General features: G+C 62.4%; 50 protein-coding genes (1 of these 50 cut by a window edge). 28 read left to right on the top strand and 22 right to left on the bottom strand.

Going from position 1 to position 56,636, the window contains the following annotated elements:
* The 5 genes from A3AC_RS0118855 to zwf form a co-directional block, all read left to right on the top strand.
* On the top strand, positions 1 to 1,244 hold the 3' portion of the coding sequence (locus tag A3AC_RS0118855; RefSeq protein ID WP_025600799.1) for an NAD(P)/FAD-dependent oxidoreductase. The gene continues 97 nt to the left of window position 1, outside the view; only the last 1,244 of its 1,341 coding nucleotides appear in the window; its start codon lies beyond the left edge, outside the window; the stop codon is at positions 1,242 to 1,244.
* 49 nt (positions 1,245 to 1,293) lie between these two features.
* Positions 1,294 to 1,926 (top strand): C39 family peptidase, encoded by a 633-nt coding sequence (locus A3AC_RS0118850; RefSeq protein ID WP_025600798.1) that lies wholly within the window; start codon positions 1,294 to 1,296, stop codon positions 1,924 to 1,926.
* A 102-nt stretch (positions 1,927 to 2,028) separates the two neighbouring features.
* The gene (locus A3AC_RS0118845) at positions 2,029 to 2,292 is read left to right on the top strand and encodes a hypothetical protein (RefSeq protein WP_025600796.1); all 264 of its coding nucleotides are present in this window, start codon (positions 2,029 to 2,031) and stop codon (positions 2,290 to 2,292) included.
* A 228-nt stretch (positions 2,293 to 2,520) separates the two neighbouring features.
* Positions 2,521 to 3,453 (top strand): bifunctional Delta(1)-pyrroline-2-carboxylate/Delta(1)-piperideine-2-carboxylate reductase, encoded by a 933-nt coding sequence (gene lhpI / locus A3AC_RS0118840; protein ID WP_025600794.1) that lies wholly within the window; start codon positions 2,521 to 2,523, stop codon positions 3,451 to 3,453.
* 297 nt (positions 3,454 to 3,750) lie between these two features.
* The gene (gene zwf, locus A3AC_RS0118835; RefSeq protein ID WP_025600793.1) at positions 3,751 to 5,232 is read left to right on the top strand and encodes a glucose-6-phosphate dehydrogenase; all 1,482 of its coding nucleotides are present in this window, start codon (positions 3,751 to 3,753) and stop codon (positions 5,230 to 5,232) included.
* Between the two features lie 105 nt (positions 5,233 to 5,337).
* Here the strand turns inward: zwf and A3AC_RS0118830 are convergent, their stop codons facing one another.
* The 3 genes from A3AC_RS0118830 to tssJ form a co-directional block, all read right to left on the bottom strand.
* Positions 5,338 to 6,117 carry a DotU family type IV/VI secretion system protein gene (locus A3AC_RS0118830; RefSeq protein WP_025600792.1) on the bottom strand — a complete coding sequence of 260 codons (780 nt, stop codon included), beginning with the start codon at positions 6,115 to 6,117 and terminating at the stop codon, positions 5,338 to 5,340.
* Positions 6,114 to 7,460, bottom strand: a complete 1,347-nt coding sequence (gene tssK / locus A3AC_RS0118825; protein ID WP_025600790.1) for a type VI secretion system baseplate subunit TssK — start codon at positions 7,458 to 7,460, stop codon at positions 6,114 to 6,116. Before tssK ends, A3AC_RS0118830 begins: the two co-directional genes overlap by 4 nt.
* Positions 7,461 to 7,569: 109 nt before the next feature.
* Positions 7,570 to 8,196, bottom strand: a complete 627-nt coding sequence (gene tssJ, locus A3AC_RS0118820) for a type VI secretion system lipoprotein TssJ (protein WP_025600789.1) — start codon at positions 8,194 to 8,196, stop codon at positions 7,570 to 7,572.
* Positions 8,197 to 8,350: 154 nt separating this feature from the next.
* Between tssJ and A3AC_RS30480 the strand changes: the two genes are divergently transcribed.
* The 10 genes from A3AC_RS30480 (at position 8,351) to tssA (ending at position 19,360) form a co-directional block, all read left to right on the top strand.
* On the top strand, positions 8,351 to 8,575 hold the full coding sequence (locus A3AC_RS30480) for a hypothetical protein (protein ID WP_156924641.1): 225 nt from the start codon (positions 8,351 to 8,353) through the stop codon (positions 8,573 to 8,575).
* Positions 8,568 to 9,254: a tetratricopeptide repeat protein gene (locus tag A3AC_RS0118815; protein ID WP_025600787.1), complete on the top strand. Its 687-nt coding sequence runs from the start codon at positions 8,568 to 8,570 to the stop codon at positions 9,252 to 9,254. Before A3AC_RS30480 ends, A3AC_RS0118815 begins: the two co-directional genes overlap by 8 nt.
* A 36-nt stretch (positions 9,255 to 9,290) precedes the next feature.
* Positions 9,291 to 9,839 (top strand): type VI secretion system contractile sheath small subunit, encoded by a 549-nt coding sequence (gene tssB, locus A3AC_RS0118810; RefSeq protein WP_025600786.1) that lies wholly within the window; start codon positions 9,291 to 9,293, stop codon positions 9,837 to 9,839.
* Positions 9,840 to 9,853: 14 nt separating this feature from the next.
* A complete protein-coding gene (tssC, locus tag A3AC_RS0118805; protein WP_025600785.1) occupies positions 9,854 to 11,344 on the top strand; it encodes a type VI secretion system contractile sheath large subunit in 1,491 nt (496 codons plus the stop codon).
* A gap of 73 nt (positions 11,345 to 11,417) precedes the next feature.
* A complete protein-coding gene (locus A3AC_RS0118800; protein ID WP_013343175.1) occupies positions 11,418 to 11,921 on the top strand; it encodes an Hcp family type VI secretion system effector in 504 nt (167 codons plus the stop codon).
* Between the two features lie 88 nt (positions 11,922 to 12,009).
* On the top strand, positions 12,010 to 12,489 hold the full coding sequence (gene tssE, locus A3AC_RS0118795; protein WP_025600783.1) for a type VI secretion system baseplate subunit TssE: 480 nt from the start codon (positions 12,010 to 12,012) through the stop codon (positions 12,487 to 12,489).
* 111 nt (positions 12,490 to 12,600) lie between these two features.
* Positions 12,601 to 14,439, top strand: coding sequence for a type VI secretion system baseplate subunit TssF (gene tssF, locus A3AC_RS0118790; RefSeq protein WP_025600781.1), 1,839 nt, complete (start codon positions 12,601 to 12,603; stop codon positions 14,437 to 14,439).
* Positions 14,403 to 15,497, top strand: a complete 1,095-nt coding sequence (tssG, locus tag A3AC_RS0118785; protein ID WP_025600780.1) for a type VI secretion system baseplate subunit TssG — start codon at positions 14,403 to 14,405, stop codon at positions 15,495 to 15,497. The genes tssF and tssG overlap by 37 nt, the downstream gene beginning before the upstream one ends.
* A 33-nt stretch (positions 15,498 to 15,530) precedes the next feature.
* Positions 15,531 to 18,206 carry a type VI secretion system ATPase TssH gene (tssH, locus tag A3AC_RS0118780; RefSeq protein WP_025600779.1) on the top strand — a complete coding sequence of 892 codons (2,676 nt, stop codon included), beginning with the start codon at positions 15,531 to 15,533 and terminating at the stop codon, positions 18,204 to 18,206.
* Between the two features lie 35 nt (positions 18,207 to 18,241).
* A complete protein-coding gene (gene tssA, locus A3AC_RS0118775; RefSeq protein ID WP_025600778.1) occupies positions 18,242 to 19,360 on the top strand; it encodes a type VI secretion system protein TssA in 1,119 nt (372 codons plus the stop codon).
* Positions 19,361 to 19,470: 110 nt separating this feature from the next.
* On the opposite strand, the gene A3AC_RS0118770 is transcribed toward tssA, so the two are convergent.
* The 4 genes from A3AC_RS0118770 to A3AC_RS0118755 form a co-directional block, all read right to left on the bottom strand.
* On the bottom strand, positions 19,471 to 20,448 hold the full coding sequence (locus A3AC_RS0118770) for an OmpA family protein (RefSeq protein ID WP_025600776.1): 978 nt from the start codon (positions 20,446 to 20,448) through the stop codon (positions 19,471 to 19,473).
* Positions 20,449 to 20,452: 4 nt separating this feature from the next.
* Positions 20,453 to 21,445 carry a type VI secretion system-associated protein TagF gene (gene tagF, locus A3AC_RS0118765; protein ID WP_025600775.1) on the bottom strand — a complete coding sequence of 331 codons (993 nt, stop codon included), beginning with the start codon at positions 21,443 to 21,445 and terminating at the stop codon, positions 20,453 to 20,455.
* The gene (gene tssM / locus A3AC_RS0118760) at positions 21,442 to 25,332 is read right to left on the bottom strand and encodes a type VI secretion system membrane subunit TssM (protein ID WP_025600773.1); all 3,891 of its coding nucleotides are present in this window, start codon (positions 25,330 to 25,332) and stop codon (positions 21,442 to 21,444) included. Before tssM ends, tagF begins: the two co-directional genes overlap by 4 nt.
* 273 nt (positions 25,333 to 25,605) lie before the next feature.
* Positions 25,606 to 26,451: a M15 family metallopeptidase gene (locus tag A3AC_RS0118755; protein ID WP_025600772.1), complete on the bottom strand. Its 846-nt coding sequence runs from the start codon at positions 26,449 to 26,451 to the stop codon at positions 25,606 to 25,608.
* Between the two features lie 125 nt (positions 26,452 to 26,576).
* Between A3AC_RS0118755 and A3AC_RS0118750 the strand changes: the two genes are divergently transcribed.
* Positions 26,577 to 27,563, top strand: coding sequence for a hypothetical protein (locus tag A3AC_RS0118750; RefSeq protein ID WP_025600771.1), 987 nt, complete (start codon positions 26,577 to 26,579; stop codon positions 27,561 to 27,563).
* 153 nt (positions 27,564 to 27,716) lie between these two features.
* Positions 27,717 to 28,853 (top strand): nucleoside hydrolase, encoded by a 1,137-nt coding sequence (locus tag A3AC_RS0118745; protein ID WP_025600769.1) that lies wholly within the window; start codon positions 27,717 to 27,719, stop codon positions 28,851 to 28,853.
* 37 nt (positions 28,854 to 28,890) lie between these two features.
* Here A3AC_RS0118745 and A3AC_RS0118740 read toward each other — a convergent pair whose 3' ends face one another.
* Complete coding sequence (locus A3AC_RS0118740; protein WP_025600767.1) at positions 28,891 to 29,847, bottom strand: LysR family transcriptional regulator; 957 nt, start codon at positions 29,845 to 29,847, stop codon at positions 28,891 to 28,893.
* Positions 29,848 to 29,935: 88 nt separating this feature from the next.
* Positions 29,936 to 30,988, bottom strand: a complete 1,053-nt coding sequence (locus tag A3AC_RS0118735; protein ID WP_025600766.1) for an NAD(P)-dependent alcohol dehydrogenase — start codon at positions 30,986 to 30,988, stop codon at positions 29,936 to 29,938.
* 355 nt (positions 30,989 to 31,343) lie between these two features.
* On the opposite strand from A3AC_RS0118735, the gene A3AC_RS0118725 reads away from it, so the two are divergent.
* Positions 31,344 to 32,333: an AraC family transcriptional regulator gene (locus A3AC_RS0118725; RefSeq protein ID WP_025600764.1), complete on the top strand. Its 990-nt coding sequence runs from the start codon at positions 31,344 to 31,346 to the stop codon at positions 32,331 to 32,333.
* A 101-nt stretch (positions 32,334 to 32,434) separates the two neighbouring features.
* Here A3AC_RS0118725 and A3AC_RS0118720 read toward each other — a convergent pair whose 3' ends face one another.
* On the bottom strand, positions 32,435 to 35,014 hold the full coding sequence (locus A3AC_RS0118720) for an adenosylcobalamin-dependent ribonucleoside-diphosphate reductase (protein ID WP_025600762.1): 2,580 nt from the start codon (positions 35,012 to 35,014) through the stop codon (positions 32,435 to 32,437).
* Between the two features lie 215 nt (positions 35,015 to 35,229).
* The gene (locus A3AC_RS0118715) at positions 35,230 to 35,517 is read right to left on the bottom strand and encodes a DUF3331 domain-containing protein (RefSeq protein WP_025600761.1); all 288 of its coding nucleotides are present in this window, start codon (positions 35,515 to 35,517) and stop codon (positions 35,230 to 35,232) included.
* A 348-nt stretch (positions 35,518 to 35,865) separates the two neighbouring features.
* Between A3AC_RS0118715 and A3AC_RS0118710 the strand changes: the two genes are divergently transcribed.
* A complete protein-coding gene (locus A3AC_RS0118710) occupies positions 35,866 to 36,966 on the top strand; it encodes an AI-2E family transporter (protein WP_025600760.1) in 1,101 nt (366 codons plus the stop codon).
* 34 nt (positions 36,967 to 37,000) lie between these two features.
* Here A3AC_RS0118710 and A3AC_RS0118705 read toward each other — a convergent pair whose 3' ends face one another.
* Complete coding sequence (locus tag A3AC_RS0118705) at positions 37,001 to 37,873, bottom strand: alpha/beta hydrolase (protein WP_025600759.1); 873 nt, start codon at positions 37,871 to 37,873, stop codon at positions 37,001 to 37,003.
* A 109-nt stretch (positions 37,874 to 37,982) separates the two neighbouring features.
* Complete coding sequence (locus tag A3AC_RS0118700; RefSeq protein WP_025600758.1) at positions 37,983 to 39,092, bottom strand: OpgC domain-containing protein; 1,110 nt, start codon at positions 39,090 to 39,092, stop codon at positions 37,983 to 37,985.
* 475 nt (positions 39,093 to 39,567) lie between these two features.
* Here A3AC_RS0118700 and A3AC_RS0118695 point away from each other — a divergent pair, with 475 nt between their 5' ends.
* Positions 39,568 to 40,728 (top strand): porin, encoded by a 1,161-nt coding sequence (locus tag A3AC_RS0118695; protein ID WP_025600756.1) that lies wholly within the window; start codon positions 39,568 to 39,570, stop codon positions 40,726 to 40,728.
* Positions 40,729 to 40,758: 30 nt separating this feature from the next.
* On the opposite strand, the gene A3AC_RS0118690 is transcribed toward A3AC_RS0118695, so the two are convergent.
* Complete coding sequence (locus A3AC_RS0118690; protein WP_232231964.1) at positions 40,759 to 41,016, bottom strand: hypothetical protein; 258 nt, start codon at positions 41,014 to 41,016, stop codon at positions 40,759 to 40,761.
* A 487-nt stretch (positions 41,017 to 41,503) separates the two neighbouring features.
* On the opposite strand from A3AC_RS0118690, the gene A3AC_RS0118685 reads away from it, so the two are divergent.
* Positions 41,504 to 41,920: a hypothetical protein gene (locus A3AC_RS0118685; RefSeq protein WP_025600754.1), complete on the top strand. Its 417-nt coding sequence runs from the start codon at positions 41,504 to 41,506 to the stop codon at positions 41,918 to 41,920.
* A gap of 464 nt (positions 41,921 to 42,384) precedes the next feature.
* Positions 42,385 to 43,332, top strand: a complete 948-nt coding sequence (locus A3AC_RS0118680; RefSeq protein WP_025600752.1) for a M23 family metallopeptidase — start codon at positions 42,385 to 42,387, stop codon at positions 43,330 to 43,332.
* 31 nt (positions 43,333 to 43,363) lie between these two features.
* On the opposite strand, the gene A3AC_RS0118675 is transcribed toward A3AC_RS0118680, so the two are convergent.
* Together A3AC_RS0118675 and A3AC_RS0118670 are read right to left on the bottom strand one after the other, a co-directional pair.
* The gene (locus tag A3AC_RS0118675) at positions 43,364 to 44,182 is read right to left on the bottom strand and encodes an alpha/beta fold hydrolase (protein ID WP_025600751.1); all 819 of its coding nucleotides are present in this window, start codon (positions 44,180 to 44,182) and stop codon (positions 43,364 to 43,366) included.
* 26 nt (positions 44,183 to 44,208) lie between these two features.
* Complete coding sequence (locus A3AC_RS0118670; protein WP_025600750.1) at positions 44,209 to 44,607, bottom strand: hypothetical protein; 399 nt, start codon at positions 44,605 to 44,607, stop codon at positions 44,209 to 44,211.
* A 294-nt stretch (positions 44,608 to 44,901) separates the two neighbouring features.
* Here A3AC_RS0118670 and A3AC_RS0118660 point away from each other — a divergent pair, with 294 nt between their 5' ends.
* From A3AC_RS0118660 to A3AC_RS0118650, 3 genes are read left to right on the top strand one after another with little or no spacing between them, the layout of a single operon-like run.
* Complete coding sequence (locus A3AC_RS0118660) at positions 44,902 to 45,357, top strand: (2Fe-2S)-binding protein (protein WP_025600748.1); 456 nt, start codon at positions 44,902 to 44,904, stop codon at positions 45,355 to 45,357.
* Between the two features lies 1 nt (position 45,358).
* Positions 45,359 to 47,611, top strand: a complete 2,253-nt coding sequence (locus A3AC_RS0118655) for a xanthine dehydrogenase family protein molybdopterin-binding subunit (protein WP_025600747.1) — start codon at positions 45,359 to 45,361, stop codon at positions 47,609 to 47,611.
* A gap of 13 nt (positions 47,612 to 47,624) precedes the next feature.
* On the top strand, positions 47,625 to 48,947 hold the full coding sequence (locus tag A3AC_RS0118650) for a c-type cytochrome (RefSeq protein WP_025600745.1): 1,323 nt from the start codon (positions 47,625 to 47,627) through the stop codon (positions 48,945 to 48,947).
* 111 nt (positions 48,948 to 49,058) lie between these two features.
* Here the strand turns inward: A3AC_RS0118650 and A3AC_RS0118645 are convergent, their stop codons facing one another.
* The 3 genes from A3AC_RS0118645 to A3AC_RS0118635 are packed head-to-tail and all read right to left on the bottom strand — an operon-like array spanning position 49,059 to position 51,348.
* A complete protein-coding gene (locus A3AC_RS0118645; RefSeq protein ID WP_025600743.1) occupies positions 49,059 to 49,715 on the bottom strand; it encodes an amino acid ABC transporter permease in 657 nt (218 codons plus the stop codon).
* Between the two features lie 2 nt (positions 49,716 to 49,717).
* Positions 49,718 to 50,464 (bottom strand): amino acid ABC transporter permease, encoded by a 747-nt coding sequence (locus A3AC_RS0118640; protein ID WP_025600742.1) that lies wholly within the window; start codon positions 50,462 to 50,464, stop codon positions 49,718 to 49,720.
* 41 nt (positions 50,465 to 50,505) lie between these two features.
* Positions 50,506 to 51,348: a transporter substrate-binding domain-containing protein gene (locus tag A3AC_RS0118635; protein WP_025600740.1), complete on the bottom strand. Its 843-nt coding sequence runs from the start codon at positions 51,346 to 51,348 to the stop codon at positions 50,506 to 50,508.
* A gap of 335 nt (positions 51,349 to 51,683) precedes the next feature.
* Between A3AC_RS0118635 and A3AC_RS0118630 the strand changes: the two genes are divergently transcribed.
* The gene (locus A3AC_RS0118630) at positions 51,684 to 52,577 is read left to right on the top strand and encodes a LysR substrate-binding domain-containing protein (RefSeq protein WP_025600738.1); all 894 of its coding nucleotides are present in this window, start codon (positions 51,684 to 51,686) and stop codon (positions 52,575 to 52,577) included.
* 31 nt (positions 52,578 to 52,608) lie between these two features.
* Here the strand turns inward: A3AC_RS0118630 and A3AC_RS0118625 are convergent, their stop codons facing one another.
* On the bottom strand, positions 52,609 to 53,691 hold the full coding sequence (locus A3AC_RS0118625) for a calcium:proton antiporter (protein ID WP_025600736.1): 1,083 nt from the start codon (positions 53,689 to 53,691) through the stop codon (positions 52,609 to 52,611).
* Between the two features lie 176 nt (positions 53,692 to 53,867).
* Positions 53,868 to 54,230, bottom strand: coding sequence for a BON domain-containing protein (locus A3AC_RS0118620; protein ID WP_025600735.1), 363 nt, complete (start codon positions 54,228 to 54,230; stop codon positions 53,868 to 53,870).
* A 408-nt stretch (positions 54,231 to 54,638) separates the two neighbouring features.
* Here A3AC_RS0118620 and A3AC_RS0118615 point away from each other — a divergent pair, with 408 nt between their 5' ends.
* Entirely contained in the window at positions 54,639 to 55,286 is a 648-nt protein-coding gene (locus tag A3AC_RS0118615) for a DNA-3-methyladenine glycosylase (protein WP_025600733.1), read from the top strand.
* Between the two features lie 277 nt (positions 55,287 to 55,563).
* Complete coding sequence (locus A3AC_RS0118610; protein ID WP_025600732.1) at positions 55,564 to 55,908, top strand: DUF4148 domain-containing protein; 345 nt, start codon at positions 55,564 to 55,566, stop codon at positions 55,906 to 55,908.
* Between the two features lie 154 nt (positions 55,909 to 56,062).
* Here A3AC_RS0118610 and A3AC_RS0118605 read toward each other — a convergent pair whose 3' ends face one another.
* Positions 56,063 to 56,506, bottom strand: a complete 444-nt coding sequence (locus tag A3AC_RS0118605) for a CBS domain-containing protein (RefSeq protein ID WP_025600730.1) — start codon at positions 56,504 to 56,506, stop codon at positions 56,063 to 56,065.
* Positions 56,507 to 56,636 lie beyond the last annotated feature (130 nt).

The following is a 56,636-nucleotide window of genomic DNA, read 5'->3' as shown; positions in this document are numbered from 1 at the left end:
GCTGCGCGGCCGCGTACTATCTCGCGCGGCGCGGGTTATCGGTGGTCGTGCTCGATAAATCCCGCATCGCCGGGCAGCAGTCGTCGCGAGCGTGGGGCTTCGTGCGCCAGCAGGGCCGCGAGTCGGCGGAAGTCCCGTTGATGATGGCAAGCATTCCGCTTTGGGCGAGCCTCGAGCGCGAACTGGATTTCGATCTGGAATGGCGTCAGGGCGGCTGCCTTTACGTCGCGACCGACGAGGAGGACTGGACCTCATTCCAGCAGTGGATGGACGTCGCGCGGCAGCACGGGCTCGATACCCGCACGCTCGGCCGCGGGGAGATCGACACGGTGGTGACCGGCATGCAAGGCTCGGCGCTCGGCGGACTCTACACGCCGAGCGACGGTCAGGCCGAGCCGCGCCGTGCGGCAGCCGCTTTCGCGGCGCGGGCCGCGCAAGCCGGCGCGCTTTTTTTCGAAGGCTGCGGTGTGCTCGGCGTGGAGCGCGCGGCCGGCGCGATCACCGGCGTGGTGACCGAGCGCGGCACGGTTCGCACGTCGCGTTTCATTTGCGCTGCGGGCGCGAGCAGTTGGCGTCTGCTGAAGACCTTGGGTCTCGAATTGCCGCAGCAGGCGGTGCGCGGCACCTGCATGCGCACGAATCCGCTGCCGCCAGTGAGCGCGTCGACTTTCTGGGGGCATGGGCTCGGCATCCGGCAGCGCGCGAACGGCGCGATCAATCTCGCCGACGACATGCAGGTCGACGTCGACATGACGCTCGGCCATTTCCGTGCGCTGAAATGGTTCCTGCCGGAATTGTGGAGTCAGCGCGAGAAGTTCAGCTTTCATCTGAATGGCGCCTGTTGGCGCGACTTGCGCGATCGTTTGCCGGGCGTCGTGCCGCCGGGCGAGCAGGTGCTGCATCCGCGCGACCCGAATCCGCAGCCGAACACGAGCCACGCGCCGCGCGCGCTGGCGAAACTGCGCGCGCTCTTTCCCGCTTTGAAGGACGCGCAGGTGGTCGAGTCGTGGGCCGGTCTGATCGACGTGCTGCCCGACGGCATTCCGGTCATCGACGCGCCGTCGCAGGTCAGCGGTCTCACCATCGCAACCGGTTTTTGCGGCCATGGTTTCGCGATGGGACCAATTGTCGGCAAGCTGCTGGCGGAGATCAACGACGGCGGGCAGCCGTCGCTCGATCTGTCCGCGTTCCGTTTGCAGCGCTTTTTCGACGGCACGATGCAGCGGCCGCGTAGCATGCTGTGAGCGCGGCCACCGAGCTTCACGCCCCGGCTTTTTCCTGGATCGCGTCAGCATGAACCAGTCGACCTTGCGCCACGCCGGCGTGCCTTACTACACGCAATGGGGCAACCCCGAATGGGTCGGCCATATCGTCGAGCAGCACCGCGATCCTTGCGACGACCCTGGCTGGCAGAGAAGCGGCTTCTCCGATCCGCAGCGCTACCGTTTCTGGGCCAAACGCCTTTGCGGTCTGACGTGCCTCGAGTCCGCGCTCGACTATTGGCGCATCGAACACGGCCCGCGCGCCGCGCTGCTGGAAGACGCGTTGCGGCACGGCGTGTATCGCATGCGCGACGACGGCGGCGTCGACGGTTTGATCTATCGCCCGTTTGCCGCGTGGGTGGAGGAGGCGTTCGGCGTGCACGTGGACGTCTTGCCGCTGGCTTCGCTCGAGGATATCGCCGCGCGTCTCGATACGCGCACGCTCGCCATCGTGTCCGTTAGCCCGGAGATCCGCTATCCCGAAGAGCCGAACCAGCGCCGCGGCGGACACCTTGTTCTGCTGCACGGACGCGATCCCGGCGGCGTCTGGTTTCACAATCCTTCGGGAATCGGGGCCCAACAGGCCGATGTGTATCTGCCGTTCGCGACGATGACGCGCTTTTATGCCGGCCGCGGCATGACGCTGCGTTGCGAGCAGCGCTGAGCTGGCGGCGGCGCAAGACCAGGGCCGCAGCAATCTGCGTGGATGATCAGGCCCGTTTTCTGCTGAGCGGTCTGTATCGACATCTGCGATACGGGACCCGACATGACTAAAATTCACGCCCTGCTCGCTGCGAGCCTTGTCGCGCTCAGCGCTGTCACCGCGGCCCACGCCGCGACCCGCGACGAACAGGCCAAGGCCTGCCGCGGCGACGCGATGCATTTCTGTGCCTCCGACATTCCGAATAAGGCGAAGATCACGGCCTGCATGAAACAGCACGTCGACGAACTCAGTCCGCCTTGCCGCGCGATGTTCAAGGGCGGCAAGAAGTCCGGCGACAGCGGCGCGAAACCGGACGCGGCGCAGTGAGTTTCCTTTGAGCGACGGTCATGCCTTTGAGCGAAGGCCATGCGTGATGCGTGGAGCAGGGCGCCGCGCTCGTCGCGGCATATCGTGATGCCGGTGGATCATCCGTTTCGTGATGCCGTTTGTGCCGTTTGTGCCGTTTATGGCGTTTATGCCGTTTGATCAGGCCTCAGGCAGACGGTCGCGCGTCGTAGAATCGGCTGTTCCGACTGCGACCACATCTATCCGCCCATGACCCGTCCGATCACGCAGATTTTCGACGCTGCCGCGACCGCGCGGTTGACACCCTACGCCGCGCTCGTCGACGCATTGAAGCGCACGAGCATCGACTATGCGCAGCGGCGCATCGCGTGTCCCGAGCGGCTCGGCGTGCCGCTCAACGCAGGCGGCATTCTGCTGTCGATGCCGGCGAGCGCGCCGGATATCGCGATCCATAAGCTCGTCAACGTGTGCCCAGGCAACGGGTCACGCGGCTTGCCGACGATCCACGGCCAGGTGATGGCGTTCGACGCCGACACCGGCGAGACGCTCTTCATTCTGGACGGACCGACGGTGACCGGGCGCCGTACCGCGGCTATATCCATGCTTGGCGTGCGCACTTTTGCCGCCGCCGCGCCGCGCGAATTCCTGCTGATCGGCACCGGCACGCAGGCGCTCAACCATCTGGAAGCGATCGGCGAACTGTATCCGCAGGCGCGCGTTTGGGTGAAGGGCAGTGCGCCGGCGCGCGCCGAGGCCTTTTGCGCGGCGCACCGCGGCAAGGCGTTCGAGCTGCGGCCGCTGGCGCAGCCGGACGCAACGCTGCCCAATTCGATCGACACGGTGATTGCGCTGACCACCAGCCGCCAGGCCGTTTATGACGAAGCGGCGCGCGCCGGGCGCCTCGTGATCGGCGTCGGTGCATTCACGCCCGAGATGGTGGAAATCGGCGCGCGGACCATTGCGGGCAGCGCGCTTTTCGTCGACGACGTGGCCGGCGCGAAACACGAAGCCGGCGATTTCATTCAGGCAGGCGTGGATTGGGCCGGCGTGCATGGCATTGCGTCGGTGCTGGAGAACGCTGCGCCGGCGCCGCAACGGCCGGTCGTTTTCAAAAGCGTCGGGTGCGCGGCATGGGATCTGGCGGCGTGCCGCGTTGCGCGCGACGTGCTTTCCGGCGGGTGAGCGACGGTTAGAGTGGCGGCCCCGCACGGCTAAACGCCACCCTCCACAACATGACAATAAAATCCCTTTAAAACAGGGCCTTGCCGCACTGTTTGGCATATTGCGCCAAGCTGCGGCGCATGTTGCCGTGCAAACAATCTCAAAACGTTGCACCATAGGCGTTTGCCAGAAAGACCTGCCGATGCGCGCCGTCCCGGCCGCGCCTGCGCTTTTCTGCCGATGCCCCAGGGCCAGTAGTGGCCGCTGGTCCTTTGGCGCCTGACGACACCTTCCTTCTCACGACGCTGCGACCGCGCTATGACGACTCAACATGCTTCTGCGACTCCCGAGCTTCCGCTCGACATGATCATTTTCGGCGGCACCGGCGACCTGTCGTTTCGCAAGCTGCTGCCCGCGCTCTACATGGCGCATCTACACTGCAACTTGCCGCCCGAAACACGCATTCTCACGATTGGGCGCAAGCCGTGGTCGCGCGAGGAATACATCGCCGAGTTCATGGAGCAGAAGGCCAAGCCCTTCATCGAAAAGAAGGCGTTCGACGCCGCCGCGTGGGATAAATTTCTCGCGCTGTTCGAGTACGTGCGCATGGACGTCGATTCCGCCGACGACTATCAGCGCCTGAAGGAAGCGTCGCGCGACGGCGTGCGCCGCGTGTTCTATCTCGCGACGTCGCCGGATCTGTTCATGAACATCTGCGAGAACCTCTCGGCGGCGGGGCTCGTGGACGAGCTGTCGCGCGTCGTGCTCGAAAAGCCGCTCGGCCACGATCTTGCGTCCGCCCAGGAAATCAACACGGCGGTCGGCAAGCATTTCAGCGAAGCGCAGATCTACCGTATTGACCATTACCTCGGCAAGGAAACGGTGCAGAACCTGATGGTGCTGCGCTTCGGCAATCCGATTTTCGGACCGCTGTGGCAGGCGCCGTATATCAAGCGCGTGCAGATCACGGTCGCGGAAACGGTTGGCGTAGGTAGCCGTGCAGGCTTTTACGACAAGACCGGCGCGCTGCGCGACATGGTGCAGAACCACCTGCTGCAGCTGCTGTGCATCGTCGCGATGGAACCGCCGGTATCGCTCGATCCCGACGCGGTGCGCGACGAGAAGCTGAAAGTGCTGCGCTCGTTGCGGCCCATGACGCCGGAGGACATCGCGCGCGACACGGTGCGCGGCCAGTACACGGCCGGCGCGGTGAACGGCGAGGCAGTGAAGGGCTATCTCGAGGAAGACAACGTGCCCGCCGGCAGCCGCGCGGAAACCTTCGTCGCGTTGCGCGCGCATATCAACAACTGGCGCTGGGCCAACGTGCCGTTTTTCCTGCGCACGGGCAAGCGCATGCAGAAGAAGGTGTCGGAGATCGTCATCGAATTCTCGGATCTGCCTTTCTCGATCATTCCGAGCGGCGGCCGCAACTACGGCAACCGTCTCGTGATCCAGTTGCAGCCTGAAGAGTCGATCCAGCTCCAGATGCTCGCGAAGGAACCGGGCAGCGGCATGCATATGCTGCCGGTGAATCTGAATCTGGACTTGCAGCAGGCGTTCACCGAGCGACGAGCGGAAGCCTATGAGCGTTTGTTGATCGACGTGATTCGCGGACGCCTCACGCACTTCATGCGCCGCGACGAACTGGAAGCCGCATGGGCGTGGGCCGAGCCGATTCTCGAAGGATGGGCGAAGTCGGGCGAACGGCCGCGCAACTATACGGCGGGCACCTTTGGACCGGCGGCGTCGACGGCGCTGATGGCGCGCGAAAATGCTGTGTGGGCGGAGGAGTCGCAATAAGCGGTTGTTTGCCCCGAGCTTCTTTGCCCCACTAAAGACGACGGCCCGCTTATAGCGGGCCGTTCTGTTCGTTATCGCGTGATGCCTCGCGTAACGCGTTACGCGTTACGGCAGCGAGATAGTCAGCGTCGCCGACTGCGGCCCCAGCTTGACCACCTGCGAATATGGCGCCAACGTGCGCAAGGTCTGATCGCGCAAATAGGTGTTCAGGCCGAGATAGGCGAGCAGCCCGACCAGCGCGAACACCGCGCCGATCGACCACAACGGCACTTCACGCTTCAACCGGTGCGCGACCTGGTCCGGCAGCGGCCAATGCGGCGCGAACGGCGCCCGCCTGCCCTTCAGATGTGCGATTTCATCGCCTATGCGCGCGGTCAGATACGCAAGCTTCTCCGGTCCTTCCAGCAGATACTTGCCCTGAAAGCCGAGCAGCAGGCACATATGGAACACCTCGAGCGACTGCAGACGCGCCGCGCCTTGCGCGCGGCATTCCTCGAGATAGTGGAAGAACTTTTCCCCCGCGAGCTGCTCGCCGAACAGCACCAGTTGCAGTGGACGCCGCTCCCAGTCGGCGCGGATCCGGAACGTGGACGACAGCACCGATTCATCTATCGCCGCGCAGAACGCAAACTTCGACGCATACACGTCTTCCGCGGATGCATTCAGCTTCTTCGCGCCGCGCTCGAAGTCGCCGAGAAACTGCTGGATGCGCTGGCTGAACTCGTGCGCGTCGCCAGGCTCGCGACCGTTCTTCAGCAGAAACAGCATGAAGAAGCCGTCGTACAGCAGGTCGAGCAGCGAGCGAACCTGATAGCTCGGTTCGCTCGCCGGGGCGGGTGTCGCGGCAGGCGTGCTGCCGCCGAATAATGATGGCGCGTAGCTCATGAGGTGACCGCGATCAGTTCAAGTTGAAGATCGTTGATGCCCGAGGGCGCATAGATCATGGCCGAGTGCGCTTGCAGCATGCGCTCGTACAGCCCGCCGCGCGGCTCGAACGAGAAATAGCAGGCGCCCGGCCTCACTGGAATCGCGGGCGGCACTTGCGGCGTGTACACGAGCCGCACGCCGGGCATGGCCGAGAGCACGAGCTTGTCGACGTCGTCCGGTGCGCCGACCTTGAAGCGGGCCGGTACGGCTTCAACTAGTTCGGCGGTGGGCATGTCGGCGGACACGGCAATGTAGAACATTGTCTTGTCGTCGATCTTGCCGGAATCGAGCCGCCCCGCATGAAACGACGGACGCACTTCTTCCAGCGCGATCGCAAAGTAGCGCGTGGAGATGACCGTTTCGAGCAGATCGCGCAGGATCGTGTCTAGCCGCGCGAAGCCGGGCCCCGGATCGTCGTGCCGGTAAGCCGGCAGATCGGATAGCGCATAGCCCTTGGAGAACGTCATCAACTGGCCGGCGAGGCGCAGCAGTTCCTGAAAGAGCCGCTCCGGGTGCAGCGCCGAATGCTGATATAGATGCGCAAGCGAGGCGAAAGCCGCGCTCGCCGTGTGCAGCAGCCAGAACGACGCAATGTCGCCCGAACGGAACTCGATGATGTTCTTGGTCGGCTCGCGGTGAAAGCCGTACAGCGCGTTGACCTTCGCCTGCAACGCGTCGATCAGCTGTCGCAGCCGCTGATGCAGAACCGGCGAGGCCGCGATGGCGAGGCAGGGCGGCACGAAACTGTCGTCGATCTCGAAGCCCGAGGTCGCCGTGCGCCGCACGCGCACGAGCGGCACCGAAAGCAACTGGTCGCGCGGCTCGCTATGCGCGATCAGCTTGACGCTCGTCTTGAGAAAGGTGATGTCGGCTTCGGCTGCGTCGGTGAAATGATCGGCAACCGGCGCCTGCTCGCTCACGTAACGCGCGACAAAGCCCGCGTTGCTGTCCTGCGAATAGTTGGCGCCTGTCTCCCGCAGCGGATGCAGCGCGAGATAGAAGGTGAATTCGTTGATGCCGTCCGGCAAGGTATCAAGTGCGATGGGCGGCGGCAGCTCGTCCGCTTGCGGCGCGGAGTAGAGCGCGCCGTCGGGAAACACGAGCGACAGTTCGCTTACGCGCAGTACATTGCTGCCGAGCGCGTCGCGGTCGAAGCGCGCGGAACGCACGCCCCAGTTGTACGGCTGGATGGCCTGGATCGACTCGAAGAGGCGCGCCTCGTGATAGGCGTCCTGACGCTGAAAATGCTGCGGCCTCAGAAACAGGCCTTCCCCCCAGAGCACTTTTGCGGAATAACTCATCTCAAACCTGTTATATGGGTTCAGCGTGCAGCGCGCCCGCAATAACCGCATTCGGACGCCGCATTGTTAATTCTCTAGAAAATGTTAAATCGCACTGTGACGGCATCATTTAACCGCAGCTAACCGAAGAAAGCATATTGAGCGGCTGGGCGGGCAATCCCTGTTCCGGCGGGATCACCGTTCCGTTGGTGACTGTCATTGCACAGTTATGCAGGCCGACCATTATGCCGGATTTCTCCGATTTTGCCGGGTCGAAGGCGAATTTCCAACGCTGCATGGCAGGATCGCGGAATAGAGCGACGATACCGAATGCCTGCGCTTCACGCGACACCTTTTCGGTAACAACGTAACGCTGGCCCGGGATTAGCGTCACTTCACGCACGCCAAGCAGATCGCCGCCGAGTATCGTTTTTTCCTTGGCGGCGTCGGTAAATGCGTCGAATGGCGCCTGCTGGAATGAAGTAGGGTCTTTCAATATGTAAAGCCGCACTACCAGCGCCAATGGCCGTTTGTCATTCGCGGCATTCAGATTGGGCGCCGCGTATAAAGTGACGGGCACATTGCGCGGTGGTTTCTGGGCGTCCGGTAACTCAGGCTTGCCGAGGCCGCTTGCCTCCAAAGCCGCGTTGGCGGCGGCTCCCAGCACGGTGACGCCGGCAGCGCAACCGCCCAGAAGAGCGCACGCGGCAGCCTGGGTAAACAATAGCGATGCATGGCGAACAAGGCGCGAATTCATATACATCGACCGGCTGGCCGCCGTCCCCGTCTAAACATTCATAACAAAATGATTTCGGCAAAGTTTCAGCAACTCATGCCGCTTTCTGCCGTTTACTGCCGCTTTATGCGAGGCGCATGTAAAACCGGCGCAGGCGAGGCGTTGCAACCCGCGAGTGGAAAATTTTTCCGTTGCATGGACTGCGGCTATTGCGCCAGGAAACAATTTCTGCATGCGCGGTTTTAAAGATCCATGCGGATTTTTTCGTGCAATGCTTCTTCACATGAAAGTTGAATTATCGAAATTTGGCCTGTACTATACCCGCGCACTTGAAGCAAAGCAAAACTCCGGTTTCTCCCTCGAATTAAAAAATCGCATGTCGGTGAAAAACGATGAATGACCGTCTGTTAGTAAAACTATCTGGGGTAGTGTTGGCTTGCGGCGTGATGGCCGGTTGCGCGACACAGGGCAACAACGCGGCAACCACACCGGAGGCTTTTAATAAGCAACTCGCGGATGCCGATACTGTCGCGAAAGGCGGCGATCAGGACCGCGCTATCGCGCTTTATCAGCAGCTTTCAAAATCCGATCCGACGCGCGAGGAACCATGGTCGCGCATCGCGCAGATCCAGTTCGCGCAGGGTCATTACGGTCAGGCTATCGTCGCCGCGCAAGAAGCGCTGCAACGCGATCAGTCCGATCGTCAGGCAAAGAGCGTGCTCGCCGTCGCAGGCCTGCGCGTTGCCACTCAGTCGCTCGGCGAGTTGCGTCAGGACGCGTCGCTCGCGGGCGACGCCAGGTCGGACGCGCAGGCGCTTGCCAGGCAGTTGCGCGACACGCTCGGCGAGGCCACGCTGTTCCCGCCCGATCCGAACGACAAGCCGGCTCCGAAGAAAAAGCGCGTGATTCGTCGCGTCACGAAGAGCAAGGCAGTGGAAACGCCGGAGGCGAGCACCGGCGTCGCGGCCGCAGCCGCCACGCCGGCTGCTCCGGCGGCTCCCGCACCCGCCGCGCCGGCAGCACCTGCCAAAGCCGCGCAAAGCGGCGGCGCGTCAGATCCGTTCAGCGCGCTGCGCTGATCCTCACGCCACACCATCAGCATTCGGGAGCCGACGATGGCGAAGAAAGAAAGCATACAAAAACGCTTGCAGAAAGTGCGGCCGCCCCGCGTGCAGCTCACCTATGAGGTCGAGCGCGGCGATGCGATCGAAGTTAAGGAGCTGCCGTTCGTCGTCGGCGTGGTGGCCGATCTGGCGGGGCAGTCCGAAGTCGAGCAGCCCAAGCTGCGCGATCGCAAGTTCGTCAACATCGACCGCGACAATTTCGACGACGTGATGAAGGCCATCGAGCCGCGCGCGGCGTTTCAGGTGGAAAACCGTCTGAGCGAAGCCGGCGGCAAATTTGCGGTCGATCTGCGTTTCAGGTCGATGGCCGACTTCAATCCGGACGAGGTGGTCGCGCAAATCGACCCGCTGCGGCGTCTGCTGGAAGCGCGCTCGAAGCTTGCCGATCTGCGCAACAAGCTTGCCGGCAATGACAAGCTCGAAGACCTGCTCTCCGAAGTGCTGAACAACACGCAGCAGTTGCAGGCATTGGCACAAGACCAGCGCAACGCGGCGGACCGGGACGGCAGCGCGCCGGATCACGACAGGCAAGGCGAATAAGCACGGGGTGTGAGATGAATCAGCAAACGGCAGCAGCCCAACTCGCCACCGCGCAAAGCGGCACGGAATCCACGTTGCTCGACGAGATCGTCGAAAAGAGCCGCGTCGCGAAGTCCGATTCCGAACATGCGCGCGCGAAAGACCTGATAGGCGAACTCGTGCGCGAGGTGCTCGACGGCACGGTCGTGGTCTCCGACAACCTCTCGGCCACTATTGACGCGCGCGTAGCAGAACTCGACCGGCTCATTTCCTCGCAGTTGAGCGCGGTGATGCACGCGCCGGAATTCCAGCGCATGGAAAGCACATGGCGCGGTCTCGACTATCTGTGCAAGGAAAGCAATACCGGCGCGACGGTCAAGATCAAGGCGCTGCATGCGCCCAAGCGCGATCTCGTGCGCGACTTCAAGACCGCGATCGAATTCGATCAGAGCGCTCTCTTCAAGAAGATCTATGAAGAAGAGTTCGGCACGTTCGGCGGCTCGCCGTTCGGGGCCATCATCGGCGACTTCGAAGTCACGCGCCAGCCGGAAGACGTCTACTTCATCGAGCAGATGTCGCACGTCGCGGCGGCCGCGCATGCACCGTTTATCGCGTCGGCGTCGCCTGAATTGCTGGGCCTCGAAACCTTTGCCGATCTCGGCAAGCCGCGCGATCTCGGCAAGGTGTTCGATACCGTTGAATACGCAAAGTGGAAGTCGTTCCGCGACTCGGAAGATTCGCGCTATGTCGGCCTCACGCTGCCGCGTTTTCTCGGCCGCTTGCCATTCAATCCGAAAGACGGCGCCACGGCAGAGGGCTTTAATTTCGTCGAAGACGTGGACGGCACCGATCACAGCAAATACCTCTGGTGTAACGCGGCATGGGCGTTCGCCGCGCGTCTCACCGCCGCATTCGACGACTTCGGCTGGTGCGCTGCGATTCGCGGCGTGGAAGGCGGCGGCCTGGTTGAAGATCTGCCCACGCACACGTTCAAGACCGACGACGGCGAAATCGCGCTGAAATGCCCGACTGAAATCGCCATTACCGATCGCCGCGAGAAAGAACTGAGCGACCTCGGCTTCATTCCGCTCGTGCATTGCAAGAACTCCGACTACGCTGCGTTCTTCGCCGCGCAATCGGTACAGAAACCCAAGAAATACAGCACCGACAGCGCGAATGCGAACGCTGTTCTGTCCGCTCAGTTGCAGTACATCTTCTCGGTGTCGCGCGTCGCGCACTACCTGAAGGCGATGATGCGCGACAAGATCGGCAGCTTTGCATCGGCGCAGAACGTCGAAGTCTTCCTGAATCGCTGGATCTCCCAGTACGTGCTGCTGGACGACAACGCGACGCAGGAACAGAAAGCGCAATTTCCGCTGCGCGAAGCGTCCATTCAGGTCTCGGAGATTCCGGGCAAGCCCGGCGCTTATCGCTCCGTTGCGTTCCTGCGCCCCCATTTCCAGCTGGATGAACTGTCCATTTCCTTGCGGCTCGTCGCCGACCTGCCGAAGCCGGCCAATTCGTAAACGAAGTTCAGAAATCCCGGGCCGGCCGCCCGGGCTAGCTGCTAAAACCACCTCTTTGGGGAGTCGATGAGTTATGAAGGACATCTATTTAAAATTCGGCAATCCTGCGATCAAAGGCGAGTCCGCCGATAAAGATCACGCTGGCTGGATCGAAATCGATTCGTGGAGCCACTCGATCACGCAACCGCGTTCGGCAACGGCTTCCACCGCGGGCGGTCACACCTCCGAGCGTTGCGAGCACGCCGACATGGTCTTCACGAAAGACATCGACGTGGTGAGCCCGCTCATCTATCAGCACGCATCGGGCGGCACGACGTTCGACGAAGTCACGATCGACTTCATGCGTTCGGACGGCGAAGGCAACCGAATCAAGTATCTGGAAGTGAAGCTGAAGTACGTGATCATTTCGAGCGTGACGCCGAGCGTGGTCGGTGAAGGTTTGCCGAGTGAGCAGTTCTCGCTGAAGTACGCCGCTGTGCAGTGGAAGTACACGCAGCAGAAGATCGGCGGCAACCAGGGCGGCAACGCGCAAGGCGCGTGGAGCTTGACGAAGAACGACAAGACGTACGCGGTCTAATGCACCGGCGCACGCTGTGGCGCGCGTCGCCTGGAAAGCGCGGCCGCGCGCGGCGTGCGCTTGGCAGGAACTGCTTCTCCGGACGCTGATGAAACGCTTCGAACCCAGCTTTCTCGACAAGCTGTTCGACGACGAACCGCATCTGCCGGCTTCACCGGCGATGCGGCAATTGTCGCTGGATGAATTGAAGAGCACTGTCGCGCGCGACGTCGAAGCGATCCTGAATACGCGAATCGCGCTCACCGAACATGAGCTAGCCGCTTTACCGGAGTGTCAGCGTTCGGTGCTCACTTATGGTTTGAACGACTTTGCGGGTTTGAGTCTCGCGAGTCACTATGACCGCACGTTCATTTGCAAATCGATTCAACAGGCCATTTCACGGCATGAGCCGCGCTTGCAGCAGGTATCGGTGACACTCGAACTGAACGAACAATCGACCAATGCGCTTTATTTCGCGATTCAGGCGCTGCTGGTCGTTCATCCGGCAGAAGAACCGGTAAGTTTCGATGCGATGCTGCAGCCATCAACATTGCAATACTCGGTGACGCGCGCACGCGCGAAACTGTAGACGCTATTTTCTTGTTCAATACGCTTCGCTTCAATACCGTCCGAGCGCTATCGCGGCGCGCAACGGCGGCAATGGTTCAGGCGCAAAGGGTTCGGGTTCGGGGATAGATCGATGGAAGAATTGCTGCCGTATTACGAGCGCGAACTGTCATTTCTGCGGCGCTATTCGCGCGATTTTGCGGAGCGTTACCCGAAGATCGCAGCGCGTCTTGCGATATCCGGCGAACACTGCGAGGACCCACACGTCGAGCGCATGATCGAGTCGTTCGCATTGCTCGGCGCGCGCATCAACAAGAAGCTCGACGACGACTACCCCGAATTTACAGAAGCATTGCTGGAAGTGTTGTACCCGCACTATCTGCGGCCATTTCCATCGTGTTCGATCGCGCAACTGGGGACCTCGGCGGCGCTCAGCCATCTGACTGAACCGGTCGTCATAGAGCGCGGCACTGAACTCAAATCGCGGCCCATTCGCGGCGTGCAGTGCCGCTTTCGTACCGCGTACGACGTTACGCTCGCGCCAGTCCGCATTTCCGAGGCAAAGTACACATCGGTGTCCATGGCGCCGAGCGCGACCGTATTGCCCGGCAACGCGACGGCAATCGTGTCGATTACTTTCGAATCGACCGCTGCGCAACTCGATCTGTCCGCGTTGAAGGTGAGTACCGTGCGCGCGCATCTGCACGGGGAGCAGTCGTTCATTGCAGCGCTTGCGGACTGCCTGTTCGTCAATGCGATGTCCACATATGTGGAAGCCGACCGGCGCGGAGTGTGGACGCCATTACGCACGTTGCCTCTCGCTCAAGCGGGTTTTGACGAGAACGACGCGCTGATTGATTATCCGGCCAAATCGCATCCGGCTTACCGGCTCCTCACCGAGTACTTTGCATTCCCGGAAAAATTCAGTTTCGCGGACTTTGATCTGGCGGCAATGACGTGTGCCGCGGGCCGCTGCCAGCGCCTGACGCTGCATGTGGTTTTGAGGGAAGTGCGCAGCGATTCGCATGTCGCGCGGCTTCTCGATGCGTTGTCCGCGCATCACTTTCGTCTGTTTTGCACACCGGTCGTCAATCTGTTCGAGCACCATGGCGAACCGATTCGCGTGAGCCATCAGGCCATTTCTTATCCGGTGGTCGCGGAAGCGCGCCGCGCATTCGCTTACGAGATCTATTCAATCGATTCAGTGAAGCTCGTCAGGCAGCAGGCCCATCAGGAATCGGTAACCGAATTCCGGCCGTTCTACTCACTGCATCATGGCGAAGCAGCCCGGGCCGGACACTACTGGTTCGCGCGGCGCAACGACTGGGTCGCGCAAAAAAGCCCCGGTTACGAGACTGAAATCTCCATTGTCGATATCGACTTCGAACCGGCCGCGCCGCAGACCGACACGTTGAGTCTGGATCTGACCTGTACCAATCGCGATTTGCCTGCCGGCCTCGCGATAGGTCTTGAGGGCGGCGATCTGTTCCTCGAAGGTGGATCGTTGACCGGCAGCATCGCAATGCTGCGCCGGCCGACGCCGAGCGTGCGTTTCGAGCGCGGGCGCGCTGCGCACTGGCGGCTCATTTCTCATCTTGCGCTGAACCACGTATCGCTTGCGAATAGCGGTCTCTCCGCATTGAAGGAGATGCTGGTGCTCTACGATTTGCGGCGCACGGCGGTGTCGGCGCGGCATATCGACGGCCTGGTCGGAATCGAGCAGCGCGCAGCCGTGCAATGGCTGCCGGGCAAACCGTTCGCCACCTTCGTGCGCGGCATGGAAATTCGCCTGACCATCGACGAAGAACATTTTGTCGGCACGAGTCTCGCGTCGTTCGTGCGGGTGATCGATACATTCTTTGGGCTGTACGTGCATCTGAACAGCTTTGTGCAACTGGTCGTCGTGTCGAAGCGCACGGGCGAGGAGATCTTGCGATGCAAACCGCGCAGCGGCGAATCGATCCTGGCGTAGTCGAGCAGCTTCTCGACGAACCGCATCGCTTTGAGTTTTTTCAGGCAGTGCGTGTGCTCGAGAAGTGGTTTGCACAACAACTGCCATCGGGAACCGGGCCTTCCGGCGACATCGTCGCGCAGCGCATCGCCTTTCGCAATTCGCTCTCGATGTCGTTTCCGCCGAGCGAAATTCACGGCGCGCAATCTTACGATGATGAAGGCACCGCGCTAAAAGAAAAAGCGCAGCGCACTGCGGCGCTGGAAAGCGGCTCGCTCGAGAAGGTGGACATCACTCCAGCGTTCTTCGGTTTGCTCGGCGGGCAGGGCGCGTTGCCGCTGCACTACACGGAGCAGATCATCGCGCGAGAACAGATCAAGCGCGACCACGCTGCGCGTGAGTTCTTCGATGTGTTTTCGAATCGGGCTACCGCACTCTTTTACGCGGCGTGGAAGAAGTACCGCTTGCCGTTCCACTACGAACTGGACCGCGACGAACGCTATTTGCCATTGCTGCTCGCGCTTGCCGGCGTGGCCGACAACGACACACGCAGCAGCCTGCAAAGCGGCGAAGGTGCGCTATTCGACGAAGCCATTGCCGGCTACGCGTTACCGACACGACACAGGCCCGTGTCCGCCGCATACCTGCAACGCACGCTGTCGGACTACTTCAGGGTGCCGGTGCGCGTCGAACAGTTTGTCGGCAAATGGTACAACGTACCGCGCGATCAATTGACTGTGCTCGGCAGCGTCAACGCGACACTCGGCGCGACCGCGCTGGCGGGCGAGCGCGTCTGGCAGCGCGATATGCGGGCGCGGCTCGTGATCGGCCCGCTGGACAAGGCAGATTACGAGGCCTTTCTGCCGGGCGCGGATCGCGCCGTTGCGCTCGAACGCATGCTCACGCTGCTCGCGGGCGTCACGCTCGAGTACGAAGTGTCGCTGGTGCTGCGCCGCGAGGCGGTGGGGCCGACGCTTCTGAGCAAAGGCGCGCGCCTCGGCTGGGACGCGTTTCTCTGCACGCGCGATGCCGACCGCGACCGCGCAGACGCGCGCTACGAGTTGCACGTGATTCACTGACCATAACGATAGAACCTGACCGGATCGCACGACATGAGCACGTCCCTCAACACCTTGATCGCCAAACTCAATCCGACCTGTCGGCAAGCAGCGTTGCTGGCGGCGAACAACTGTCTCGCGCGCGGTCATTACGAGGTTGACCTCGAACATCTGCTGCTGGCGCTGCTCGACGAACCGGCGAGCGATGTCGCGCTCGTGCTGCGCGCAGGCAGAATCGATCCGCATGCGTTGCGCGCGGACATCGAGCGTGAATTGCAGCGCCTGAAAAACGGCAATACGCGCACGCCGGTGTTCTCGAAGCATCTGATCGATCTGCTCGAGCAGGCGTGGCTGATCGCGTCCCTCGATTCGCGGATTGGACGCATCCGTTCGGGGCATTTACTGCTTGCCTTGCTGAGCGCGCCGGATCTCGCGCAATTCGCCGAGCGCATGTCGCCGCTCTTGCGCGACGTGCGTGTGACTGATCTCAAGCATAAGTTCGACGAGCTGACGGCAAGCTCATGCGAAGTCGAGCGCAGTCATGACGCGCAACGCGCTGAAGAAACTGCTGACGGTTCGACGACGTCCACTTCCATGCCGGGCGCGCCGTCGAAAACGCCCGCGCTCGATACGTACACCAGCAACCTCACGCAGCGCGCGCGCGAAGGCAAGATCGACCCCGTGATCGGCCGCGAAGGCGAGATTCGCCAGACTATCGACATCTTGATGCGGCGCCGGCAAAACAATCCGATCATGACGGGCGAGGCCGGCGTCGGCAAAACGGCGGTTGTCGAAGGTCTCGCGCTCCGTATCGCGGCCGACGACGTGCCCGCGCCGCTCAAGGGCGTGGCGCTGCATGTGCTCGACATGGGACTGCTGCAAGCGGGTGCGAGCGTGAAAGGCGAGTTCGAAAACCGCCTGAAAAACGTGATCGACGAGGTGAAGAAGAGCCCGCATCCGATCATTCTGTTTATCGACGAGGCGCATACGATAATCGGCGCGGGCGGCCAGGCTGGGCAGAACGATGCGGCGAACCTGCTCAAGCCCGCATTGGCGCGCGGCGAACTACGCACCATCGCGGCGACAACGTGGAGCGAGTACAAGAAGTACTTTGAGAAAGACGCCGCACTCGCGCGCCGTTTCCAGGTCGTGAAGATCGAGGAACCGAGCGAAACGCTTGCGGCAGCAATGTTGCGCGGCATGGCATCGTTAATGGAAAGGCATTTCAATGTACGTGTGCTCGACGACGCGATTACAGAGGCCGTGCGCCTGTCGCATCGCTACATTAGCGGCCGGCAACTGCCGGATAAGGCAATCAGCGTGCTCGACACCGCTTGCGCAAAAGTGGCACTCGCGCACAGCTCGACCCCGGCCGCAATCGACGACACGAAAAAGCGCCTGGAGCGCATCGACGCGGAGATAGCCGCGCTCGAACGCGAGGCGGCGAGTGGAGCGCAGCACGACGAACGGCTCGCGCAACTGCGCGAGCTGCGAGGGGAAGACCTGAAACGTCTCGCCGAAGACGAAGCGCGCTACGACAAAGAGCGTGCGCTCGTGACACAGATCGTCGACTTGCGCGCGGAGATCGACGCGGCTCGCGTGAGCACTGCGGACTCACAGCAAGCAGAGAAAGCGCAGCAGGCGCGCAAAACGTTGGCGCTGCGTGTGGCCGAATTGCAGGCTTTGCAGGATGGTCAACCCATGGTGCCGTTGCAGGTGGACGGGCACGTTGTCGCTGAAATCGTTGCGTCGTGGACAGGCATTCCGCTCGGCCGCATGGTCAAGGATGAAATCCAGACCGTGTTGAACCTGCAGCCGCTGCTTGCCGCGCGCGTGATCGGTCAGGACCACGCGCTCGAAGCCATCGCACAGCGGGTGCGTACAGCCAGCGCGAATCTTGAAGATCCGAACAAGCCCCGTGGGGTGTTCATGTTCGTCGGACCATCGGGTGTCGGCAAGACCGAAACGGCACTGGCACTCGCCGATGCGCTGTACGGCGGCGAGCGCAAGATGGTCACGATCAACATGAGCGAGTACCAGGAAGCGCATAGCGTCTCCGGTCTGAAAGGCTCGCCGCCCGGCTACGTCGGTTACGGCGAGGGTGGTGTACTGACCGAGGCGGTGCGCCGCAATCCATATTCGGTCGTGCTGCTCGACGAAGTCGAAAAGGCGCATCCAGATGTACTCGAAATGTTCTTCCAGGTGTTCGACAAAGGCACGATGGATGACGCCGAAGGCCGCGAAATCGACTTCCGCAATACGCTGATCATTCTCACGTCGAATGTCGGCTCGCAAGCGGTCATGCAGGCCTGCCTGAATAAGAGCGCCGAGGAATTGCCCGATGCCGACGCGCTCGCCGAAACCTTGCGTCCGCAACTTTATAAGGCGTTCAAACCGGCTTTTCTCGGCCGCATGAAAGTGGTGCCGTACTACCCGATTTCCGACGACGTGCTTGCCGAAATCATCGAGTTGAAACTGGAGAGAATTCGAAGCCGCATCGAATCGAACCACAAGGCGGTGTTCGAGTGGGACGAGTCGCTCGTCGATGCAGTGCTTGCGCGCTGTACAGAAGTGGATTCTGGTGCGCGCAACGTCGACCACATTCTGAACGGCACGCTGCTGCCCGAAGTCGCGCAGCACGTGCTTGAGCGAATTGCGAACGGCGCGACGATCGAGCGCATTTCCGTGCGCTCGACCGACGCGGGCGAGTTCGAATACGCCGTCGTATAAGCGCCTTTACGAATGCCAATTGATAGCTCTGTGCCATGCCGACCAATCTGAACACGCTGCTCGCTCCAGTCAGTGAAGCTGCGCCCTGCGGCGAAGATCTTCTGTTTTCCGCCGACTTCGATGCAATTGCCCACGCGCGGCGTTTCGAGGACCCTTCGCTGGATCAGGGCGAATGGGTCACCGAAATCAAGGAAGCCGACTGGCCGTTTGTGATCGAGCGTTCCAGCGCCTTGCTGCAAAAGCAGACCAAAGACTTGCGGCTCGCGGTGTGGCTCACTGAAGCGCTCGCCATTGAAGAAGGCGTGACCGGTCTCACGCAGGGCTACATGCTGCTCAAGGGGCTGTGCGAAAAGTACTGGGATGCCGTCCATCCGCTGCCAGAAGGCGACGACACCGAGTATCGCCTCGGCAACGTTGCGTGGCTCGTCGGGCGAACCGGCGATCTGCTGCGCGCAATGCCGCTGACGTCGTCGCCGGGAAACGTGTACAGCACGATCGACTGGGACGTTGCCACCCACGTCGCGCAAGCCGTGAGGCGCGATCCCGATCATGCCGACGACATTGCGCGCGGCAAGCCTTCCATCGAACAGATCGACGCCTCGAAGCGCGCCACGCCCCCCGCGTTCTACTCGACGTTGCTGGCCGATCTCAAGGCGTTCGAAGCGGCGATGCTCGCGCTCGAGCAGGAGCTGGACCGTCGTGCGGGCGACCTCGCACCGAGTTTCCGGCAGGCAAAGGACGCCTATGAGAGTGTCTATCGTCTTGCCGAACGTTTTGCTCGCGAACTCGGTGTGAATGCGCAAGCGCAGCAGACACCCGTCAATGAAGCGAATACACCGGCGTCGCAAGAGCCCGAACGCGCCGAGCCTACTTTCAAGACGTCTGCGCAACCCGAGGAACCTGTGTTGACGACCACGCCGAGCCACGCAATCGCAGGAATCCAGAGCCGCGCGCAAGCCGTCGCGCAGTTGCGCGCAGTGGCCCGTTTCTTTCGCAGCACGGAGCCGCACAATCCCGCTGCCTACTTCGCCGACAAGGCCGCGGAGGCCGCCGACATGCCTTTGCATCAATGGCTTTCTACGGTGGTGAAAGACGACGGATCGCTCGCACACATACGCGAGCTGCTTGGCGTGAAGCCTGAAGAAAACAGCTAGACGTCCGCGTCGAAATAAAAAAGCCTGGCGCGAGGTCGGTTGACCGGACCAAGCTTTTTCATGCGCGCCGTTCTCGCGAGCACGCAGTAGGGCGCTCGCGATGCCGGTGTTCAGGACCCCGCGCGAAACTCGATGCGCCGGTTGCGCGCGCGTCCATCGGCCGTGTCGTTCGTTGCAATCGGCTGGTCGGGTCCGACGCCGGTCGTGCTCATCTGTTGCGGTGGAATGCCCTTGGCGACGAGATACCCCTTCACCGCATCGGCGCGTGCCTGACTCAGCGCGATATTCGACGTGCGGTTGCCCGAGTTGTCGGTGTGGCCGATGATCGCGACTGTCTTCGTGGTCATTTTCTGCATGGCCATCGCCATCTGATCGAGAATTGCGCGGCCCTGCGGCGTGAGCGTCGCGCTGCCCGTTTCGAACTCGATCGTGCGATTGGCGAGTGTCTGGTCGAGCAGGCCCTGCTCGGACGCGCTGACGCGCAGGCCATTCTTGATCGTATAGGTCGGATTCAGCGCGTTAGCCATGTCGCTCGCGAGTTGCTGACGCTGCGACTCGTTGCGCACTTCGCCTTTTACGTCGATCTGTGTGCCGTCAATTTTCAACTGCCCCTTGCTGATCTGCTTCAATTGCGGGCCGATCAGCTTTTGCACATTGGCAGACCAGTTCGGCGGCGTGGCGACGTCGGCGACCTCGATCTGGTCGACCACGTTCGCCGCGCCATACGTGTCGCGCAAACGCGCGAGCACGGCCGCTTTGGTCGCTTCGTCGGGCACTTTGCCGCCGACCACGACCTGGCCGGGCGCCGCGTTCACGGGCGGCGGCGCAGCCGTGACGGCACCGGTGCCGGCGCCAGTCGTACCGCTCGCGAGGCCCGCCATGTTAAGCGCCGGTCCCGCGGACGAAGACGAGGGCAGGGCCGTCGTGCGAATCGAAATGCCGCTGTTGTCGACCGGCGTGACGCGTGCGGGACCATCGTTGTCGGCGTGAGCAAGGGTGCTGAAAAGGGGACTCAAAAGCGGACCGGCCAGCGCGGCAAGCAGCACGCGCGCGAGGGGCGTGCTTATGGGGGGGCGTGAGTGGGTCATCGCGTCATGCTCCCGCGAAGGCTTCGCGAAACGTGTCGATGCTGACGCGCAAGGACAGTTGCGGTTGGTCGAGGTAACTGACGAGCTTGCTGATGCCATGATCGTTCTGTGCGTGTTCGTCGATCCATTCCGGGTCGTCGATATCGATGTTATGGGCTGCATAGGCTTGCGGATCGACCACACTGTGCAGCGTTTTTGCCGACGCGCCGTTAAAGCCGATGATGAGCCGCTCGCGCTCCGCAATGGTGCCGATGAAAATCGCCAGCTCGAAGTCCGCCTGCGCGACAAACGGTGCGATCAGTTCGAGCCAGAATGCCGCGACGAGGCTGCGATAGAACGGATCGTTCGGCAACGGCAGCGTGAGCCCGCGTTCGAGATGCGACGAACCGCTTTGCATCACAGGGCGCAACAGCGAACCCAGCGCGAGCATCGCGCCGCGCAGTCGCACCGGATGCCCGCTTGCCAGCAGCATCTGTTCGAGTCCGGCAAGCGTCTGATGCTCGACGAAATCATTAAACGTGCCGTCATGCGGATTGCCGGGACCGCCGCCGATTTCGATCGGCACGTGCGTCTCTCCGAGCGCCTGCAATGCGCCGGCCGGCTCGCTTGCGCCGAGCAAGGGTTTCATTTGCGCCGACACACGCGACCACAAACGCGCGAACGCGAGCGGACTGTGCGCGAGAAACGTGAGCGGCTTCTCGACCTCCAGCGCGGTAGCGGCAAGAAACGGAAAACGTCGCGACGACTGGTCGTGACTGGCCACCATATGCCCGGCAATCGCGAGCTTGCTGCGCGAACCGAGGAACGCGAAGTGCATCGGCTTCGCGTTCTCGTAGACGATCTTCCAGCGCGGGTCGTCGGTGAGCAGTTCCATTGCTTCGGCGATCCAGCGGTCGAGCGTGGCGAGCAGTTGCGGGTTATGCGCGCTCTTCACGAAGTCGCCGCGCGAGGGAATCTTGCCAAAGTACGCGATTTGCGCCTGCACGGTCTGCGTCATTGCGCACCTCCTGTGTTCGAAACCGCGGCTGTGGCAGGCCGCGTCACCGGCGGCGCCGTCGTCGTCGTGGTTGTCGTGACGGGCATCGCGCTGCCTGCTGTATTCGTGGCCGCCGCCGAATTGCTCGCCGCGCTGACGTCCGCCACCGACGAAGGCAGACGCAAGCCGCGCAGGCTCTGCTGCTGCGGCGCGTCGCTGTTGCCGCCCGACGCTTGCGACGTGCTGATGATCCGCATGCTGACCTCCACCGTCACGTTGCCTTGCGTCCACGACAGATCGAAGGTGCCGTCGGGGCGTCGCTTGCGCTGCGCCGAGTTGATCAGCTTCTCGAGCCCGTAGCGGCCCGGCTCGTTGACAAGCTGCAGCGTGCGGCCGTCGAAGGTCGTTGCGGACAGCGTCGCGCCTGGCGAGCCTGACGGATTCGGCCACACGAAATTGGTCCATTGCGGTGGCGTGTTGCGATAGCGCATCTGCTGGCCGTCGATTGCGAGCGTGTACTCGGTGGTGCCGCTGCTGGGCTGCGGCAGGATCTGGAACACCGTCTGTGGTTCTGCCGAGCTCTGGCCCGCCGACGCGCCCGCTGCGCCGCCGGCGAGCGGCGCTACCCAGCGCGCGAATCCGTTGGTGAAGTCGGGCGTGAGCGCAAGGCCCATGTCGCCCCACGTGCGGGCAGTCAGCGTGTCGCCGCGGCGCACCGCCAGCGGTCCGAGCGTAGTACCGACGAACTTCGCAATCGAGCCGTCGGGTCCGAACACCTGCGCGATTTCGCCGGCGCCGGCTTCGACCTTCGCATCGCCGGCAAACGGATACTTGTTCGCGAGCGAGTTCTGGAATGCCTGGTACACCTGCGCATTCCACACTTTGTTCACTTCGACGCTGGCGGGCTGGATCACGACCGCATACGCGGCCATCAGCGGACGCACGAGCAGCGGACGCAGCGCCTTGCGTTGCGAATCGGTGAGACCCGTCAACATCTGCTCGTCGACGTACCTGAGCGAATCGGCGAGTTCTGAACCACTGCCGTCCAGCGTCTGCTGCATGAGTTGACGCGCGCCCGGCCCAGGATCGCCCTGGTTCCTGATCACGTTAAAGCGCGTGCGGACCTTGGATAGCGTGTCCATATAGCCCTTGAGCATGGAGCCGTTGTCGCCGGTCACGACAATGCGGCCGAGCGCGGAGAACTCCTGTCCGATCGGACCCATCGGCATTTCAACCGGATTGCCGTTGATGTCGATGTTCGCGTTCAACTGGCCGGTCGGCGCGCGCGAGAACCATTGCTTGAACCAGCTCGTCACGCCGCTTTGCGCGCGTTTCAGACTCGCATTGAAGAGCGACGGGTTGTCCCACGAGGTCTGGTCATACGCTGTTTCGAGTACTTTGCGAATCGGCGAATCTTGCGGGTCGCCAAGACGGTTCATTGCATCCACCGCCTGGCCGAAGCTGCCGAAGCTCTGAACCGCAATGCCTTGCATGAACTTCTGCCAGTGCATTGCATACTCGGTCTTGTACATCGTGACGAGCGCCTTCTGGATCTGCTCGGGGCTGCCTTCGAGCGTGAGGTCGTCATGCGCGGACGTGTTGAGCACCCAGTCTTTCGCCTGCAATTCTTTGGTCGCGGCCTCGCGAATCGCGGGCTGCACGTACTGGAACCACGCTTCGCGCGTGAACGTGCCGGGAATCGCATAGCTGCCCGCCACCAGCGCCGTATTGTTTTCACCGACAATGCGCGCGATTGTCATCGGCGCGAAGCGGGTCGACGCGCGTGCCTTGATCTCTTCATAGACCCGCTGACGCGCCGGCATGCCGCGCACCACACGGCGAAGGTTTTCGCGAGTCTGATCGACGAGTCCGAGGTTCTGGTCGATCATCGGCCAGTCGTCGTCGGATACGCGCGACAGGTAGAACGTGATCATGCGTTCGGCGCTGCGGATCATTTCGTCGCGAGGCATGTTGCCGCGATTCGTTTCGAGCCAACCGCGCCAGAAGCGCGCCACCTGGTCAGTAAGGTGAGCCGTTTCGACGTGACGCTTGTCGCTCAACATCAGGTACGTCTTGAGCGCGTTATACGCGTCTTCCACATTGGTGGGCGAAGCGTCGCTGTAAAGGCCGCCCTGGCTGCCAGCCGCCATCGCGTTGTGTGCAGAGACGGGCACGGCCGCGGCATCCGGCGTGCGGTTGAGCGGGGCGAGTTGATCCGGATGCGCGTTGACTTCCTTGAGGAACGACGCAAGGTTCTGCGAAACCGGATCCAGCAGAATCTGCCGTACGCCGTTGTAGTACTCGGTAAGAAGACGCTGCTCGAGACGATCGCCCTGATACAGCCCCAACGATACGGCAAGCGGCTTCTCGCGGCGGAACTGTTCGAGCTGATCGATACGGTCTTCGAGAACGTCCATGGCCTGCATGCGCGATTGCAGGTCGTTGCGGTTCTGCTGCAGACGCACCACGTTGTCGAGGTCGGCCTTGACGTTCTCCGCCAGTTGCTGGTTGTTGATGGTCGACCACGTCCAGCCGCCCAGCGCGAGCGCGAGCACGGCGACGAAGCCGAAGAACGTGGCATAGCGCAGGCGCGTTTTCGCGGGGCTGGCGAATTGCCTGACCGTTTGCCGGTCCGCGAAGATGACCTTGGAAAACAGGTCGCGCAGGAAGAAGCCGTTCTTCGAAAACGCGCTGTGCGGCTTGGGCATGCTCTCGGCGCTCAGGCCGAAGCGGTTCGCGATGCGCGTGGCGGCGGCACTATTGGTTTCGCCTTCCTGCAATGCGCTCGTGAAATAGAAGCCGCGAAAAATGGGCTTGTACTGGAACGGGTTCGTTTCAAACAGCGTGGCAAGGAACGCGCGAAGCGCGGGCTTGATTGTCGAAAACTCGAGTGGGAAGCTCAGTTGGCCTGGCGAGAGCTTGTTGCCGCGATTGATCGACATCTGCGCGACGCTGATTTCTTTCAGGCCGTCATAGAGTTCTTCGAAGTGCTCGTCGAAAAGACCCACCACGTCGCGCTTTTCGTCCGGTTCGTAGGGCAGGGTGGCGCCCCACACCCGGTCGTATTCATGACGCTCGCTGCCGCTGAAGAACTCGGTGAAGCCCGTGATCAGGTCGGCCTTCGTAAACATCACGTAGACCGGTGCGAAAACTTCCAGCTTCTCTGTCAATTCCTGCACGCGCTGGCGCAGGTTCTTCGCCAGATTGATGGCGAACTCGGGTTTGCTGCTGGTGAGTTCCGCGATGCTCGCGGTCACGATGATGCCATTGATCGGCGCCTTGGGCCTGAAGCGTTTGAGCAGGCCGAGAAAGCCCAGCCATTCGGTACGGTCTTCTTCGTGCACCGAGTAGCGGCCTGCCGTATCGAGCAGAATGCCTTCTGTCGTGAAGAACCAGTCGCAATTTCGCGTGCCGCCAATGCCGTGAATTACGGCGTTGTTCTTGTCGGCGAATGGGAATTGCAAGCCCGAATTCAGCACGGCGCTGCTCTTGCCCGCCGCCGGATTGCCGATCACGATGTACCACGGCAACTCATACAATGCCGAGCCGCCCGATACCTGGCCGATCTTCGAGGTCTTGATGGTTTTCACCGCGTCGACAAGGCGTGTGCGCAGCACGTCGAGTTCCGCCTGGCGCGCCGGCGTGGGCGCGGGCCCCGCTTCCGCGCTCTGTTTTTCCGCCTGCTGCTCGAGCATCTCGCCAAGCTTGTTGTTCGCGCGCCGCGCGCGCAGGCGGCGCACCGCCCACACCAGCAGCCATAGCGCGATCACCGCAGCGAGCGCAATGGCCGGCCACATCAGGTCGATCTGCAGTGTATCGGCGCCGACGAACAACACAGCAGCGAGCGCGAGCAGGCCGATGATCGAGAGCGTGCGTGGATGGGTCAACACGTTGAGGAAGCGTCGCATAAGCCGTTCAGGTCTTGGTGATATGTGTTATGGCGCGTGCTGTGGCAAACGGCATCATGCGCGTGCGGCGTTTGAAAATTGAGCGAAAGGAAATGAAAGCCGATTCAGCCAGGCGGTGAAATCCGCTGAATTGTTAAATCGGCAATTGCCGGCGCGGCGAAAAGCGGCTGAGTCAATGCGATGATGTATGCCGGATTGCGGTTCGTATTGCCGCTTTTTGCCAGAAATATTGATTGAATGCCCCATTTCCAAACCTCTTGTGCCGCTGTGCCCTTAATGCCCCCGCCCGAGGACGAAGCCGGGTTTGTGATATTCGACGTGCCCGAGATCCATCATTTTCCAGCGGCCGCCCCATGTCAGGCCGATTTGTTCGGCTGTTTGTCCGTATAACTGATAGCCCCGCATGGCCCAAGGATCTTTTTCTGAAATGACGAGCTTGCCGTCGCGCAGAAAGGCATTGTCCGCCGCGAGACCGTATTGGTGATAGCTTTGAAACGCAGCGGCATTGGTGACATTGCTCCCAATTTGCGCGAGCCGGTTTTGCCGCTCCGGACTGCGATAACCTTCCAGCAAGGCCATTTCGTACCCGTACTGCTCGTGCATGATTTTATAGACGAGCAGCAAACGCGTTCGAAAATCGGCATCCAGCAAATTCCAGTCGCGGCTCGCGTCTTTTAGCGCCGGCCGGACCTGCTCGACTTCCCGCGTGGCAAACACCTCCGGCGGCAGCGGCGGCGGGGGCACGAGCTGTTCGCCGTTCAATAACGCTGCAATTTTCTCGTCCGGCACCCGGGCGGTTTCGTCGAATTGAAATAACTGACGGCCGCGTAATCCCAATGCCACCAATGGCGGCGTCGCAAGAATACCTGTGGTGGTAAAAATCAGCAAGCGCCGGCGCGCCAGTAATTTTTTCATATCCACCACGATAGTTTGCGAAATTCTTGCCGAACGTGCTAATTGACTGCGCGCGTGCGATGCACCGCGCGATGCCCGGCGCATAACGCGGCCATGAATGGTTTGCGCGGCACCTAATAAAGAAGTGCGCACCGCCGGCAAAAGCAGCATTGCGGCGATGAGGACTGCGATGGCGAAATAGGCAAGAAGTACTACGGCAATCAAGGGCGACCCCGGAAATTGGAAACAATTGTATTTTGTAATGCTTGCTCTTAGAATCAGGCCTGCTCGGAGAGGAGTCGGAGCGGTATTATCACGGCGAAATAATCCAGGATTCAATGAGACAGTGAATGAGTGCGCCGGAAAATTCGAATTCTAAAGTCCCGCCAAGCCTGTTATCCGATAAGGCTAAAGGCGCCGACGGCAATGGTTCGCGAATTCTTGCGAATCTGGAGGGCCGCGTCGCGTCGCCTGCCGATAAACCACGACGCTCCAGAACGCCGCTGGCGCTTGTCGCATTGCTGGTGATTGCAGCAGGCGGTTGGGGCGCCTGGCGTATGCAGCAGCGCGGGCAGAATGAGCCGCTGGCTGCGGCTGTGCCGGCGAGCGCCGTGACCATCGCAAAGGCGGCGGTCCCGGCGTCGGCTGCTAGCGCGGCGGCGCAGGTTGGCGCGAATGCGCAGGCAGCGGAGCCTGCCTCGTCGCAAGCCGCAACGATCATCACCGACGAAAGCGAGAGCAAGGCTGCTGCCGCATCGCCTGCATCGGCGGGCACAGCGGAAAGCCGCCTGTCGCGCGCGCTTGCCGGCGGCGCGGAGCCGGGCAGTGCGTCCACGCCGGTTGCTGCGGTCGCTTCCGCCGGTGCCTCGGGCGCAGCGGGTGCATCGAACTCGGCGGCAACGCGGGCGGCGTCGGCGGTCAGGCACGACAAGAGTTCGGCTGTCGCGAGCAGGAGCAAGCACGAAGCTGCAGCGCGCAGCAAGAAGGAAAACGCGACGGCAACCGCGAGCAATCATCGTTCGGGTACGACGACTGCCTCCGCTCAATCGAAGAAAGCGAAACCGGACGCGTCGTCAAAAGATGATTCGGACGCCGATCTATTGGCTGCGCTCGTTGCACGCACCAAGCCCGCCGAGACAAAGGGCGGCAGCAGCAATCCGGCGACGAGGGTCGCAACCGCGGCCGTGCCCGGCAACGCGAAGCTCGCCGAGCGCGTGAAAGAGTGCGGGCAGCGAGGATTTTTCGAAGACCAGTTGTGCCGCTGGCGCGTGTGCGACGGTCATTGGGGCAAAGACCCCGCGTGCCCGGGCTCCTCGCCGCAAACGCGTCAGCCCTGATCGAACCGCCGCGCGGGCGGTTCACTGCTGCGCTGTTGACGAGGCTCGTGCGGTGCGCGGCGCGAGAGCGGCGCTCCGGTTTGATTTCGCCGCCTTTGCGTCTATGATGACTCTCCTTAGTCGCACACCGATGCGATAGAAAAGGAGACATCAATGAAGCGGTTTCTCGTGGCGTTGAGGTACGTAGCAAGCATCGTGACTGTTCTTGCAATTGCGGCATGCGGCGGCAGCAATCTGAATCCTCCCAATCCCCCGAAAGTCATTATCGACAGCGACTACAACACGCTGAGCGACGACGGCCAGCTCGGCGTCATGGCGGCGCAATTACAGGCGCAGGGATCGTTGAAGGTACTCGGCATTACCGTGGTGTCCGGCAATCAGTGGTTGAAGCAGGGCGTCGCGGATGCATTGAAATCTGTGGAGCGGCTTGGCGTCGAAAAGCAGATCGGCATTTATGCAGGCGCGAATTACGCGCTGTCGCATGATTTCGCCACCATCCAGGCCGAAATGGCCCAATTCCCCGGCGGCGACGGTTATCTCGGCGCGTGGGGAACGCCGGAGCCGAAGTCCGACAGCGATCTCGTCGCACCACCCGACGGTTTTGCGACGCACACGAAAGTGCAGACCAAAAGCGCAGTGGATTTCATTGTCGATTCAGTGAAGCAGAATCCCGGCGAAGTGACGATCCTGGCCATCGGGCCATTGACCAACATCGCGCTTGCCACGCGTCAGCATCCCGAGATCGTGCCGTTGATCAGGCAGATCGTATATATGGGAGGCGCGATCGACGTGCCGGGCAACACTACGCCAACGGCGGAATTCAACTGGTGGTTCGATCCCGAGGCGGCAAAAGAGGTGTTGCGTTTGCCGATCAGGCAGGTCGTCGTTCCTCTCGACGTAACCGATACCGTGAAGATGGATAAAGCGCTTTACGACCGTATCGCGCACGACCCGACTAAGCAGACCATCATCACCCAGTTGTTCAAGACGTTGAACGGCTATGGTTTCGACGGGAAGAACGGCTTCGAAACGAATCCGAACTACACCACGAACATCTGGGACACACTGACGCTCGGCTATCTGATCCACCCTTCATTTGCGACGCAAACGGTGGACGAGTGGGTGGATGTCGACACGAGCTTCGGTGCCAATGATGGAAAGGCTACCGGCTATACAAGTTCTCCTCCGGCCGGTTTGCAGAAGATGACGATCGTCAAGCGCTTTGACAATCAGGACTTCTTCAATTTTTACGTGGACTTGCTGACGCGCCCAGTGCCGGTTCCGGGCTGATGCGCTAATCGTGCTGCGTGCCTGCAGCGCATGCGCTTCAGGCGGGATGCAGGCCACGCAGCAGCTGGCGCACGCGCGAGAGATCCTGATCGACGTGCTCGGCCTTTTCGAACAGTTCTGCGAGCCAGTCGACGAAAGCACGCACGCGCGGCGACACGCGGCGGTTCTTCAGATAAGCGACGGACACCGGCATTGGCACGGGCTTCCATTGCGGCAGTACTTCGCGCAATTGTCCCGAGTCCAGATAAGGCTGCGCGGCGATTCGCGCGGGTTGGATCAGACCGTGGCCTTGTAGTCCGCAAGTCAGATATGCCTGCTCGTCGCTGACCTTGATATAGCCGTTGACCTTGACGCTTTGCGCTTCGCCGTCCACTTCGAAATCGAACGCGACTTCGCGGCCGTTGTGCGGCGACATGCAATTGACGGCGACGTGGCCGCGCAAATCGTCGAGATCCGTAGGCGTGCCGTAGCGCGCGAGGTAGGCCGGGCTTGCGCAGGTGACGTGCTCGAGCGTGCCCAACTGCCGCGCCACCAGCGTCGAATCGGGCAGTTCGCCGAGCTGGATACTGCAGTCGATTGCTTCGGAGACCAGATCGACCATGCGATTGCTGACGCCGATGGCCAGATCGAGGTTCGGATAGCGCATGTGAAAGTCGTCGAGAGCGGGCAGGACGATCGCGCTTGCTACCGAGCCGGGCATTTCGATGCGCAGGCGGCCAGTGAGGTTATCGGTCGCATGACGGATGCTCGCCTCCATCTCGTCTATGTCGGCGAGGATTTGCGCGCAACGCTCGTAGTAGGCGGCGCCTTCGGGCGTGACGCTGATACGCCGTGTTGTGCGGACGAGGAGTTGGATGCCGAGCAGGGCTTCCAGGTTCTGGACGATAGTGGTCGCCGTCGCGCGCGGAATGTTCAGGGATTCCGCCGCGCGGGTGAAGCTGTTGGTGTCCACTATCCGGATGAAGGTGCGCATTGCGGTTATTCGGTCTAGCATTTGGGCCTCTCTTTCCCCAAAACCACGCGAAATTCAAGGAAAGGCCAAGGGGCTTAAACAAAACCCGCCGCAGGCCCAAACCCCAAAATCACTTCCGCAAAGAGTCCAGATCAATCACAAACCGATACTTCACATCGCTCTTCAACATCCGCTCATAAGCCTCATTGATCTTCTGCATCGGAATCACTTCGATATCCGAAGTAATTCCATGCTCGCCGCAGAAGTCCAGCATCTCCTGCGTCTCGGCAATGCCGCCAATCAGCGAACCAGCCAGCCGGCGACGCTTGAAAATCAGGTTGAAGACTTGCGGCGACGGATGATCGTGCTCGGGCGCGCCCACCAGCGTCATCGTTCCATCGCGCTTCAGCAGGTTCAGGAACGGATTCAGGTCGTGTGGCGCAGCCACCGTATTCACGATCAGATCGAAACTGTTCGCATGCGCTTCCATCTCTTCCGGGTTCTTCGAAATCACCACCTCGTGCGCGCCGAGCCGTTTCGCGTCCTCGATCTTCGAGGGTGACGTGGTAAACAACACCACATGCGCGCCCATTGCGCGCGCCAGCTTCACACCCATATGGCCGAGTCCGCCGAGACCCACAATGCCGACCTTCTTGCCAGGACCGGCGCCCCACGTGCGCAGCGGCGAATACGTTGTGATGCCCGCGCACAGCAACGGTGCGACGCCAGCCGGATCGAGATTTTGCGGCACACGCAGCGTGAATTCCTCGTCGACGACGAGCTGCGTCGAATAACCGCCGTAGGTGATCTGTCCGTCGACGCGGTCAACGCCGTTGTACGTGCCGACAAAACCGTTCTCGCAATACTGCTCCAGGCCTTCCGCGCAGCTCGCGCAAGTACGGCATGAATCGACGAGGCAGCCCACGCCGACCAGGTCGCCTACCTTGTACTTCGTCACATCCGGGCCCACGGCAGTCACGCGGCCGACGATTTCATGGCCCGGCACCACGGGATACATCGTGTTCTTCCATTCGTTGCGGGCCTGATGCAGGTCGGAGTGACACACACCGCAAAACAACACTTCCATCTGCACATCGTGCGCGCGCAATGCGCGGCGCTGGATTTCGAACGGGGCGAGCGGCGCGCTGGCGTCGGTCGCAGCATAGGCATACGTCGTGCTCATGGATAGCTCCAGCAAAGAGGGTGATGTCGCAAGGCGCCGACGATGGGCGACGCGTGTCGCCGGTGCGGCCAACCTTGCCGTTGTTTGCGATTCGACGCCTGGATCGCAGCGCCGGACGCACGCGCAAATCGCGACGCCGGCCGCGAGGGCGAACTCATCGAACATGAACTGCCGACCACACGCCGCGCACGCGCGGAAGAGGTCATGCAGGCAGGGTTCCCATGGTAGAAGCCCGCAGCGGGCCAGTGAATACCTGAATATCTTGAAGGTTTGCCTAAAACTCCTGGAGCGCAGCGCAGAAGCGAGTTTGATGCTAAATTTCAGGCATTATTCTCTTGCACGTCACTATATCGTCATGTCGCCGCGCTTGTCCGGATCCTCATTGTCGTCTACCGAAGTTCCTGCTGCCGACGCCGCACAGCAGCGCCTGATAGAAGTGTTCGACATGCTCGCGCCCAAGCCGGGCATGACGCGTTCGAGCCTCGAAGGCGTCAACCTGATGCGTGCGAACAGTCCGTTGCCGCGCATGCCGGTCATGTACGAGCCGAGCATTGTGATCGTGTGTCAGGGCCGCAAGCGGGGTTATCTCGGCGACCAGGTGTTCGAGTACGACGCGCAGCAATACCTGGTACTGTCCGTGCCGCTGCCGTTCGAATGCGAGACCGAGGCGAGCACGGAAGAGCCGTTCCTTGGCATCTCCATTCGGGTCGATCTGGCGATGGTCGCGGAACTGCTGATGGCGCTCAACGAAACGCAGGGCGCTGCACGCAACGAACCACTCGGCATTTACTCCACGCCGCTCGATTCCGCGTTGAGCAGCGCGGTGCAGCGCTTGCTCGATGCGCTGGTGTCGCCGCTCGACGCGCGCATTCTCGCGCCCGGCATCGTGCGCGAAATCTGTTATCGCGTGCTGACCGGCGAGCAGGGCGACGCGATTCGCGCGGCGCTCTCGCATCAGAATCATTTTGGACGCGTTGCCAAAGCACTGCGCCGCATTCATGCGGACTATCACGGCCAGCTCGATGTCGACACGCTCGCCTCCGAAGCCGGCATGAGCCTCGCCGTTTTTCACGCGCAATTCAAGGCGGTGACCGCAACCTCGCCGATGCAGTATGTGAAGACCACGCGTTTGCATCACGCGCGCTTGCTGATGGTGCAGGACGGTTTGAACGCCGGCGCGGCCGCGGCGCGAGTGGGTTACGAAAGCGCGTCGCAATTCAGCCGCGAATTCAAGCGTCTTTTCGGTCTGAGTCCCGTGGATGAAGTCAAGCGGATGCGCGCAATCTACGACTCGCCGCCGCCGCGTATCGTGAAGCCGGTCGCGCGCTACGTGACGGCGGTGTAGCAGAGGGCCGAAGCGCGCGCGGCCCGGTTCAACGTGCGCTCATTGAGTATGTAGTGATGGCGTGCCGCAGCCGCCCGCTGTCCAAGCCTCAGTTGGCTAACTCAGCCGCAAGCACCCACCTCGCCGCAGGCCGTGCAGAAGTCGCAGCCGTCCTTGCGGATCACGGCGTTGGCGCCGCACGATCCGCATTTGCGTCCGAGCATCGTATGCAGTCCCGGCACCATGCCAGGCTGTGTCAGTTCAGGCGTCTGCGCGTCGGCTTGATGCGGACGAATGCCGAAGTCCGCGGGCAATGCCGTTTCCACTTTCATCTGTCCGCGCGGCAAGCGGGCGAGCAGGCGCGACGGAACCTGATTGCCCTCGGCGTCGAGAAAGCCGCGGCGGTGCAGGATTTGCTGGATTGCAAAGGCGAGCGCGGCCACTTCCGAATCGTGCCAGCGCGGCGTGCGGTGACCATCCAGACGCTGCACCTCGCCGAGCCGCACCTGTCCTCGGTCCCACGACACTTTGCGCATGTCCTGCAGATTGCGCGCGACGAAACCGCCGCGCGCGGCGAGCGACAGAGAACGCATGGTCGCCGTGATCCATTGCTGCGATTCGTCGCGCTGACCGGTCGGAATGAAGAACTCGATAGGCCGCTCGATGGTCACATCTTCACCGCCCAGGCGCCCCGTCACTTCGATGAACGACACCGCCACGTACAGCGATTTCTTGCCGGCTTGCGTCAGATACTCGACCTTCTCGATGATCGCCGGCAACTCGCCCCTGGGACGATGATCGATCGCGATACGCAGTGGATCCAGGTCGCTTTCGGCCAGCGTGTCGTCGCTCTGCGCCGCGCTCACGCTCAGCACTGCGCCGAGCGTTTCGTTCGGGCGATAGGTGGCGAGTCCCTTGAGGCCGCTTTTCCACGCATCGAAATAGAGGCTTTCGAAGGCTTCGAACGGGTAGTCGGCGGGCACGTTCACCGTCTTCGAGATCGACGTGTCCACGTAAGGCTGAACCGCCGCCATCATGTCCAGATGATCGCGCGCGGACATTTCGAGCGCACTGACGAAATAGTCCGGCAGCCGGCTCACGTCGCCGCCCAGTTCGCGATAGAGCCGGTACGCGTAGTCTTCGACATCGAACGATTCGCGGCTGCCATCGGCCATGACCTTCATGCGCTTGTAGGTCCAGGAGAAGGCCGGCTCGATGCCGTTCGAAGCGTTGTCCGCGAACGCGAGACTCACTGTGCCCGTCGGCGCGATAGACAGAAGGTGGCTGTTGCGAATGCCGTCGCGGCGAATGGCTTCCTTCAGATCCTCGGGCAGGCGCGACGCGAAGGTGCCGGCTTCGAGGTAGCGTGCGGCATCGAAAAGAGGAAACGCGCCGCGCTCCTTCGCGAGCTCCACCGACGCGCGATACGCCTCGTCGCGCATCAGCCGCGCAATACGCACGGCAAAGTCGCGGCCTTCCTGCGAGTTGTAGCGCAGGCCGAGCATCACGAGCGTATCGCCGAGCCCCGTAAAGCCCACGCCGATGCGGCGCTTCGCGCGCGATTCCTCGTATTGCTGCGGCAGCGGCCACAGCGTGACGTCGAGCACGTTGTCGAGAAAACGCACTTGTGTGCGCGTGCGTTGGGCGAGGCCGTCCCAATCGAATGAGGGCTTGCGGCCTTTCAGTTGCGCGAACGGATCGAGCACGAAACGCGTGAGATTGAGTGGCCCGAGGTTGCAGCAGCCGTAGGCGGGCAACGGCTGTTCGCCGCATGGATTGGTCGCGCGAATGGTTTCGACGGCGCGCAGGTTGTTGTCCTCGTTCATCCGCGAAATGAAGACGATGCCCGGCTCGGCGACGTCGTAAGTGGAGCGCATGATGCGGTCCCAGATCTCGCGCGCCGGCCGCTCGCTGTAGACCCACATGCCGTCGTCGCGCTGTCTGACGTCGCCGGCCGCGCGCAGCGCCGGCGATGGTTCCGCGCGATGCACGAGTTGCCACGGCTGGTCTTCCTCGACCGCGCGCATGAATTCGTCGGTTACGCCGACGGACACGTTGAAGTTGTTCCAGCGTCCCTTCGAATGCTTGGCTTCGATGAATTCGAGCAGGTCCGGATGATCGCAGTCGAGCACGGCCATCTGCGCGCCGCGCCGCGACCCGGCGCTTTCCACGGTGCGGCACGACGCGTCGAACACGTCCATATAGCTGCACGGTCCGGACGCCGACGAACTCGTGGTATGAACGCGCGCGCCCTTGGGCCGGATCGCGGAGAAGTTGTAGCCGACACCGCCGCCGCGCCGCATCGTTTCCGCCGCCTGCAGCAGCGCGACGTAGATGCCGGGCAGCCCCTGTTCGTCCACGCCCTGGATCGCGTCGCCGACCGGCTGCACGAAACAGTTGATCAGCGTGGCGGCGATTCCGCTGCCCGCGGCGCTCATGATGCGGCCCGCGCCGAGCGCGCCGTGCCGCAGATTGTCGACGAAAAGCGCTTGAACCGATTCGCGCAGCGCCGCCGGTTCCGCCTCGGCGACGCCGTGCGCGACGCGCTTGAAGACGTCGTCGGCGGATTGTTCGTCGCCTTTCGCGTACTTTTCGAGCAGAACGTCGGTGGAAAACTGCTGGGGAGCGACTAGCGGAGCGGGGGGCGCGCTTGCCGCGCGAGTGTCCGGCCGGGCCGACGTGTGCGGCGTGTCTTCTGCCATGGTGTGCCCTCAAACGGCGCCGTGCCGCGCACGGCGCGATGGGTGGAGATGCGCGTCACTTTACCGCCGGGCGTCGAGCCGGCAGGATGATGTGACGCAAGCAGGTCCACCTTAACGCACGTGACGAAGGGCCGCAATCGGGTGGGTCTTGTGCGCCAGGCGGTGTCACGAACCTGGTCGCAAAGCACATAAGAGTGGGCAGAACGACGGCGAATTCAGGCTTCGGCAGGCAGCGCGCCGAGAATTTCTGCGCAGATCATCGCCGAGGCGTTGGACGGCGCCGGGCGCTCAGCCGGTTTGAACACCGCGTCGCCACGCCGGATCTTGCGACGCGACACCGCGCATGTTCCGGATGTATGCGCCGATCTGCGCCGCCAGCGCTGCTCGCCGTAATGACATCGTCCTGGCTCGACCCAGCGGATCACCAGCGTCGTGTCGGAGCGCTCGAGAATCTCGATGCGTACGCCGTTGGTACCGTCAAGGGGGATGGACTCCAGGGTCATCATCGTCGGCTCCGTATTTGTGGTGTGCCGAATTTAGTCCCGCGCGGGCTTCAGAGCCATTGTGTCGCCGTTGAAACACTGTTCCCCGATTAGCAACAATTAAACTTGACTTTTACGAACCTTGAATCGGCGGGCCTCGCGGGAGCGCGCCTTTCATGAAAATGGGATAAGAGCGCTTTTTGCAACGCAGTGTTGTAACTGGTGAGACAGCGGAATCGAGCCGCAGAGGTTCCGCGCGCGCTTCCTTTAAGATGTAGTGATCGTTGTATGAGCGCGTCCCGCCAGTCTAACGGGTTTGCTGTTTTCGGGTCGGCTCGCGCACATACCGGCATTTTCACTCGAGTCCACATGAATTCACGTCCACCCGTTGCTGAGCCAGAATCGACACATCCCACGCAGTCGCTCCTCACGCCCGAGCGTGCCAGGAAGCAGAAGGCCGCTTCGCTCGTGCTTTATATTGGACTCGTGCTGCTGGCGTTGTGGGTGGTGCGCGATTTCCTTCCCGTCGTCGGATGGGCGGCCGTGCTGGCGATCGCGCTATGGCCGTTGCTGCGCAAGGTCGAAGGCAGCCGCTGGCTGACCGGGCGCACCACGTTGATCGCTGCCTTGCTGACGCTGGCGATTGCGTTGCTGGTTGTGCTGCCGGTGGGCATCGGCATCGCGCAGGCGTTGCGCGAAGCACATGATCTCACCGAGTGGTTCAAGGCCGCGCAGGAGAACGGCATTGCGATGCCGGACTTCATCCACCGTTTGCCGTTCGGCGTGCAGCAGGCCGAGGCGTGGTGGCAAGCCTATCTCGCGCCGCCCTTGCGCGATTCGGCTGCGATGAAGGGCTTGCACAGCACCGCGGTCGTCACGCTAGGGCGGCACTTCGGCGCGCGCGCCGTGCATGCGGTGACCGTGTTCGCGTTCATGCTGGTGACCCTGTTCGTGATCTTCCAGGCGGGGCCGCGTCTGTCGGGCGCCCTCGCGAGAGGTTTGCAGCGCGGTTTCGGAGAAGACGGCGCGCAGCTCGTGCAACGGATGGCCACAGCCGTGCGCGGCACGGTATCGGGCCTGGTGGTGGTTGGACTCGGCGAGGGCGCGTTGCTCGGCGTCGCCTATTTCGTAACGGGCTTGCCGCACGTCGCGCTGCTTGCGTTCATCACCGCGATTGCCGCGATGCTGCCGTTCTGCGCGCCAATTACTTTCAGTCTGGCAGCGTTGTGGTTGTTCTCGCAGGGATCCGTGGCGGGCGCAATCGGTCTTCTTGTGTTCGGTTCGATCGTCGTATTCGTTGCCGAGCATTTCGTGCGGCCGGTGCTGATCGGCAATTCCACGCGCCTGCCTTTCCTGCTCGTGCTGTTCGGCATTCTCGGCGGCGCGGAGACCTTCGGGCTGCTCGGCCTCTTTATCGGCCCCGCGCTGATGACGGTGCTGATGGTGCTGTGGACCGACCTCGTGCAATAGTTGCACGCGCGTGGTTGCGGTGCGCGGCGCTCGCTCAGGGCTGCTGGTTCGACGGATGTTCCTGTGCCGGCAGCCTGGTGCAGCCGAGCGTGTATTTGAGCGCGCCCGGCAGCAGCGCGCTCCACACCTCCCAAGTATGACCGCCGTCGATAATGCGCAGCGCCGCCGGATTGCCCGCCAGGCGAAGCTGCGTGTAAAGCAGGGACGCGTCGGCCTGGATGGCGAGGTCGTCGTCCCCGGCGGCGATGAACATCGGCACGCGATACGGCCGGCTCATATACCGCTCCCACTGCGCCGGGTAGTTCAGCTCATGCCAGATGCGCGGGTCGAACTGACGTTCGCCGAACACACCCACGCGGCGCGCCGCCGAACCGCGCGGCGGCTCATTCGCGTAAATGGCGGGACTGAGCAGCAGGGCGCCGCAAAAGCGCTCGGGCTGGGTCATTGCATAGCGCAAGGCGCCGAAGCCGCCCATCGACACGCCGCCGATCATGCGCCCTGCGCGCTGCGTCGACACCGCGTAGTGCGTTTCGATCTCAGGCAGCAGATCTTCGAAAAACGCCGTCTCCATCTTTTCCTTGCGGTCGACGTACCAGTCGGTGCCGCCTTGCGGCATCACGACCGCAAGCGGTGGAATATCGCGATGCTCGATGAGCGCGTCGAGGGTGCTCTGCAGATGGCCGCGGCTGATCCAGTCGTTTGCATCGCCATTGTTGCCGTGCAGGAGATAGATGACCGGAATGCGCGCGGCGTCGGGACGATAGCCGGTCGGCAGATAAAGCGTGTAGGACCAGTCCCGTCCGAGGGCGGGCGAATGGAAGCTTCGACTCGTTATCGTGCTGGCGTACGACGATGCACCGCAGACGGCGCACAGAAGTGCCAGCGTGCAATGTAGGAATAGACGCATGTCATGGTAGGGAGCAGCCACGCCGGATGAGGCGCGGCCGTCATGCTATCAGCATCCAAAGAGTGTTTGGCCAAGGTGGGGCGGGAAGACCCGGTCTACCAGGAGAAACTCAAGGCCATGTCCGAAGCCGCGTGCCGACCATGCGCAACACGACGCGCTTGAGCGGCTCGATTCCGCACGCGACGGCGACAAGCGCGCTGACGGCGCATGCGTCGGCCAGCAAACCGAGCGGATAGTTCAGGTAGCCGTCGGTGGCGTGATACAGCATAGAGTCCACCACGAGCGAGATCACCGCGCCGGCGATAAAGCACAGCAAGCCCTTGCGCCCGATCAGACCGACGAACGGCAGCGACTGCGCGAGCTTTCGCGCCCAGCCAAGCTCGATCAGCTTGGCCGCGAGCCAGGCGATGGCCAGGAAATTAACCGCTCGCAAGTAGGAGAGATTCTGCTTGAAGGTCGGATCGAGCGCCTCGCGTTCGATAAAGAGCTTGTAGTAAGCCGCGACCGCCGCGACCGAGCATGCGGCGAGCGTCACGAGCCAGCCGAGGCGGTGTTGACTGACCCGCTGATAGACCGGCTGGCAACGCGCGAGCACGCCAAGCACAAACAGCAACTGCCACGCGAACGGGTTGAAGTCCCAGTGCATATCCGGCGAGGCAGGGAGATACGCGGCGATGGCCGGCGCGCCCGCCCACAGCGCGACGCTGCCCGCGAGCAGCAGCCAGGGTTTGCTGCGCGCGAGCGGCAGGATCATTGGCACTAGCAGCGCGAAGAACGCATACATGGGAAGCACCGAGGCGAGATAGGGCTGACGACGGAACAGCATGATGTCGCGCAAGGCGGCAACGGGCGTGTCCATCAGATCGTCGAGGTCGGTGATGGCAAGATTCGGCGCCTCGATGCTGAATGCGTTCAGAACCGCGCTCACGAGCAGCATCAGGCCGGCGGTCACGAGAAATGCACGGTAGATCTCCAGCGAGCGCCGCAGGAAGCGGTTGCGCGCGATGCTTTCGCTACGCCGCTCGGCGAGCGCCGCGTAGGCCGTGGCGGTCGCGAAGCCGCCGAGAAACACGAACACCTCGGCCGCGTCGCACAGCGCGTACGCGTGCAGCGTGACGCGCGACAGGATACTGCCGCCGATGTGATCCACCACGATGATCAGCAGAACGAGTCCACGAAAAAAGTCGAGCTCGATTAAACGGGATTGCGACGGTTGCATTGTTTTTATGCCAAAAGCAAGCCCCGTGCGACGGCGCGCTCTTTTAGCGCGTCGGGCGTCTCACAAGGCTTTGGAATAGTGGAGTGATGCTGCGCGGCGGCTGCGACTCGCGTTGCCGCTCTGGCCGGCCTCAAGCAGAGGCATGCGTCAGGCAGTAAAAATGACTCCGGCAGCATGGCGGAGTTCCGCTTCGGTGCCGCGAAAGTGGGCGATTATATTTCTTTCTGTGACAAGTCTGTTTTGAACCGCACACTGGCAGTGCCCGCCACGTCGGACCGCAAGCGGAATGGGCGTTTAAAGACAGTGGAGATTTCGCAACGTTTTGACATATCCACGCGACACCCAATGGACGGACGCGTTCCGGCGTGTGAGGATTTCCCGTAAGCGCGTCAGGCTTCCAGAAGCGCGTTGTCATAGAGTCAAGAAGAAGGCGTCCGATCGAGTTAGGCCCTTACTCGAGTGCAGGGGGATCGTCATGAACAGGCAAGTGTTGGCGCTGGCTGTTTCAACCGCTGTGTCCGCCGCTTTCAGCGCGCCGGCGTCCGCGCAGACGAGCGTTACGCTGTACGGCGTACTCGACGAGGGCATCAACTACACGAACAACGCCGGCCGCGGAAACGCCTACGAGCTGGCAAGCGGTTACGCGCAAGGCAGCCGCTGGGGCCTCAAGGGCGCCGAGGAACTGGGCGGCGGACTCAAGGCGATTTTCCAGCTCGAGGATGGTTTCGACGTGAGTTCAGGGCGACTGAATCAGGGCGGCCGCCTGTTCGGACGGCAGGCTTTTGTCGGCCTGAGCGCGGAGCCCTATGGCGTATTGACGTTCGGGCGGCAATACGATTCAGTGGTCGATTATCTCGCTCAAACCACGGCGAATGGCAACTGGGCCGGTTCGCTTTTCTCTCATCCCTACGATAACGACAACACCGACAATTCGTTTCGCCTCGACAACAGCGTTAAATACACAAGCCCGTCGATTAGCGGCTTTAGATTCGGCGGTACTTACAGCTTCAGCAACGACACGAATTTCGGCAATAACCGCGCGTACAGCGTGGGCGGGCAATACGCGTATGGCGGCTTGCTCGTGAGTGCGGCCTATTTGCAAGCCAATAATCCCGGTAATGGCGCGAATGGTGCGATTACGGCCAACGACGCCAGTTTTGTCGCGGCCCGCATGCGCGTGTTCGGCGGCGGCATTACTTATAGCTTTGGACCGGCTACTGCGGGCTTCGTTTACAGCAATTCCAACTATCTGAATCCGACTGGCAACGGCTATCTCGGTACGGCGCCGCTCGTGCCGCCTGGCGTGTTGCTGAACTCGTTGAAATATCAGAACTTCGAACTGAACGGTAAATATCAGATTTCGCCGATGCTGTTCATCGGCGCGCAGTACGTATATACGATCGAAAATTACGATGCGTCGAGCGGCGGCGTCAAACCAAAAATCCACTCTTTTGGATTGATGGCGGATTACAACCTGTCCAGGCGAACCGACGTCTACATTCAGGGCGAATACCAGCAGGTCACCGGCGACTCGACATATTCGATACTCGATGAGGCGTTTATACCTGGCGCACAGGCGCCGTCATCGACATCGAAACAGGTGGTGGTGCGCGCCGCGATCCGTCATAAATTCTAGGCAGCGCGCGCCGGCTGCCTGAGCTGATGCTCAAGCAGTCAGGAGGTTTTGAACAAGAATGCCGACCATCACGCCGGCGGGAATGCCGAAGGTTCTGCCGCGCAGCGTTGCCGTGAGGTCTTCGTCGAGAATGAAGCTGCTGCGGCGCTCGCGCCAGATGGTTTTGTAGAGAAGCGGCTTCGTATCGGAGATAAGCAGTGAAATAACGGCCGTTGCGATGACCTGCTCAAGCGCATGCAGTCTCGCCATGAAGGGTGAAAATTCGCCGCTGACGCAAAGCAGCACCATGATCACGGTAGCGACTATCGCGCCAAAGAAAAAACCGCCCATGAAGCGGTTGGCTGACGTAAGAGAATCCACTTGAGCCTCGACTTCTTCATCGCCCGCATGCAGGCTGATGAAGCAAAAATATTCTGAAGGGAAGGTGTTCCGTTGAGGTGCTGGGCCCGGCGTTGCGTCGCCGGTCCACCTCAGGGAGGCCTAAGAATATTTTTTTTGCGCTCTCCAACCTATCGTCCATTTCCTAATCAGGCTTCGGAGAAATCCTAAAGCGTGGAGGCAAGTGCCGCGATGGCACGCTTAAGTGTGCAACCGGTTCAATCGCGCGAATGGCAACAGCGTGCTCGTATTGCCGTCGAACACTCCGGGCATGCGCAACTGGAAAATGGCGCAAGCTGAACTCCCGCCAAAGAAGCCGTTCAAACCGATCGCGCAGCAGCCTCCATGCGCCTGTTCCTCTCGCTGTCTTTAGCCTCGCTTCTTTCTCGGAGATTTCATGAGCAATCGCGCGACGCAGATCCTGCCTCATCATCGCTATGTCCATTCGCTCGGTGCGCCGCTTGCCTGCGTGCAAGGCACGATCAGCAAGGTATTCGCCAGTCCGGGTAACCACCACGGTGCGAATCATCAGCATCTGATCGTCAGGATCGACAAGGTGTTGAAGTTCGAAGGCGGCACGCAAAATATCGCCGGCACAGACGTGTTCGTGGCGGTGCGATTCGGCGACAACGAAGGGCTCGCCGAGGAAATTCCCGGCCTGCAAGCCGGACAACCCATTGAGGTGCAAGGCGAATACATTCCCGAGGCGAGCGCCTATCCCACCGACGACAACTCCAACCCCGTGCTGCCGGTGCTGCACTTCACCCATCATCCGGTTGGTTACGTCAGATACGCGGGTCAGTACTACAGCTAGCCGCTAGCTGCCTATCGCATTCTTCGAACCGGCAATTCAAGTTCTCGCACCAGCGTGCCGTTAAGCAGATGGCGTCGATGCCGCGGGTCATGCGGCCGGCGCTTTCACGGATGGTTGTGCGCACAACGCTGCGGCCAAAGGCTCTGCGTAAAGTTTGTATCAGACTGTGTGACGCGCCGCGTTTTTGTTAAACCCACTTTACAATCCCGCTGGAAATAATCGCAATCTGGCCCCGTCCGCGGAAAAGTGGTTGCCTTGTGCGCCCGAGTGCGCCGCCGCGCGAGCGAGGCACCGACGGATCAAACCGGCAGGGCCGGTCGGCAAGGCAAGGCAAGGGTGATGGCCGTAAGACGCTCGCGATGCGAAGCTGCATGTCAGCGTTGGCGAATCGCGCATGGCAGGCGCGAGAACGCCGCAAAGGCAGCGGTCCGGCCCGCCTACAAAACAAGCAGGAGTCGAACTTGATGGGAAAGCGTTTCGACAGGGCAATGGTGATGAGCCTCGCCGGCGCCTGGCTCGCGCTTGCAATGAGTGGCTGCGCCAACGTGGGGCAGCAGGGTGAGCAGACCGGCGCGGCATCGGCCGCCTCGGGGGTACCGGTCGCGAGTGCGGCGAATGCGCCAGGCGCGGGTGGCATGTCGGCGTCGGCGAATACGGTGAACAGGGGTGGTGTGGCTCAAGTTGCGCCGCTCAGGAAAGCGCCGCCGCTGGTGTATCGCGTGAAGCGCGGCGACACGCTTGCGCGCATCGCGCAGCGTCATCATTGCAGCGTCAAGGAGTTGCAGGCTTGGAACGGCCTGAAGGCGTCCTCGCGATTGAAGAACGGCCAGGTGTTGCGCGTGGCATCGCCGGAAACCGTACAGGCGGTCAATGCCGCGGCGGCTGCGGCAAAAGCTGCAACTGCGGGAGCGAATGCGTCAGCCGCGCAGGAGGTGGCTGCAGCAGGATCGGCGGGGGTCGCACCGGCGGCACAGGCTACGGCCACGCTCGGCGCCGCAGAAGCCCGCGAAGTCGCACAACAAACCACCCGCCGCGCAAACGGCCTGTCGCTTGCGTGGCCCGCTGGCGGCCGGGTTGTCGAAGCGTTCCAGCCAGGCGAGACGCGCGGCATCGAGATCGGCGGCAAGCCAGGCGACCCGGTTCGCGCAGCCGCCGACGGTAAGGTCATGTACGCCGGCACGGGCTTGAACAGCTACGGCAGTCTCATCATCGTGCAGCACAACAAGGACTTTCTGACCGCCTACTCGCATAACCGCAAGCTGCTGGTCAAAACCGGCGACATTGTCCGACAGGGGCAGCAGATCGCCGAAATGGGCGACGAAAACAATTCGCGCGTTTCGGTCGGCTTCGAATTGCGCCGCGACGGCAAACCTGTCGATCCGATGCCTTATCTGCCGCAAGGACGCGGCTAACCGCACGACGCTGACGCTGCGGCGGCGCGCGTCAGTCGAGCCACCTCAGCGCCGCCGCCACGATGGCCTCCGGCGCGTCCTCCTGCATCAGATGCCCCGCGCGCGGCACGGCCTGAAAACGCGCCTCGGGAATCACCCCGGCAAGACGCCGGCCGCGTTCCAGCGGAATCCACTGATCCTCTTCGCCCCACAGAATCTGCGTCGGACAGCGCAGTTGCGAATAGCGCGGCTCCACTTCATCGGTATAGCGCTGGTCCATCTGCGCGATCTGCCGGTAAAACGCCGCTTGTCCGGTTGCGCCGAGCCATGGCGTGACGTACGGCGCAAGCTCCTTATCTGTGATGTCACGCGCGATCGCACCGCGCACATATGCGCTCACCACGGCTTCATGAATGTAGGGCGGCAGTCCGGCGAACGCATCGCCGTGGCGACGCACATGCTGCACGAAGGGCGAGCCCCACGGCGCGAGCGCGACCGGATCGATCAGCGTCAGGCTGCGATATTCGCAACCGTCAATAAGATGCGCGCGCAACGAAGTCGCCCCGCCGAAGTCATGCGCGATCACGTCTGGGCTCTTCAATTGCCAATGCGCGAGCAACTCGGCTAGCAAGACGTTCTGGACGCCGAGCGACACGTCCTGAGCGTCGCCCATATGCGACTGACCATAGCCGAGCAGGTCGTAATAGTGGACCGTGCGAATCTGCGCCAGATGCGGCGCAATGCGATGCCACACATAAGATGAGAACGGCGTGCCATGCACGAGTACGAGCGGCGGTCCGGTTCCCGTCACGTTGAAGCGCACGGTTTGATCGCGGAACGTATAGCTTTCGGGGAGTGGCCAGTCGGTCATGGCAGCGAGCGGTGACGAATAGCGGTCTACTTTGTCTGCGCGCCGCGCAGCACCTGCGATACCTGCCCGTGCAGGTGCAGGATGCCCGGGTCGGCCTGCAATAGCGGCAGATAACGCGGCAAGAAAACGTTGTTCGGCTGATCGGCGGAAAAGAGGCCGGTGATGGCTTCGGCCGCGGCGAGCCGGTCGGCGGAATCGGCTTCCTTATCGTCGAGTATTTCGTCGACGTTCGCGATGATCGTCGAAAGCGGTGTCAGCCAGCGGAACCCAGAGCCGTTGATCAACACTTGCAGAAACGCCGCGGGCGTGACCGGGCCGAACTCTTTTTCATACGCCGAGCGCTCGTGATCGAGTATCGCCTTATGCAGCGCGAGCAGCGGCTTGCGGATGTCCGAGAGGAACTGGGTGCATTGCTGGTCGTTCATGATGCGTCTCCTTCGGATGGTCAGTGCGGTCGCGTCCATGCTAACAAAAATGCGCGCCGCGAGCCGCGTTCGGCGCCTGCCGCAACAGGTCGGGCACGCTCCAGGCGAACTTTTTGACGCACGGCTACAATCGCCGCACCCTCACAACGAAGCAGCGCGGCGGCGGGTTTTCCGAGCCGCGCATCGGCATTGCGTATTAGTCCGGACTCTCGAATAAACGCGACAAGTCGTTGCGTTTTGATCGGCGTGCTGGTCTAAAGAGGCGAATAAAGATAACCCCACAAGGAACCGCTCATGACAACGTTCAACATCAACGGCGAGACCCATACCGTCGACGCACCGCCTGACATGCCACTGTTATGGGTTTTGCGCGATCTCGTCGGCTTGACCGGAACGAAGTTCGGTTGCGGCATTGCTCAATGCGGCGCTTGCACTGTGCATCTCGACGGCGTCGCGGTGCGTTCGTGCGTGCTGCCGGCGGCGGCGGTCGGCGACAGGAAGATCACCACGATCGAGGCAGTCGGCAACACGCCGGCCGGCCAGAAAGTGCAGCAGGCGTGGCGTCAACTCGACGTCGTGCAATGCGGGTACTGCCAGTCGGGCCAGGTGATGTCGGCGGCTTCGCTGATCGCGAGCAACCCCAATCCCAGCGATGCGGACATCGACGCCGCCATGGCAGGCAACATCTGCCGTTGCGGCACCTACAACCGTATCCGCGCGGCGATCAGGCACGCGGCGAAGGGAGTCTGACATGTCGCAAGGATTACTCGACGCGCACAAAGGCACGAAACGCCCGCAAGCCGGATCACATGAACCACGCGGCTTGTCGCGCCGCACGTTTCTGAAGCTTGGCGTGAGCGTGGGCGCCGCGGCGGGCGGCGGCCTGCTGCTCGGCTTCAGCGTGCCGGCCGTCAGTCAGGATCAGAAGGCCGGCAAATCGGTGATCGGCGGCGACGCAAACGAAGCGCCTCAAAGCGGAGTGTTCGCACCGAACGCGTTCATCCAGATCGACACGGCAGGCAAAGTCACGCTGGTGATTCCCAAGGTCGAGATGGGCCAGGGCGTGTATACGTCGATCCCGATGCTGATTGCAGAAGAACTGGAAGTCCCGCTCGACACCGTCACGCTCGACCACGCGCCGCCGGACGAAAAGCTCTTCACGGACCCGCTGCTCGGCGGCCAGCTCACCGGGGGTTCGACGTCGATCCGCTATGCATGGGAGCCGATGCGCCGGGCCGGCGCGACGGCCCGTACACTGCTCATCAACGCGGCCGCGCAGCAATGGCAGGTCGACGCCGCGAGCTGTCACGCGCAAAACGGCCAGGTCATTCACGCGGCGAGCAATCGTAGCATCGGCTATGGTCAACTGGTGGATGCCGCCGCGAAATTGCCCGCGCCGCAGAACGTGCCGCTCAAGAACCCGAAGGACTTCAGGATCATCGGCACGGCGGTCAAGCGCCTCGATTCGCCGGAAAAAGTGGATGGCAGCGCGCGCTTCGGTCTCGACGTGCGCGTGCCCGACATGGTCTACGCGGCCATCGCCAACTGCCCGGTGTTCGGCGGCACGCTCGGGAGCGTCGACGATACTCACGCGAAGAAGATTCCGGGCGTGCGTCAGGTCGTGAAGATCGACAACGCGGTCGCGGTGATCGGCGACCACACGTGGGCCGCCAAACGCGGATTGCAGGCGCTCGATATCAAGTGGAACGAGGGAGCGGACGCAAAGCTCTCGATGAAACAGATCGTCGACGATCTTGCTCATGCGTCGCAGCGCAACGGCGCGGTCGCCCGCAAGGACGGCGACGTGGCGCAGGCTTTTTCGAACGCGAAGAAGCGTGTCGATGCGATCTACCAGCAGCCGTTTCTTGCCCACGCCACGATGGAGCCGATCAACTGCACGGTGCACGTGCGGCCCGACAGCTGCGAAGTCTGGCTCGGCTCTCAGGTGCCAACGCGCGTGCGCGATGCGGCGATGGCGGTCACCGGCTTGCCCGCCGACAAGATCGTCGTGCACAACCATCTGATTGGCGGCGGCTTCGGGCGGCGGCTCGAATTCGATATGGTCACGCAGGCGGTCAAGATCGCCAAACAGGTGCAGACGCCCGTGAAAGTGTTGTGGACGCGTGAAGAAGACATTCAGCACGACATGTACCGCCCTTACTACTACGACAGGATCTCCGCCGGTCTCGACGCGAACGGCAAGCCGCTCGCATGGCAGCACCGGATTGTCGGCTCGTCGATCCTCGCGCGCTTCGCGCCGCCCGCGTTCAGGAATGGGCTTGATCCGGACGCCGTCGAGGTCGCTGCCGACCTGCCGTACGACTTGCCGAACCAGCTCGTCGACTACGTGCGTCAGGAACCGCATGCGATTCCCACCGCGTTCTGGCGTGGCGTCGGCCCCACGCGCAGCACCTTCGTGGTGGAAAGTTTCATCGACGAACTCGCGGCCGAGGCCAAGGTCGACCCGGTCAAGTACCGGCGCGATCTGCTCGGCAAGACGCCGCGCGCGCTCAACGTGCTCAACACCGCAGCGCAGGCGGCCGACTGGGGCAGCGCGCTGCCGAAGGGACAGGGGCGCGGCGTGTCGGTCATGCACGCGTTCGGCAGCTACTTTGCGATTGTCGTCGACGTCGCGGTGGAGCAGGGCGAGGTGGCGGTCAAGCGGGTGGTGTGCGCGGTGGATTGCGGCATGGTGGTCAATCCGAACACGGTCGAGGCGCAGGTGCAAGGCGGCATCATCTTCGGCATCACGGCAGCGCTTTATAGCGAGATCACCATCAAGGACGGCCGCGTCCAGCAGAACAACTTCACCGACTACCGGATGCTGCGCATCGACCAGACGCCGCCTATCGACGTGCATATCGTGAAGAGCAGCGAGGCGCCGGGCGGCATCGGCGAGCCTGGCACGGCGGCGCTCGCGCCGGCGCTGACGAACGCGATTTTCGCAGCCACCGGCAAGCGGCTGCGGCAATTGCCGGTGGGCAGCCAACTGCAAACCGCTTAACGGGAGCCCCGATATGAAAAGCACACTGAAGGGTTTCGGCGCGGCGCTCAGCGTCGCGCTGCCTTTGCTGATGCAGGCAGCGACGGCGACAGCGGCAACAGCGGCGGCAACAGCGGCGGCCACGGCAGCGGCAGCGGACCCCGCGCTCGTGCAGCGCGGCGCTTACCTCGCGAAGGCGGGCGACTGCGTGGCGTGTCACACCGCCCCGAAAGGCAAGCCGTTCGCGGGCGGCCTGCCGATGAACACGCCGATGGGCCAGATCTATACGACCAACATCACGCCGGACCCGCAAACCGGCATCGGCAGTTACACGGAACAGGACTTCGCGCGCGCCATGCGCGAAGGCGTCGCGAAAGACGGGCACAACCTGTATCCGGCCATGCCGTATCCGTCGTATGCAAAGGTCAATGACGACGACATGAAAGCGCTCTACGCGTTCTTCATGAACGGCGTCGCGCCGGTTCAGCAGGCCAATCGCGAGCCGGACATCAAGTGGCCGATGAACATGCGCTGGCCGCTCAAGCTCTGGAACATGGTGTTCCTTGAGAAGGGCGTGTATCAGAACAAGCCGGGCAAAGACGTTGCGTGGAATCGCGGCGCCTATCTGATCCAGGGACTCGGGCATTGTGGCTCGTGCCATACGCCGCGCGGCATTGCGTTCGAGGAGAAGGCGCTCGACGAAAGCGGCAGCGCGTTTCTCACCGGCAGCCTGCTCGACGGCTGGTTCGCGACCAACCTGACCGGCGAGCATAACGTCGGCTTGGGGCGCTGGAACGATCAGGACTTGCAGGTATTCCTGAAGACCGGCGCGAATCGGCACGCGTCCGCATTCGGCTCGATGACGAGCGTGATCAACAACAGCACGCAGGCTCTGAACGATGCCGACATCGCGGCGATGACGATGTATTTGAAGTCACTGCCGCCGGCGGGCGGCAATGGCGCGCCGCCTTACACGTACGATCCGCAAGCGACGAAGGTGTCGCTCAACCGTCCCGCGAACGATGCCGGCGCGCGCGTCTACACCGCGTACTGCATGCATTGCCATGGCGTCGACGGACGCGGCTTCGCGCCGATGCTCGCGCCGCTGGCGGGCAATCCGAACGTGCTGGAGAAAGACGCGTCGTCGCTCATCAACGTGACGCTGAACGGCACCGAAGATCTCGTGATCGGCGGTATTCCCGCGCCGTATCCAATGCCTAAGTACGCGCCGGTGCTGAACGATCAGCAGATCGCCGACGTGCTGACTTTCGTGCGCGCCGGTTGGAACAACGGCGCGCCGGCAGTGACGGCCGCCGACGTCGCGAAGCTGCGCAAGTCGACGCAAGCCGCGCGTTAGCAGCAGATCGTCGACCAGCGACACAAGAAAAAAGCGTCAACCGTCTTGCGGCGGTTGACGCTTTTTCATTTCGCAAAGCACGAGCTGACGCTCATGCCACTGCGGCGGCCGCTAACGATGCTGGCCCACCTTGTTGCGCTTTTCCAGTATTCGCGCATACCACGTCAGCGGGAAGCACATCGCGAAGTAGATCATTGCGACCATGCCGTAGATCGGGAACGGGCGGAACGCGGCGTTGGTGATCATCGTGCCGGTCTTCGTCAATTCCGTGAAGCCGATGATCGACGCAAGCGCCGTGCTTTTGACCACCTGCACGAGAAAGCCGACCGTCGGCGCGACGGCGATTTTCAGTGCCTGCGGCCAGACGATATAGCGCAGCTGCTGGCCGAACGTCATGCCGAGACTCGCGCCCGCGGCCCATTGACCGCGCGGCACGGCCTCCACGCAGCCGCGCCAGATGTCGACCAGATATGCGCTCGTATAAAGCGTCAACGTGACAGTCGCCGCGACCCACGGCGACACGTCCACGCCCACCAGCGGCAATCCGAAAAACGCCAGAAAGAGTTGCATCAGCAGCGGCGTGCCCTGAAACACTTCCACATAGAGCACGACGATGCGGCGCAACCACGCAATCGGCGACACGCGCATCGCGAGCAGAATGAGGCCCACGAGGCCGCCGCCGACGAAAGCGATCAGCGAGAGCAGCACTGTCCAGCGCGCGGCCAGCAGCAGATTGCGGGCGATGTCCCAGAGTGTGAATTCGACCATGATCAACGCTCCGTCGGCAGAGTGCGGGGACCGCGCCACATCAGGCGGGTGCGCCAGTTGCGCGGCGCGCTTTCCGAGCCGCGCGCGGCGCGGCCGGCGAACAGGCCGCGTCCGAACCGGTTGAGGATTTGCCGCAATGCGATGGACAGCAGCAGATACGTCGCGGTGGTGATCACGTAGCTCTCGAATGAGCGGAAGTTGCGCGACTGGATGAAGTTGGCCGCGTAGGTGAGATCGGGAACCGAGATTTGCGACACGACCGCGGAGCCGAGCATCACGATCAGCACCTGGCTCAGCAGCGCGGGAAACACGTTGGCAAGCGCCTGCGGCAGCACGATGTAGCGGAACACCTGGCGCCCATGCAGGCCCAGCGCCTGCGCCGCCTGAACCTGGCCGCGCGGGATGGAATCGATGCCGGCGCGCACGATCTCGATCGCGTAGGCACCGAGGTTCACCGTCATCGCCAGAATCGCGGCCTGTATCTCGTCGATATGAATGCCCAGGCTCGGCAGGCCGAAGAACACGAAAAAGAGCTGCACGATGAACGGCGTGTTGCGGATCACTTCCACGTAGCTCGCCACGACCCAGCGTGTCCATGCGGGTCCGGCCACCGCGACGACCGCGCCGGCAATGCCAACAAGGCCGCCGAGCAAGGTCGAGACGGCCGTGAGCGCGAGCGTGACGGCCACGCCGTGCGCGAGCATGCCCGCATAGAGGCCGAAGCCGCTGAAATCGAACGCATAGGTCATGACTTGGCGCTCATCGTGAGGTCAATCTCCGTACCGTAAATTCAGAGGTCGGCGGGCAGCGGCGCGCGCAGCCATTTCTGCGAGATCGCGTTCATGGTGCCGTCGCTGCGAGCCTTGGCGATGGTTTCGTCGACTTTCTGCTTCAGACGCGGCTCGTTCTTGTTCAGGCCGACGTGATCCGGCGAGCTGAACAGGGAAAATTTCTGCTCGGGATCGTTCGCGGGATGACGCGCGAGAATGGTGGCGCCGACGTCGTTGCCGACGACCATCAACTGTACCTGACCAGAAATAAACGCCGAAATTGCTCCGTTCGGATCGTCGAAACGTTTGATGTTCGCGGTGGGCGGCGCGATCTTCGTGACGCTGAGGTCTTCCAGCGTGCCGCGCGCGACCGAGATCGACTTGCCAGCGAGGTCGGCGGCGTTCTTCACGGGCAATGCTTTCGGGCCGAACACGGCGAGATAGTAGGGCGCGTAGGGTTTCGAAAAGTCGATCACCTTCTCGCGTTCCGGCGTCTGGCCGACCGACAGCAGCATGTCGGCCTTGCGGTCGGCCAGGTAGGCCATGCGGTTGTCGCCCGTCACCTGCACGAGTTCCACCTTGGCGTTGAGCGCGCGGCCGATCAGATTGGCGACGTCGATGTCGTAGCCCATCGGCTTCATGTCCGGACCGATCGAGCCGAACGGCGGATAGTCCATGAACACGCCGATGCGCACCGTGCCGGTTTTGGCGATGTTGTCCAGCGCATCGGCATGGGCGGCCGGCGAAAACGCGCTGAGCGCGCCAGCAGCGGTGAGAGCGAGCGCCGCGGCGAGGGTGGCGAACGCGCGGCGAGCGGTCGACGTCGATGTCGATGTCGATTGAGCGGGCTTGGGCTGGTTCATGGTGTGTCCTCTGTCGAAAAACGCGTATTGGAATGAGGTGAACGAATGAGGTGGACTCTAGGTTTGCCAAAATCCCTCAACAAACGAAATATCCGCATGGAGGCCATGACGTAAGCTCATGCGCGCGGCATCGCCTCGGGCCGCGGCGGGGCGAGGCAAACGGCGAGGCAAACGGCGCGGTGCTTCTTCTTACGTATGAGCCGCACGCATGTAGCCAGGGTCGGCCGCAATGCGTCGCGCCAGGCGCGATCGCGTATCCTGTCGGGTTGGAAGGCGTGCCGGGGCCGGCTGCCCGTCGCGCCGCCTCAATGACTTTTTCTTATCCGGACACTTCGATGCGACGTCTCCCGCCGCTCAACGCGCTGCAGATTTTCGAAACCGTGGCGCGCCATCGCAGCTTCACGCGCGCGGCCGACCATCTGTGTCTCACGCAAGGCGCGGTGAGCCGGCAGATCATCGCGCTCGAGGACTACTACAAGTTCCCGCTGTTCAAGCGTCACGCGAAAGGGCTCACGCTCACCGCCGAGGGCGAAATGCTGCTGCCCGCGGTGAAAGAAAGCTTTGCGCGCATCGAGGAGATTTCGCTGCGGCTCACGCGGCAGCGCACGGACCTCGCGCTGAAGGTGCCGACCTGCGTGATGCGCTGGATGCTGCCGAAGATCATGCGCTTCCAGACCGAGTATCCCGAGCTGCATGTGCAGATCACGACGACGTGGCAGCACGACGTCGATTTCCAGCTCGAACCGTTCGATGCGGCAATCATTTATGGCTCGTCGCCGGGAGCGGACGTGCAAGCGGTGCCGCTCTTCGAGGAGCGTCTCACGCCGGTGTGCGCGCCCGATCTGCTGAAGGACAAGCCGCTCGCCGCGCTCGGCGATCTGGCGCGCCATACGCTGCTGCATCCGACTCGCGATCATCGCGACTGGAAAATGTGGCTCGCCAAAGTGGCCGAAGCGGATCCGGCCCACGCACGCGCGATCGACGCCGAACACGGTCCGAGCTTCGACACGCTCGACATGGCCACCAATGCGGCGTTGCAGGGCTTCGGCGTGGCCATCAGCGATCTGGCATTGATCGACGAAGACGTGGCCGCGCGGCGTCTCGTGCGGCCTTTCGATACGGTGCTCAAGACGGGTTGGCGCTATTACTTCGTGTATCCGGATTCGGTCGCGCATCAGCAGAAACTGAAGCTGTTTCGCGACTGGATCGCGGCGCATTGGGAAGAGTAGGCGCGCGCAAGCCCGCGTCGAATGCAACGCGTCAGGGCGCGAACGAGAGGAAGAGGTAGGCGGCGAACAGCGACAGGTGAACGGCGCCCTGCAGGATCGTCGTGCGCCCGGTGCTGAGCGTTAGCGTGCCGACCAGCAGCGTCAGCAAAAGCAGCACCGTTTCCTTGCCGTTGATGCCGAGCACGAGCGGTTGGCCGGTCGCCAGAAAGACGCCTGCCACGGTCGGAATGGTGAGGCCGATACTGGCGAGAGCCGAGCCGAGCGCGAGATTCAGGCTGTTTTGCAAGCGGTCGGCGCGTGCCGCGCGCACCGCGGCGAGGCCTTCCGGCAGCAGCACCAGCGCGGCGATCACAATGCCGACCACCGCCGGCGGCGCGCCCGCGTTCTGAACCGCTGTTTCGACCACCGGCGACAACAGCTTGGCAAGCAGTACGACGGCGACAAGGCACACCAGCAGCAAGCCGCCGCTCGTGAGCGCGAGTGCGGCGCCTGGCGGCGCGGCATGCACGTCTTCGTCGGGCACGCCGGCGAGAAAGTAGTCGCGATGCCGAACCGTCTGCACGAAGACGAACACGCCGTACAGCACCAGCGACGACACCCCGGCGAACGCCAGCTGCGACGAGGACAGCACCGGACCCGCATGGGTCGTCGTGTAGTTAGGCATGACGAGCGTCAGCACGGATAAGGACGCGAGCACGGCGAGGGCGGCAGCCGCGCCTCGAATCTGGAAATCCTGCTCGCGATGGCGAATGCCGCCCACCAGCAGGCACAGTCCGACAATGCCGTTGCAGACGATCATGACGGCGGCGAACACCGTGTCGCGCGCGAGACCGGCTTTCTCGGGACCGGAGGTCAGCATGACCGAGACGATCAGCGCGACCTCGATCACCGTGACGGCGACCGCGAGCACCAGCGTGCCGAATGGTTCACCCACGCGATGCGCAACCACTTCTGCGTGATGCACGGCCGCGAATACCGCCGAGCACAGCGCGATGCCCACCAGCGCGAGCAGTAGCCCATTGCCTGGCAGCACGTAGGCCGCAGCCAGCACGATCCACGCGACGACCGGCACGGCCAGAGTCCAGCGGGGCAAGATGGTCGTGGGCGTGGTCATCGGCTTCCTTTGTCTGGTGCCTGTTCTGGATGATGCGACGAGCCTGGAATCTGGAACGGGACTGACGATGCGCTTCAGGCCCTCGCATGCGCTGGACACACCGACGCCCTTGCAACGGGACATCGCGGCGCCCGCTTGCGATATTGCCGGCGCCATGACGGCGCCGGCTTTACCCGTTACTGCCCGACCGCACGAACCGTCAAAGCGTTCTTGACCGACGTCACACCTGCCACGCCTTGCGCCGCTTGCGTCGCGACGTCGATTTGCGACTGTTCCGGTACCGTGCCGGCCAGCGTCACCGCGCCGCCGCGTGCACGCACGTTGATGTTGGCGACGCTCAGGCCCTTGGTCCTGGCGAGCGCGCTGCGGACCTTGCGACCGAGCGCACGGTTGGCAGCCTTGGCCTGCTTGCCCGTTGCCGCCGACGATGCCGCCGCTGCCGGTGTGGCCGCCGCGTCGCTGCTTTGCGCGGATGCGTTGAGCGAGGCCAGTACGATCAGCGCGCCGCCGACCATCTTCATTGCCGTGGATGCTTTCATGCGAGTTTCTCCTTGTCGTGAATTGGCTGGTTCCCGGGCGGGAACCGTATGCTTGCACTACAGGTACAGCGGGATGGAACGCGAAGGACGTTGCTGCGGGTCTTGCGAATGCTTCAGGCTGACAGGTTCACCGAGGCTGCTGGCGGGCCCAGGCCCACGCTGCCCGCCGGGAGCTTGCTGCGGGCCGGAAGGACACGATACTCCAATTAGTTCCAGAATGAGATCGGCGGTGCCAGGAAATGAGGCTTCGCTACAACGGTCGTGCCGATAGGCGGCAATGCTTCGCCGCATGGCCTGGCGCTCCCGTAACACAGGCGCGGCCTCGCGCTTGCGACGGATGGACCAGCCAAGGCATAGGCCGACGCACAAACCAATGGACAAACCCACGCACAAACAAAGGCCCAACGCATGCGCAAACCGCAGCTTCGCATCATCCCCTTGTCGCGTGACGATTTGCCCGTCGGCGCGGCGGAACTCGCGCGTTTCATGATCGGCAAATACCTTGTTCACGACGCGCCGGAAGGGCGCATGAGCGGCCGTATCGTCGAGACCGAGGCGTATCCGGTAGGCGATTCGACGAGTCATGCTTTCATTGGACGCCGCCACTACAACGGCTCGTTGTTCCTCGCGCCAGGCCATGCGTATGTGAGACTGACCTACGGGGTCTCGTACATGCTCAACATGTCCGCGGAAGCGGAGGACGTGGGCGCCGGCGTCCTCATTCGCGCGGTCGAGCCGCTCGAAGGCCTGCCGCTCATGGAGGCACGCCGCCCGGGCGTGCCGCTGCGCGATCTCGCGCGCGGGCCGGGGCGCCTGACCGTGGCGCTGGGCATCGGTCCGTCGTTCGACGGCTACGATCTTTGCACGGGCCGGCAGTTGTGGATCGGCGTGATAGAGAAGGGCGATGCGCCCGTCGGCGTGACCACGCGCATAGGCCTGTCTCGCGAGATGCATCGTCCGCTGCGCTTTTTTGAGCCTGGCAGCGCGTTCGTGAGCGGACCTCGCAAGCTGCTCGTTGCCCCGCATGCGGACCTGGGCGACGGCTCGCAAATTTGAGCGCCGCGCCGCCTAAGCCAGCGGTTGGCGCTGCTGGCAGCTCAGGAGCGTTTCGTCGCGGAAGCCGCACATCATCCGTTGCGCAGCGCCCAATATTTACGGCGATGATGCGCGCTGCATCCGCCACCGGCAATTTCCTCGCACTTTTTCAACTGCGACAATTATGAATCTCACAAATAGGGGTTTTCCCTTGGTCTGCCGGTGACTAGACTGAAACCAGTCGCTTCCACATGGTGTGGCAAGCGCGGCAAATAAAACCAGTCTGGAGGTAATAATCATGAAATCGCTTATCAAGGCAGTCGCCATTGCAGCCGTTCTCGCCGCTCCGGTCGCCTCGTTTGCGCAGTCGAGCCAGCAACCGGTCACGCGCGCCGAAGTGCGCAACGAACTGATCCAGTTGGAACAAGCGGGCTATAACCCGGCTGTCAGCAACGACCCGAACTATCCGGCCGACATCCAGGCCGCCGAACGCCGCGTGCAGGCGCAAAACCCCGCAGTCGCAGAAACGCAGTTGCCGGTCGCCGACACGAGCGGCTACGGCGGCACGACGAGCGGCTCGTCGCAAGCGGGTGGTGTGCGTGAGCCGATGACTGGTCCGAAGTCGGTCTACTTCGGCAACTAGGTCAGCAACTAAGTCAGCAACTAAGTCAGCAACCAGGTCGAAGGGCCGTTAAGAATTCCAGGAACCTCCGCTGCCGCAAGGTAGCTTTGCCCAACCGTTCAGCGATTGGGCTTTTTTTGCGACCAACAGGCTGACATGCAGCCGGCGCGACCCGTCAGGGACGCTCGCCGTGAATGTAAAACTCGAGTTGCTGGATGGTGAATTGCTGTTCGGCGATGATGTTCTTCACCAGGTCGCCAATCGACACCATGCCGACGAGCCGGTCGTTCTCGATCACCGGGAGATGGCGCATACGCCGCTCGGTCATGAGCGCCATGCAGTCGTCGGTGGTCTGGTCGGGGCGTACGAAGCGCACCGCTTTGCTCATGATCTCGCGTACCGGCGTGGCCTTGGACGACCGGTCCATCAGCACGACCTTGCGCGCGTAGTCGCGCTCCGTGACGATTCCCGCGATGCTGTCGCCATCCGTCACGACCAGCGCGCCGATGCCCTTGTCGGCCATCAGCTTGATCGCTTCATAGACGGAGTCGTCGGCTCCGATCGTAAAGACGGTTGTGTGGTTCGGTTTGGTTTTAAGAAGCTGTGCAACGGTTGTCATGGAGCGGCTCCGTTTCGCAGTGCAGCACGCCGGCGCGGCGGGCTGTCGGGGACAGTCCATTGCAGTATAGGCGCGACGCGCCAGCGAGTGTGTCCGGGAATAACTGGAGCGCGCGAGGCAGGCAATTCAT

The organism is Burkholderia sp. WSM2230, from assembly GCF_000472445.1.
Classification (GTDB): domain Bacteria; phylum Pseudomonadota; class Gammaproteobacteria; order Burkholderiales; family Burkholderiaceae; genus Paraburkholderia.
Note: the sequence above shows the minus strand (reverse complement) of the source record. Positions and strands in the feature narration are given on the sequence as shown.

Coding starts and splice junctions, on each gene's coding strand:
- A3AC_RS0118850 (WP_025600798.1), top strand. CDS start 1,294: ATGAACCAGTCGACCTTGCGCCACGCCGGCGTGCCTTACTACACGCAA.
- A3AC_RS0118845 (WP_025600796.1), top strand. CDS start 2,029: ATGACTAAAATTCACGCCCTGCTCGCTGCGAGCCTTGTCGCGCTCAGC.
- lhpI (WP_025600794.1), top strand. CDS start 2,521: ATGACCCGTCCGATCACGCAGATTTTCGACGCTGCCGCGACCGCGCGG.
- zwf (WP_025600793.1), top strand. CDS start 3,751: ATGACGACTCAACATGCTTCTGCGACTCCCGAGCTTCCGCTCGACATG.
- A3AC_RS0118830 (WP_025600792.1), bottom strand. CDS start 6,117: ATGAGCTACGCGCCATCATTATTCGGCGGCAGCACGCCTGCCGCGACA.
- tssK (WP_025600790.1), bottom strand. CDS start 7,460: ATGAGTTATTCCGCAAAAGTGCTCTGGGGGGAAGGCCTGTTTCTGAGG.
- tssJ (WP_025600789.1), bottom strand. CDS start 8,196: ATGAATTCGCGCCTTGTTCGCCATGCATCGCTATTGTTTACCCAGGCT.
- A3AC_RS0118815 (WP_025600787.1), top strand. CDS start 8,568: ATGAATGACCGTCTGTTAGTAAAACTATCTGGGGTAGTGTTGGCTTGC.
- tssB (WP_025600786.1), top strand. CDS start 9,291: ATGGCGAAGAAAGAAAGCATACAAAAACGCTTGCAGAAAGTGCGGCCG.
- tssC (WP_025600785.1), top strand. CDS start 9,854: ATGAATCAGCAAACGGCAGCAGCCCAACTCGCCACCGCGCAAAGCGGC.
- A3AC_RS0118800 (WP_013343175.1), top strand. CDS start 11,418: ATGAAGGACATCTATTTAAAATTCGGCAATCCTGCGATCAAAGGCGAG.
- tssE (WP_025600783.1), top strand. CDS start 12,010: ATGAAACGCTTCGAACCCAGCTTTCTCGACAAGCTGTTCGACGACGAA.
- tssF (WP_025600781.1), top strand. CDS start 12,601: ATGGAAGAATTGCTGCCGTATTACGAGCGCGAACTGTCATTTCTGCGG.
- tssG (WP_025600780.1), top strand. CDS start 14,403: ATGCAAACCGCGCAGCGGCGAATCGATCCTGGCGTAGTCGAGCAGCTT.
- tssH (WP_025600779.1), top strand. CDS start 15,531: ATGAGCACGTCCCTCAACACCTTGATCGCCAAACTCAATCCGACCTGT.
- tssA (WP_025600778.1), top strand. CDS start 18,242: ATGCCGACCAATCTGAACACGCTGCTCGCTCCAGTCAGTGAAGCTGCG.
- A3AC_RS0118770 (WP_025600776.1), bottom strand. CDS start 20,448: ATGACCCACTCACGCCCCCCCATAAGCACGCCCCTCGCGCGCGTGCTG.
- tagF (WP_025600775.1), bottom strand. CDS start 21,445: ATGACGCAGACCGTGCAGGCGCAAATCGCGTACTTTGGCAAGATTCCC.
- tssM (WP_025600773.1), bottom strand. CDS start 25,332: ATGCGACGCTTCCTCAACGTGTTGACCCATCCACGCACGCTCTCGATC.
- A3AC_RS0118750 (WP_025600771.1), top strand. CDS start 26,577: ATGAGTGCGCCGGAAAATTCGAATTCTAAAGTCCCGCCAAGCCTGTTA.
- A3AC_RS0118745 (WP_025600769.1), top strand. CDS start 27,717: ATGAAGCGGTTTCTCGTGGCGTTGAGGTACGTAGCAAGCATCGTGACT.
- A3AC_RS0118740 (WP_025600767.1), bottom strand. CDS start 29,847: ATGCTAGACCGAATAACCGCAATGCGCACCTTCATCCGGATAGTGGAC.
- A3AC_RS0118735 (WP_025600766.1), bottom strand. CDS start 30,988: ATGAGCACGACGTATGCCTATGCTGCGACCGACGCCAGCGCGCCGCTC.
- A3AC_RS0118725 (WP_025600764.1), top strand. CDS start 31,344: ATGTCGCCGCGCTTGTCCGGATCCTCATTGTCGTCTACCGAAGTTCCT.
- A3AC_RS0118720 (WP_025600762.1), bottom strand. CDS start 35,014: ATGGCAGAAGACACGCCGCACACGTCGGCCCGGCCGGACACTCGCGCG.
- A3AC_RS0118715 (WP_025600761.1), bottom strand. CDS start 35,517: ATGACCCTGGAGTCCATCCCCCTTGACGGTACCAACGGCGTACGCATC.
- A3AC_RS0118710 (WP_025600760.1), top strand. CDS start 35,866: ATGAATTCACGTCCACCCGTTGCTGAGCCAGAATCGACACATCCCACG.
- A3AC_RS0118705 (WP_025600759.1), bottom strand. CDS start 37,873: ATGCGTCTATTCCTACATTGCACGCTGGCACTTCTGTGCGCCGTCTGC.
- A3AC_RS0118700 (WP_025600758.1), bottom strand. CDS start 39,092: ATGCAACCGTCGCAATCCCGTTTAATCGAGCTCGACTTTTTTCGTGGA.
- A3AC_RS0118695 (WP_025600756.1), top strand. CDS start 39,568: ATGAACAGGCAAGTGTTGGCGCTGGCTGTTTCAACCGCTGTGTCCGCC.
- A3AC_RS0118690 (WP_232231964.1), bottom strand. CDS start 41,016: ATGGTGCTGCTTTGCGTCAGCGGCGAATTTTCACCCTTCATGGCGAGA.
- A3AC_RS0118685 (WP_025600754.1), top strand. CDS start 41,504: ATGAGCAATCGCGCGACGCAGATCCTGCCTCATCATCGCTATGTCCAT.
- A3AC_RS0118680 (WP_025600752.1), top strand. CDS start 42,385: ATGGGAAAGCGTTTCGACAGGGCAATGGTGATGAGCCTCGCCGGCGCC.
- A3AC_RS0118675 (WP_025600751.1), bottom strand. CDS start 44,182: ATGACCGACTGGCCACTCCCCGAAAGCTATACGTTCCGCGATCAAACC.
- A3AC_RS0118670 (WP_025600750.1), bottom strand. CDS start 44,607: ATGAACGACCAGCAATGCACCCAGTTCCTCTCGGACATCCGCAAGCCG.
- A3AC_RS0118660 (WP_025600748.1), top strand. CDS start 44,902: ATGACAACGTTCAACATCAACGGCGAGACCCATACCGTCGACGCACCG.
- A3AC_RS0118655 (WP_025600747.1), top strand. CDS start 45,359: ATGTCGCAAGGATTACTCGACGCGCACAAAGGCACGAAACGCCCGCAA.
- A3AC_RS0118650 (WP_025600745.1), top strand. CDS start 47,625: ATGAAAAGCACACTGAAGGGTTTCGGCGCGGCGCTCAGCGTCGCGCTG.
- A3AC_RS0118645 (WP_025600743.1), bottom strand. CDS start 49,715: ATGGTCGAATTCACACTCTGGGACATCGCCCGCAATCTGCTGCTGGCC.
- A3AC_RS0118640 (WP_025600742.1), bottom strand. CDS start 50,464: ATGACCTATGCGTTCGATTTCAGCGGCTTCGGCCTCTATGCGGGCATG.
- A3AC_RS0118635 (WP_025600740.1), bottom strand. CDS start 51,348: ATGAACCAGCCCAAGCCCGCTCAATCGACATCGACATCGACGTCGACC.
- A3AC_RS0118630 (WP_025600738.1), top strand. CDS start 51,684: ATGCGACGTCTCCCGCCGCTCAACGCGCTGCAGATTTTCGAAACCGTG.
- A3AC_RS0118625 (WP_025600736.1), bottom strand. CDS start 53,691: ATGACCACGCCCACGACCATCTTGCCCCGCTGGACTCTGGCCGTGCCG.
- A3AC_RS0118620 (WP_025600735.1), bottom strand. CDS start 54,230: ATGAAAGCATCCACGGCAATGAAGATGGTCGGCGGCGCGCTGATCGTA.
- A3AC_RS0118615 (WP_025600733.1), top strand. CDS start 54,639: ATGCGCAAACCGCAGCTTCGCATCATCCCCTTGTCGCGTGACGATTTG.
- A3AC_RS0118610 (WP_025600732.1), top strand. CDS start 55,564: ATGAAATCGCTTATCAAGGCAGTCGCCATTGCAGCCGTTCTCGCCGCT.
- A3AC_RS0118605 (WP_025600730.1), bottom strand. CDS start 56,506: ATGACAACCGTTGCACAGCTTCTTAAAACCAAACCGAACCACACAACC.